This window comes from Pandoraea pneumonica (genome assembly GCF_902459645.1).
Classification (GTDB): domain Bacteria; phylum Pseudomonadota; class Gammaproteobacteria; order Burkholderiales; family Burkholderiaceae; genus Pandoraea; species Pandoraea pneumonica.
The window spans coordinates 1,668,290-1,725,960 of the sequence record NZ_CABPSK010000001.1 but is presented as its reverse complement, the minus strand read 5'-3'; the positions used below and the strand labels follow the sequence as shown (position 1 = coordinate 1,725,960).

Sequence of the window (57,671 nt, the reverse complement as noted above, 5' to 3'; positions counted from 1 at the left end):
GATCAACTCGCCGCCTTCCTCGGCCAGCAGCGCGTGTGCGGTGGCGAACAGGGCGGCCGAATCCTCGGCGCTTAGTTCAAGCTCGGCCGGGTCGGTCAGCACCAGATGGTCGGTCGCAATGTGGATGTGCGCGGGTTGGGCGCAGTACCACATACGGGTGTCGAGCGAGCCGCTGTCTTCGAGCAGCATGAAGGGCGCGAGCGGCGCGCGGGCGGGTACGCCGGGCAGGCCGAAAGCGTCCGCCAGCCAGCGCTCGTGCGGGAGCGTCGGGACGAAGGGGTCTTCGGGGACGTCCTGTGCCGACGGGACGCCGCGCGCGAGCAACTTTTCGAGCGCAGGCAACTCCAATCCAGCCAGCAATGCAGGCAAGTGGGCCGACGCGGGCAGCGCGAACGGCAGAAGAAAGTGCAGGGCAGGTGTATCCATGTCGAGGCGAATTGTATGGCAAACTTCGCGCTGGCAGTTGGGTGACCCTGACGTCAGGTACGGAACGTGCCGCCCCGCTGTGCCGCCGGTTAAGCGCCGGGCACACCTTGTGCGGCAAGGGACGGCGCACGCGGGAACCAGCGCCGCGCGGCGTAGCACGCTCTAATCGATCCTAATCAAGAATCAGGAATCCGTTTGAAATTCCCATACGAATGGCAGATCGGCTGGCGCTACACGCGCACCGGCAAGCGATCCTCAGGCAACGGTTTCATCTCCTTTATTTCGTTCATTTCCATGGCCGGCATTGCGCTGGGCGTGGCGGCGCTCATTGTGGTGCTCTCGGTGATGAACGGTTTCCAGAAGGAAGTGCGCGACCGCATGCTCTCCGTGCTGGCGCACATCGAAGTCTTTGCGGTCGACGGCAACCTGCCTGACTGGCATCGCACCGCCGCCGAGGCATTACAGAACAAGAACGTGATCGCCGCCGCCCCGTACGTGGGCGAACAGGCCATGCTCACGCGCGACGACAACGTGCGCGGCGTGGTGCTGCGCGGCATCGTGCCGAGCGAAGAGGCCAAGGTGTCCGATCTCGGCAAGCAGATCACCGGCGGCACGCTCGCCAACCTGACGCCGGGCAGCTTCGGCATCGTGCTGGGTAGCGAACTGGCGCGCGGGCTGGGTGTGATCGTCGGCGACAAGATCACGCTGGTGGCGCCGCAGGGCACGATTACACCGGCGGGGGTGTTGCCACGGGTGAAGCAGTTCACCGTGGTGGCGATCTTCACGGCCGGGCATTACGAATACGACAGTTCGCTGGCACTGATCGACCTGCAAGATGCCGAGACGCTGTTCCGCCTGGACGGGCCGACGGGCGTGCGTTTGAAGATTCAAGACATGGAGCAGGCGCCGATCGTCGCGCGTGAACTGGCCAAGTCGCTCACCGGCAATATGTGGGTGCGCGACTGGACGCAACAGAACAAGAACTGGTTCATCGCGGTGCAGACCGAGAAGCGCATGATGTTCATCATCTTGACGCTGATCATCGCGGTGGCGGCGTTCAATCTGGTGTCGTCGCTCGTGATGACCGTGACCGATAAGTACGCGGATATCGCGATTCTGCGCACACTCGGGGCGCAGCCGCGCTCGATCATGAAGATCTTCATCGTGCAGGGCGTGACCATCGGGTTCATCGGCGCGTTGCTGGGTATTGGGCTGGGCTGCCTGATTTCGCTCAATATCGGCGTCATCGTGCCGTTCATCGAGCGCATGCTGGGCATTCACTTCCTGCCGCAATCGATCTATTTCATCAATGAACTGCCTTCGGATCTGCAATCGTCTGACGTGATCCGCATCGGCGTGATTTCTTTCATTCTCTCGGCACTGGCGACGATCTACCCGAGCTGGCGTGCTTCGCGCGTCAAACCGGCGGAGGCCCTGCGCTATGAGTAAAGCTATTGAGGCAACGACGGTGAATGCACCGAATTTCGCCTACGACGGCCCGGTGTTGCGTGCACGCGATCTGCACAAGACGTTTAAGCAGGGCGAGCTCAATGTGACGGTGCTTAACGGCGCCAGCCTCGATATTGCTGCCGGTGAAAAGGTGGCGATCGTGGGGGCGTCGGGTTCGGGTAAGAGCACGCTGCTGCATGTGCTGGGTGGGCTGGACGATCCGTCGCGCGGCGAGGTGTCGCTGCTCGGCAAGCCGTTTTCTTCGCTCAACGAACGCGATAAGACGAACCAGCGCAATCAGTCGCTCGGGTTCGTGTATCAGTTCCACCATCTGCTCGCGGAGTTCTCGGCGCTCGATAACGTGGCGATGCCGCTGCGCATTCGCCGCATGCCGACCGAGCAGGCGCGTGCGGTGGCCCAGGCGACGCTCGAGCGCGTGGGGCTGGGCGCGCGGGTGAAGCATCGGCCGGGCGAGTTGTCGGGCGGCGAACGTCAGCGCGTGGCGATGGCGCGCGCGCTGGTCACGCAACCGGCGTGCGTGCTGGCCGATGAGCCGACCGGCAACCTCGATGGCCACACGGCCGAGACGGTGTTCTCGCTGATGCTGGAGCTCTCGGAAACGCTGAAGACCAGCTTCGTGATCGTGACCCACGATATCGATCTGGCGCGCCGCTGCGACCGCGCACTGCGGCTTCGGGACGGGGTGCTCGAACCGGCTTAAAGCGGATCGAGGCGGATCGAGCCGAGGTGGGCCGCGAGCGTACGGGAGCGGGCTGAGGCGGATTACGTCGGCCACCACCTATCGCCAGAAGTCAGCACGACGCCGGGGGAGACCCCGGCGTTTCTTTTTGGTGAGGGCGGATTCGGCGAATTCCATGGATTCAGCGGATTCAGCAGATTCCGAGGGGTGGACGCGGCGGCGTCCGATGGTCATGCAACGCCGGGCGTGCGAGCCTTGTCATCGCCCCGTAGAATTAGCGCTCAAGGACACCTGACCATGTGGATCGATACCCATTGCCATCTCGACGCCGGTGAGTTCGACGCCGACCGCAACACCATCATTGCCGACGCACAAGCCGCTGGCGTGCACGGGCTTGTCGTGCCCGCAGTGGAATGCGCGACGTTCGATGCGGCGCGCGCCGCGGCGTGTGCGATGCCCGGTGGCGCGTACGCGCTCGGCATCCATCCGCTTTACACGCCGCGGGCGACGGACGAGGACATCGCGATATTGCGCCGTGCCGTGGAGCGGGCGATGGGCGATCCGCGCTTTGTCGGGATCGGCGAGATTGGACTCGATTTCTTCGTCAAAACGCTCGACCCCGAGCGGCAGCAGTTCTTCTACGTCGAGCAACTGAAGATCGCGCGCGATTTCGATTTGCCGGTGATCTTGCATGTGCGCCGTTCGCAGGACGCGCTACTCAAGCAGTTGCGTATCTTTACGCCGCGCGGCGGCATCGCCCATGCGTTCAACGGCAGCCGTCAACAGGCGGATATGTTCACCGAGCGCGGGTTCTGCCTTGGCTTTGGCGGGCAGATGACGTTCGACCGGGCGTTGCAGATTCGGCGGCTGGCCGTCGATTTGCCGCTCGACGCACTGGTGCTTGAGACCGACGCGCCCGACATCGCGCCCGAATGGCGTTACAAGCAACGCAACAGCCCGGTGGAGTTGCCGCGAATCGCACACGTGCTGGCCGAGTTGCGAGGTATGACGCTTGACGCGTTGTCGCAGGCCACGTGCGCGAATGCTTGGCGGGTACTGCCGCGTCTGGCCGGAGCCATGGCGATGGTGCCGGGCACCGGTATCGAATCGGAATCTCTTCTCTCTGCGCGTAGCCTCTCAGACGCCCCGGGCGCTCCTACTTCCCCAATCTCCCCAAGCCAGTCCGGATCGCACTGACGGACTGTCGTCGTGTGGATCTTCTGCCATGACGCGGTGGCGTCATGAGGACCGTGCTGCTCGCGTGGGTTGCAGGCATCTGGTGGCTGCAACAGTTTGCCGAGTTGCCCGCCGCGCGGTGGCGGCTCGTGATCGGCGTCGTTGCCTGCGGTGGGCTCGTCGCGGTTGGTGCGTGGGCATGGCTGCTGCGGCGGCGCTTGGGGTGCGAGGTGTCGGGCCAGGGGGAGGTGGTCGGCGCGGCCGGTGTGTCCGACGTGGCCGATGTGGCCGATGTGGCCGACGTGGCGCAGGGTGGAACTGCCGCAGTCGCGGTTGCCCTGGGGGCAGGGGCACGGATCTGCGCGCTAATCGTCGTGGCGATCTCGGCGGCAGCACTCGGCTTTGCATGGGCGGCGCATCGCGCCGCCGATCGGCTCGCCGACGCGTTGCCGCCAGCGATGGAGGGGCGTGACGTCATCGTGACGGGTGTGGTTGCCGGGTTGCCCGTGAGCACCGGCGACGGTCTGCGGTTTGTTTTTGACGTGGAGGCGGCGCGGGTTGGGCGTGAAAGCACCGATGCCGACGCGGACACAAACGTGAGCTCGAACGTGCCGCGCCACATCCAGCTTGTCTGGCCGGGGCGATCGGCAGACGGCGCCCAACGGGGGCCTCGGGCGGGGGAGCGCTGGCGCTTGCCGGTCCGGCTGCGCGCGCCACGCGGCTTGGCGAATTGGCACGGTTTTGACGCGGAGTTTGCCGCATTTTCGCAGGGGATCCGTGCGACGGGGTACGTTCGGACGAACGCCGGCCGTGGGGCGAACACGCTAGCTGCTGCCGCTAAGCGGCTCGATGCGGGCCCCATCTCGGGCTATCGGTTGGCGGCATGGCGAGCGCGATTGCGCGACGACTTCCGCGCAGCGTTGGCCCCCGGTGCACGTTATGGCGGCGTACTCATGGCGCTGGCGCTCGGCGAGCGCGGCGATATCGCTCCAGACGACTGGCAGGTGTTTGCGGATACAGGCGTGAGCCATTTGTTGGCGATCTCGGGGCTCCACGTGTCGTTGGTGGCTGGCGTGTTGGCGTCGCTTGCCGGGATGCTATGGCGACGCTCGTTCGGCTTGCCTATCGCGCTGCCGCTTTGGTGGCCAGCGCCCAAAGCCGCGGCGGTCGCCGGACTGCTGGCGGCGGTGGCCTATGGCGCAATTGCGGGGTGGGGCGTGCCCGCCCGGCGTGCCGTCGGCATGGTGGCGATTCTGGTCCTCGCATTGCTGAGCGGACGATGGGCGGCGCCGTCGTATGCACTGGCGTGGGCACTCGCGGTCATCGTGGCGTTGGACCCGTGGTCTGTCGTCACACCGGGCTTGTGGCTTTCGTTCGGAGCGGTATCGGTGCTGGTGCTTGCCGGGCGGGCTCGCAAGCCCGAGGCCTGCGGCCGCACGCCGGAAGCGGGGGCGGAGCGTGAGCGTGAGCATGAGCATGAGGCATCTGCCACCAACCCTGTCGTCGATCGCTTCGATCAGTCTCTGCTCGTTCGATGGTGGCGGGGGCTGCCGACGCGGCTGGGGCAGGCGGCCCGCGCGCAATATGCGATCACGCTGGGGATGGTGCCGCTGACGCTGGCATGGTTTGGCACCTTGCCGCTGTTGGGCCCGCTCGCCAATGCCGTCGCAATTCCGGTGATGACGCTGATCGTGACGCCGCTGGCCTTGGTGAGCTTGCTGTTGCCGACGTCGCTGGCGCAGCCCGCACTCGCCGTGGCGCACGCCACCGTGGTCTGGCTCGCAGATGGCTTGCGAATGCTGTCTGAATGGTCGTGGGCGGTGTGGCGTCCGGGGATCGTACCGACTTGGACGATTGTGCTGGCGACGGTCGGCGTCGCGATGAGCTTGTGGCCCGCGTCCGGTGCGATGTGTCGTTCCGTCGCCAGGGCTGTCACGTTGCGACTCACGGGTTTTGCGCTGCTGTGGCCCGCATTGCTCTCGTCGCCAGAACGCCCAAGCGAAGGTGATTTTCGCGTGACGATGCTCGATATCGGACAGGGCAACGCCGTACTCGTCGAAACCGCGGCGCACACGCTGCTCTTCGATACGGGGCCGCCGTTTGGCACCCGCGCCGATTCCGGGCAGCGCGTCGTTGTGCCGTATTTGCGCGGACAGGGCAGTACCCGGCTCGATGCGATCGTCGTTAGTCACGCCCATGACGATCACTTTGGTGGTGCGCGCAGTGTGCTGGCGGCGTATCCGGGGACGTTGCTGCTTTCGTCGCTGCCCCGATCCCATCCAGTACGGCTAGCGGCGCGCTCGCATCGCACCTGTCAGGCCGGGCAGCGCTGGACGTGGGGTGGCGTGACGTTTCAATTTTTGCATCCCGATCCGGCCACACTGCGCGCCGGGTGGACGGGACGGACCGGGTCCAATGGACCTAATGGAGCTAATGGACCCAATGGGCTCAGTTGTGTGCTGCGCGTGACTAATGGCCGTCACAGTGCGCTGTTGGCCGCCGACGCTGAAGCGCCGCAGGAGCGACACATGCTGGCGCGTTTTCGTCGCGACTTGCTGCGGGCCGACGTGCTGCTTGCGCCGCATCACGGCAGTTTGACGTCGTCCACACCAGCGTTCGTGCAGGCGGTTGCCGCCCGGCATGTCGTGTTTCAAGCGGGATATCGCAACCGGTTCGGACATCCGCGCCCCGCAGTTGTGGCGCGTTATCGGGCGGCGGGTGCACGTATCTGGCAAAGCGCCGGGCATGGCGCGGTGCGGTTCTCGTTTTCGCGTCAGGGCATCGAAGCTTATGCCTACCGCGACGCCCGTCGGCGGTATTGGTTTGCCCCTGTGCCTAGCGCCGAATTTGTGCCCGGTCCCTCTGTGAAAATGGACGCCGCCCCGGTCAATTCGACGGAAACCTCTACGGGTGCTGGGCGGACGGTTCGCTAGAATGGTCCGGCGAGCGCGGCCAATGGGCGCGAAAGACTCGAAATACTAGAAATCGCGCTGAATTGCGCTGGCGTGCGCCACGACAACGAATTCCATGACAAGAGACATCATTCATTTTTCGCACGGCAACGGCTTTCCGGCCGGCGTCTATCGCAAGATGCTCGGCGCACTGGCCGACGAATACGACGTGCGCGCCATCGACCGCATCGGTCATGACCCGCGCTATCCCGTCACGCCGGGCTGGCGCTATTTGCGCAATGAACTCGTCGATACCCTGACGCGCCAATATCATGGCGAGCCTGTGTGGCTCGTCGGTCATTCGCTCGGCGGTTTCCTGAGCCTGATGGCGGCGCTGAAGGCGCCCCAGTGCGTGCGCGGGGTGGTCATGATCGACTCGCCGATCGTGACGCCGGGCTGGCGCACGCAGATGCTGCGGCTCGGCATGCTGACCGGCCTTTATGAACGCATGTCCCCGGCGGGCGTTACCAAGAAGCGGCGCGACCGCTGGCCCGATTGGGAGTCGGCGTGGCAGCACTTTGCCAACAAGCCGGTGTTCGCCAGTTGGGATCAAGACGTGCTGCGCGACTATATCGACTGCGGCACGCTGCCGACCGGCGAGGGCGACGCCCGTCGGCTCGCGTTCGCGCGGGAAGTTGAATATCGAATCTATCTGACCCTGCCGCCGCTGCTGGCCGTGCGCGCGATGCGCGGGGTGCCGGTACCGGTGGGTTTTCTCGCGGGCACCGAGTCGCGCGAGTTGCGACAGGCCGGGATGCGCGCGACGCGGCAGATCGTGGGCACCCATTTGCGCTACGTCCACGGCACGCACCTCTTCCCCATGGAGCGCCCGCTCGATACAGCGGCGGCTGTGCGGGACATGCTCACGGAGTTGCGCGGCGGCTATCGCAGGCCACTCGCCGCCTGATTCGCTCGGAAACCGCGTCAGCCTTGCTGGGAACCGCGCACGCGACACCTGTCAAGGCCAATATTTGCCGTCCAGCACGTCGAGGGCAGGGCTGCTTTCGGGTATAATCCGGCTTTCCCGCGAGCAATTACTGCGATGACCAAATTCGTTTTTGTCACGGGCGGCGTGGTTTCCTCTCTTGGTAAGGGAATTGCTGCCGCATCTCTGGCCGCGATTCTCGAATCGCGTGGCCTAAAAGTCACCCTCCTCAAGCTTGACCCCTACATCAACGTCGATCCGGGCACGATGAGCCCGTTTCAACATGGTGAGGTGTTCGTTACCGAGGATGGCGCAGAAACCGACCTCGACCTTGGCCATTACGAGCGCTTCATCAGCGCCAAGATGCGCAAGGCGAACAACTTTACGACCGGCCAGATCTACGAGTCGGTGATCCGTAAAGAACGCCGCGGTGAATACCTCGGCAAGACCGTTCAGGTCATTCCGCACATCACCAACGAGATTCAGGCGTTCGTCGAACGCGGTGCGCGCTCGGCATGGGACGGCCATCCGGACGTCGCCATCGTCGAAATCGGCGGCACGGTCGGTGACATCGAGTCGCTGCCGTTCCTCGAAGCCGCTCGTCAGATGAACCTGCGCCTGGGCCGCAACAGCGTGGCCTTCGTGCACCTGACGCTCGTGCCGTACATCGCGACGGCTGGCGAACTCAAGACGAAACCGACGCAACACAGCGTGCAGAAGCTGCGCGAGATCGGCATTATGCCGAACGTGCTGCTGTGCCGCGCCGACCGTCAGATTCCGGAAGACGAGTGCGCCAAGATTTCGCTGTTCGCGAACATCCCGCAAGACGCCGTGATTTCGGTGTGGGACGTCGACACGATTTACAAGATTCCGCAGATGCTCCATGACCAGGGCATGGACAAGATCATCTGTGACGAACTGAAGATCGAAGCCAAGCCCGCCGACCTGTCCATGTGGACCCATCTGGTGCAGGCCGTCGAGAACCCGAAGCACGAAGTCACCATCGGTATGGTCGGCAAGTACGTCGATCTGACCGAATCGTACAAGTCGCTCATCGAAGCGCTGCGTCACGCCGCGATCCACACGGAAACGCGCGTGAACATCGAGTACATCGACTCCGAGCAGGTCGAGAAGGACGGCACCGATGCCCTCAAGCATCTGGACGCCATTCTCGTGCCGGGCGGTTTCGGCCGTCGCGGTACCGAAGGCAAGATCAAGGCGATTCGCTTCGCTCGCGAAAACCGCGTGCCGTACCTGGGCATCTGCCTGGGCATGCAACTCGCCGTGATCGAATTTGCGCGTGACGTCGCCAAGCTGGGGGGCGCCAACAGCACGGAATTCGATCCGTCGTCGCCGCATCCGGTCGTGGCCCTCATCACCGAGTGGCAAGACCGCGACGGCAAGATCGAGCAGCGCTCGGAAGATTCGGATCTGGGCGGCACGATGCGCCTGGGCTCGCAGCGCGTGCCGGTCAAGCACGAAACGCTGGCGTCGCGCATCTACGGCGAGACGGTCAACGAGCGTCACCGCCACCGCTACGAAGTCAACAATCACTACGTGCCGCAACTCGAAGCTGCCGGTATGGTGATCTCGGCCCGTACGCCGACGGAAAATCTGCCGGAAATGATGGAATTGCCGCAGCAGGTGCACCCGTGGTTCGTGGGCGTGCAGTTCCACCCGGAGTTCACCTCGACGCCGCGTGACGGCCATCCGCTGTTCAAGGCGTATGTCGAGGCGGCACTGGCGGGTCAGCAGTCGCGCAAGAAGGCGGCCTAAGGCTGAACGCTGCGGGCGAGAAACAAGGAGTTCCCATGAAGCTGTGCGGTTTCGAGGTTGGCCTGAACCAGCCCTTTTTCCTGATTGCAGGCACCTGCGTCGTCGAGTCGGAGCAAATGACGATCGACGTCGCCGGTCAGCTCAAGGAAATTACGGGCGCGCTGGGCATCCCGTTCATTTACAAGTCGTCGTTCGACAAGGCGAATCGTAGCTCGGGTAAGTCGTATCGCGGCCCGGGCCGCGAGGCTGGCCTGAAGATCCTCGAAGAAGTGCGCCGCCAGCTTGGCGTGCCGGTGCTCACCGACGTGCACACCGAAGAGGATGTGGCGGTTGCCGCCCCGATCGTCGACGTGTTGCAAACGCCGGCGTTCCTGTGCCGCCAGACCGATTTCATCCGCGCTTGCGCCCAGTCGGGCAAGCCGGTGAACATCAAGAAGGGGCAGTTTCTCGCGCCGCACGACATGATCAACGTCATCGACAAGGCCCGCGACGCCGCTCGCGAAGCCGGTCTGCCCGACGACGTGTTCATGGCTTGCGAACGAGGCGCTTCGTTCGGTTACAACAATCTGGTTTCGGACATGCGCTCGTTGGCGATCATGCGCGAGACCGGCGCGCCGGTCGTGTTCGATGCCACGCACTCGGTGCAATTGCCGGGCGGGCAGGGTACGAGCTCGGGCGGCCAGCGCGAATTCGTGCCGGTGCTCTCGCGCGCGGCCGTGGCCGTAGGGGTCTCGGGTCTGTTCATGGAGACGCACCCGAACCCGGCGACCGCGCTCTCGGACGGCCCCAATGCCGTGCCGCTCGCGCGCATGCGCGAACTGCTCACGACGCTCAAGACGATCGACGCGGCCGTGAAGCAGGGCGAGTTTCTGGAAAACAATTTCAACTGAAATGAGACACACCGTTCTGGGGGCACTATCAGTACGCCCACAGGACGGGTATAGCGGTGCGACGCCTTGGCAGCCTGGCGTCGAGTCGTTAAGCTTGTCGCGCAGCGGGACAATGTGCCCGCCGCGGGGCGAGCCCCAAGGAGATGCCCGCGTGCCGTACGCCGAGCGCACCGTCGACATCGATGTCACCCAACAGGCCGCCGTGCCTCATTTCGAGGCGCCGTTGTTCCCCCGTTTATGGTTTGCCCATCCGGTGCGCGCGTAAGCGCGGCACTGGTGCCCACGTCAGGATTCGGCGCGCTGATTCGCGCCCGGCGTGGGGCTGGCATGACGGGCTGCGGCGCAATGCAGGTTCCTTTTAGCGTTTTTGTCTTTCAGATATTGAGGAATTCATGAGTGCAATCGTAGATATCATCGGGCGCGAAGTGCTGGACTCGCGTGGCAACCCGACGGTCGAGTGCGACGTGCTGCTGGAGTCGGGTGTGATGGGCCGCGCTGCGGTGCCGTCGGGCGCGTCGACCGGCTCGCGCGAAGCCATCGAACTGCGTGACGGCGATAGCAGCCGTTATCTTGGCAAGGGTGTGCAAAAGGCTGTCGAGCACATCAACACCGAGATTTCGGAAGCGATCATGGGCCTGGACGCCGCCGAACAGGCCTTCCTGGACAAGACCCTGATCGAGCTGGACGGCACGGATAACAAGTCGCGCCTCGGCGCGAACGCCATGCTGGCTGTGTCGATGGCCGTGGCGAAGGCCGCTGCCGAAGAAGCCGGTCTGCCGCTGTATCGCTACTTCGGCGGTTCGGGCGCGATGCAAATGCCGGTGCCGATGATGAACATCGTCAACGGTGGCGCGCACGCCAACAACAGCCTGGATATTCAAGAATTCATGGTGATGCCGGTCAGCCAGACCAGCTTCCGTGAAGCGCTGCGTTGCGGCGCCGAAATCTTCCACGCACTCAAGAAGATCATCGCCGAGAAGGGCATGAGCACGGCCGTGGGCGATGAAGGCGGCTTTGCGCCGAACTTCGCGTCGAACGAAGAGTGCCTGAACACGATTCAGCAAGCCGTCGAGAAGGCCGGTTACCGCCTGGGCGACGACGTGGTGCTGGCGCTGGACTGCGCTTCGACCGAGTTCTACAAGAACGGTAAGTACGAACTGGCTGGCGAAGGCCTGTCGCTGACCTCGGAAGAGTTCGCCGACTACCTGGCTGCGCTGTGCGACAAGTTCCCGATCGTGTCGATCGAAGACGGCATGTCGGAAGACGACTGGGCCGGCTGGAAGGTGTTGACCGACAAGCTGGGCAAGAAGGTGCAACTGGTCGGTGACGATCTGTTCGTGACCAACACCAAGATCCTGAAGCAAGGTATCGAGCAAGGCGTGGCCAACTCGATCCTGATCAAGATCAACCAGATCGGTACGCTGACCGAGACGTTTGCCGCCATCGAAATGGCCAAGCGCGCCGGTTACACGGCCGTGGTGTCGCACCGCTCGGGCGAAACGGAAGATTCGACGATTGCCGACATCGCCGTGGGCACGAACGCCGGTCAGATCAAGACCGGTTCGCTCTCGCGTAGCGACCGTATCGCCAAGTACAACCAGCTGCTTCGCATCGAGGAAGATCTCGGCGATATCGCAACGTACCCGGGCAAGGAAACGTTCTACAATCTGCGCTAATCCCGATTCCCGGGAAGTGAGCTTCGAGTTCGCTCGGGGCTCGGTTCCCGGATTTCCTGCCAGGCGAAAGCATGCGAATGGTGACCTTGGTGCTGGTGCTGCTGTTAGCAGTCATTCAGTACCCGCTCTGGTTCGGCCACGGTGGTTGGTTATATGTGCACGAACTGCGCGACCAACTGAGCGCCGAACAGCAGAAGAACGAGCAGTTGAAAGAACGTAACGATCGGCTCGCCGGCGAAGTGCAAGATTTGCAGGAAGGCACGTCGGCGATCGAGGAACGCGCTCGTTTCGAGCTGGGTATGGTCAAGGACGGCGAGGTGTTCGTGCAGTTTGTTGCCCCCGACGGCAGCGGCGGCCCACAAGCCGCTTCGGGTGCTGACGCGCCCCTAGTGTCGTCGAACGAACCCGCGCACAAGACCGTGGGCGATAAGCCGCCAGCGGCTACGCCCCCCTCGCAGGCCAAGGGGAAGAAGGCGCAGCATCACTGAAGCGCCGCAGATCAGCATGAAAAAAGACGCTCCTCGGAGCGTCTTTTTTCTTTGGCGGCGTTCAAAAACCGAACCCTACACCTACCGTCGTACGCGGCCCATACCAGCCCGGGCCATAGCCGCCCGGCCCGTACCAGCCGGGTCCGTACCATCCCGGACCGCCCCAGCCGCTATAGAAATACGCGTTGCTCGCATAGCTGCGCATCGCATTGTCGATCGCGCGTTGAAGCCGTTCGCGCTCGATCTCGCGTTCCTGCTCGTCGTAAATGCGCTTGTTCAGGCGAGTGAGGTCCTGTTGCTGCGCCTCGGACAGTTCAGGCGGACGCGTCTGCGATTCCGGCAAACGGGCAGGCGGCGCGTCGGGCGGTGGCAATTGCCATTGGGCGCAGCCCGCCGTGAGCATCAGCACGCACGCACCTGCCGCGACCGTGATCCGCCGCATCTGCACGAAACCCACCGCGGGAGAGCGTATCGGCATCTCGATCAATGATGCTGCGACGGGGTCGAGTGGGCCGAGTGGTGCTGTTCCGAGAACAGCTGCGCGGCGTCCACCTTGTCGAAGAGATACGTCTGGCGGCAAAACTCGCACGCCACCTCCACATTGGGACGCTCATCGAACACGCTCATCACTTCGGCTTCGCCAAGCGTGCGCAGCATATTGCCGACGCGCTCGCGCGAGCAGGTGCAGCGGAACGCCGTCGCGATCGGATCGAACACGCGCACGTTCTCTTCCCAGAAGAGGCGGTGCAGCATCGTTTCGCGGTCCGTCGACAGCATTTCGTCGCGCTTGAGCGTATTGCCCAGTTGGCAGACGCGGTTCCACGTGTCCTCATCCACTTCGGGCGCTTGTTCTGCACCGACGCCCGCCGTGCCGCCGTGTCCCGGCAGCTTTTGCAGCAGAATGCCGACGGCGTGGTTATCGTCGCTGGCGAGCCACAAGCGCGTATCGAGCTGTTCGGAATGGTGCATGTAATGCTCGAGCACCGAGGCGATGTCGGCCAGCGGGCCATGCTCGTCCGAGAGCGGCACGACGCCCTGATACGGCTGCTGTCCCGGTTGCTTCACACGCGGATCGAGCGTAATGGCAAAGCGGGCCTGCCCATTCACGTTGGCGAGCGCCTTGAGCGAGGCGTCGTCGGGAATGTCGCCACTGTACTTGGCGGTCGCACGCATCGTCAGGTCGGCATTGCATTCGACCACGAGCATGGTGAGCGGACCGTCGCCGTGCAATTGCAGAACGAGCGCGCCATCGAACTTGACGTTCGCGGTCAGCAGGGCGGCCGCAGCCATCATTTCGCCGAGCAAATGGCGAATCGGGGCCGGATAGTTGTGGCGTTCGAGCACCGCACGCCAGGTGGCGTCGAGGCTCACGTATTCGCCGCGCACGGGGGCGGCGTCGAACATGAATTTCTGAAGCTGATCGGACACTGTCGAATTCCTGAAAGATGCGGCAACGCCGGCAAATCGCGCCCGGAGGCGCGTGCTAGGCCGGCGTTTGACGTGGATGCTGCGTTATTTGGGGGCACGCGCCGCATTTTCAACACTTGAGCGCATGGCCAACGCGCCGGGGCCTGCCGGCGCGGGTCACGCTCCCGGTTACCGGCTTAGCCGATGCGTACCAGTTGTTCCTTGAACACTTGCCGGCGCGACGCGTACGTCTGCGCGTTGCGCTTGAGATTGGCCACTTCTTCGTCGGTCAGCTCGCGCACCACCTTGGCGGGGACGCCGAGGATGAGCGAGCGGTCCGGAAATGTCTTGCGCTCGGTTACCAGCGCCCCGGCGCCGACCAGGCTGTCGCGGCCGATGACGGCGCCATTGAGCAGCACGGCCTGAATGCCGATGAGCGAATTTTCGCCGACCGTGCAGCCGTGAAGCATTGCCTGATGGCCGACGCTCACGCCTTCGGCCAGTGTGAGCGGAAAGCCCGGATCGGCATGCAAGACGGCGCCTTCCTGGACATTGGTGCCCACACCCACGCGAATCGGTTCGTTGTCGCCACGAATGGCAACCCCCGGCCAGACGCTGCTGTTCTCGGCAAGCACGACCTCGCCGATGATCGTTGCGGTGTCTGCCACGAAAGCACTCTCGTGGATCTGCGGGGTCTTGTCTCCAAGTTTATAGATCGGCATGGCGGCTTTGGTTCGCGGTTAAAATCGACGAAATTGCTATTGTAACGTCATGCCCGATTTCACTCCTGCGCCCGGCGGTAACGCTGCCGAACGCGCTAATCCCCACCGTTGCGTCGATTCCGCCGCTCTCCCCGAGCCCGATAAGGCTGCGGGCAAAAGCGGCGTTCCCGGCGTCCCCTGTGTGCCCGGCAATGCGGCGTGTGCCCGCGAGCGCGCGCTGGCGCTCTTGCGGCAGTGCGATCCGTTCGTGAAAGCGGCCGGTGTCATCGCGTTGCGCGACGCCGTGCTAAATGGGCGCGCCGCTTGGTATCCAGAGCGGCAATTGACGGCGGCTGGCGCGGCAGGGGAGGCCAGCGCGCCCGGGACGACGGGCGAGGCGCGCGGAACGGACGAGCAGGGTGAGCATGACGAACAGGACGGGCAGGACGAGCCGGGTATTCCGGGCCGTCCGGCCGACCCTCGGCTGGTGTCACCGCGCGAGCTGGAGCATCGCGCGGTGACAACCACGGCGGGCCGCGCAGCGCTGCTTCACGCACTCGCGCATATCGAATTCAATGCCATCAATCTGGCGCTCGACGCCCTTTGGCGGTTCGACGCGCTGCCGCTGGCCTACTACGACGACTGGTTACTGGTGGCGGCCGAGGAGGCTTATCACTTCTCGCTGCTTGCCGAACACCTCACGACGCTGGGCGACGAATACCATTACGGGTGTTTTCCGGCGCATGACGGCCTGTGGGTGATGGCACGCAAGACCTCGGGCGACTGGCTGGCACGCCTTGCACTGGTGCCGCGCACGCTGGAAGCCCGTGGGCTGGATGCGAGCCCGCCCATTCGCGCCAAGCTGGCCAGCGCAGGCGACAAAGCCGGGGCGGCCATCCTCGATATCATCCTGCGCGACGAAATCGGCCACGTGGCCATCGGCAATCGCTGGTACCGCTGGGGCTGCGAGCGTGCCGGGTGTGAACCCGTCGAGACGTACGCCCGGCTGGCCGCGCAATACGGTGCACCGCGCTTGCGCGGGCCGTTCAACATCGAGGCGCGCCGCGCGGCGGGTTTCGACGACGACGAACTGGCGGCGTTGCAAGCCGGTGGGTGACCTGCGGGCGAGGGACGCAGCACGTCACTTTTGACACCGATATACTCGGTCATTCCTAATAGTTTCGATCTTCACTAACTGGCGTTGTCATGACCGATTCGCGATCCGAGTTTCTCACCGTGCGTGGCTTGCGCCATCACGTTCGGCAGTGGGGCACGCCCGGTGCACCGAAGTTGTTTCTGTTACACGGCTGGATGGACGTGTCCGCGTCGTTCCAGTTCATTGCGGAGTCGCTCGCCCAGCGCTGGCATCTGTTGGCACCGGATTGGCGCGGTTTCGGGCTGACGGATTGGCCCGTTGCCGATGGCCGCAGCGGCAGCTACTGGTTTCCCGACTATCTTGCCGATCTTGAGGCGCTGATCGACGTTTATACCGAGCCCGGCGAAGCCATCAATCTGATCGGTCACAGCATGGGCGGCAATGTGGCGTGTCTTTATGCCGGGGTACGACCGGCGCGCGTGCGCAGGCTAGTGAATCTGGAGGGCTTCGGGTTGCCGCCGTCGCAACCGCTTGCGGCCATTCGTCAGTTGGGCCGCTGGCTGGACGATCTGCAAACCCCGCCGACGCTGCGCCCGTATGCCACGCAAGCCGACGTGGCCGAGCGTTTGCGCAAAACGAATCCGCGTTTGGCACCGGCGCGTGCCGAATGGCTGGCGCAGCGTTGGGCGCGTCAGGAGCGCGACGGGCAATGGCATTTGCTGGCCGATGCCGCGCACAAGATCACGAATCCGTATCCGTACCGGCTGGACGAAGCGATGGCGGTGTGGGGCAACGTCAGCGCCCCCGTGCTGCACGTGGAGGCCACCGATTCGGAGGTGCTGCGGCATTTTGTGGGGGCGCAGGGCACGGAGGTTTTCCGCGCGCGATTCGAGGTGTTTCCGAATTTGACCGAGGCTTTCGTGGACGATGCCGGTCACATGCTCCACCACGATCAACCCGAAGTGGTCGCGAAGCTGATCGACGATTTTTGCCGAGAAACGGTGGCGTAGCGGCTTCGTAATTGCTATGTAATGGCCCCGTAGTGCCTTCGTAGTGCCTTCGTAGTGCTTTCGTCGTGATCGCGTGGCGCTGCCGCCTCAAAACCACAGGGCAACTCGCATCGCGTCGACTTGAGCGGTAGAATGAAGGCGTCTTACGACGTCATGCGTTGCCAACCGGTGCGCGTGACGCGTCATCGCCCGGCGGCACATCATGTTCAACGCAGATCTTCATTGTCATTCCAAAGTGTCGGACGGCACGCTTACGCCGTCTGAAGTGGCGCAAGTCGCGGCCGACGCCGGTGTCGACCTGTGGGCGCTCACCGATCACGATGAAATCGGCGGTCAGCGCGAAGCCCGTGCCGCAGCGCAAGCACTCGGCATGCGATACGTCAGCGGCGTGGAAATTTCGATCACGTGGGCGAACCGCACCGTGCATATCGTCGGGTTGAATATCGACCCCGAGAATGCCGAGCTGGTCGCGGGGCTCGCGGCGACACGCGGCGGCCGTGCCGCACGCGCGCAATTGATGAGCGAGCAACTGGCGCAAGCCGGCATTCCCGACGCTTACGAAGGTGCGCTACGCTTCGTCGGCAATCCCGATCTGATTTCGCGCACGCATTTCGCGCGTTATCTGGTGGAAATTGGCAAGTGTGCGTCGGTGTCCGATGTCTTTGCGCGCTATCTTTCCGAGGGGCGCCCGGGCTACGTGCCGCATCGCTGGGCGACGCTGCAAGATTCGGTGAAGTGGATTCGCGGGGCAGGGGGCATTGCGGTGATCGCGCACCCGGGGCGCTACAAATTCACGCCGGTGGAATTCGGTGCCCTGTTCGATCAGTTTCGCGAACTCGGTGGTGAGGGCATTGAAGTGGTGACCGGTAGCCATACGCCGGATCAGTATCGAGAGTATGCCGATGTCGCGCGTCAATACGGCTTTCTGGCCTCGCGCGGCTCGGATTTCCATGGGCCGACCGAGAGCCGCGCGCTACTCGGCAAACTGCCACCGTTGCCCGACGATCTTGTGCCCGTCTGGAGCCGCTGGCAGTAAATTTACGACGCTATGTCGCAATTCTTCCAGATCCATCCGGAAAACCCGCAACCCCGCCTGATCAAACAAGCCGTCCAGATCATCGACAAAGGCGGCATCGTCGCCCTGCCGACCGACTCAAGCTATGCGATCGCCTGTCACATCGACGACAAGCACGCAGTCGATCGCTTGCGCCGCATTCGCGGACTCGACGAAAAGCAGATGCTCTCGCTGCTCGTGCGCGATTTGTCGGAGCTGGCCGAGTTTGCGATGGTCGACAACCGTCAGTACCGGCTCATCAAGGCCACGACGCCCGGTCCCTACGTATTCATTCTCGAAGCGACGAAAGAGGTGCCACGCCGGCTTTCGCATCCTTCGCGCAAGACGATCGGCCTGCGCGTGCCCGACCACGCCATCACGCTCGCATTGCTCGAAGAACTGGGCCAGCCGCTGCTCGCCACGACGCTGATTCTGCCGGATGAAACCGAACCGTTGAACGATCCGGAGGAGATCCGCGAGCGGCTCGAAAAGCAGCTCGATCTCGTGATCGACGGCGGGGCTTGTCCGAAAGAGCCGTCGACGGTGGTGGACCTGACCGTCACGCCGCCCGAGGTCGTGCGACGCGGGCGCGGCCCGCTGGCACCGTTTGGCCTGTCGTGATCGGGCTAGGTGCGACCGCACGCCCGAATTTCCGCTGACGCGGCGCTAGCCCTATGCAATATCCGGTAATACTGGCGCACGAGTCGGCTTGCTACAATAGCCGGCTATGAATGCAGACCTGATCCAGACCGTTGCGGTCTACGCGCTCCCCGTCCTCTTTGCGATTACGTTGCACGAGGCGGCCCACGGCTATGTCGCGAAGTATTTCGGCGACCCCACGGCCTTTCTGATGGGGCGCGTCACGCTCAATCCCATCAAACACATCGACCCGATCGGCACCATTCTCGTGCCGCTCGCGTTGTATTTCATGACGAGCGGGGCGTTTCTGTTCGGTTATGCCAAGCCGGTGCCGGTGGCGTTCAGCAGCTTGCGCAACCCGCGCGTCGATACCATTTGGGTGGCGCTCGCGGGACCGCTGTGCAACTTCGCGCAGGCCATTTTGTGGGCGCTCTTCGGTGTGGGCTTGCAGCTCGCCGGTGTGCACGAGCCGTTCTTCATGATGATGGCGCAGGCCGGTTTGCTGGTGAACCTGGTGATGTGCATGTTCAATCTGTTCCCGATTCCGCCGCTCGACGGTGGACGCGTGCTCGTCTCGTTGCTGCCGGCGCGCGCGGCTTACACGCTGTCGCGTTTGGAGCCCTACGGCTTCTTCATCGTGATGGCGCTCGTCGTGAGTGGCGTGCTGGGCCGTGTGTGGCTTTGGCCGCTGATTCAATGGGGCCGCGACGTCATCGTATGGATGCTCACACCGCTGCTGTCGCTGGTGTCGTAACGACGCGTCGACGGTTGTAAAAATTGCGCAGGTAGTGCCCCGATAGTGCATTCGAGCGCAGCACCGTAGCTACACAGAACCACAAAACAAAACCAGACCCTATGTACCCCGAACGCGTTTTCTCCGGCATGCGACCGACCGGTCGTTTGCACCTCGGCCACTATCACGGTGTGCTCAAGAACTGGATTCAACTCCAGTCGGAGTACCCGTGCTACTTCTGCGTGGTCGATTGGCACGCGCTCACGACGCATTACGAAACGCCCGAGGTCATCGAACAGAACGTGTGGGACGTGCTGATCGATTGGCTCGCCGCCGGTATCGATCCGAATCAGGCAACGCTGTTCATTCAGAGCAAAGTGCCCGAGCACGCCGAACTGGCGTTGCTGATCGGCATGAGCACGCCGCTGGGCTGGCTCGAACGTGTGCCGACGTACAAGGAGCAGATCGAGAAACTGCGCGAGAAGGATCTCTCGACGTACGGTTTTCTCGGCTATCCGGTGCTGATGGCGGCCGACATTTTGCTCTATCGCGCGCTGCACGTGCCGGTGGGTGAAGACCAAGTGCCGCACGTTGAAATGACGCGCGAAATCGCACGGCGCTTCAACTATCTGTATGGCCGAGAAACGGGTTTCGAAGAGAAGGCCCTCTCGGCGGCACGCAAGCTCGGCAGCAAGCGCGCGAAGCTCTATCTCGAATTGCGCACGGCGTATCAGGAGCAGGGCGACGATGAAGCGCTGGAGCAGGCGCGCGCCATGCTCTCGGAATCGCAGTCGTTGTCGATGGGCGATCGTGAGCGTCTCTTCGGCTATCTCGAAGGCGCTCGTAAGCTGATTCTGGTCGAGCCGCAAGCGATGCTGACGCCCGCATCGCGCATGCCGGGACTCGATGGTCAGAAGATGTCGAAGTCGTATAACAACACGATCGGCCTGCGCGAAGATGCCGAGTCGATCACGAAGAAGGTGCGCACCATGCCGACCGATCCGGCGCGTGTGCGGCGCACCGATCCGGGTGATCCGGAGAAGTGCCCGGTGTGGCAACTGCATCAGGTGTACAGCGACGACGATACGCGCGACTGGGTGCAGAAGGGCTGCCGCAGTGCGGGTATCGGCTGCATCGAGTGCAAGCAGCCGGTTATCGACGGCATCCTGCGTGAACAGCAGCCGATGCTCGAGCGCGCACAGAAGTACATGGACGATCCGTCGCTGCTGCGTGCCATTGTGGCCGATGGCTGCGAGAAAGCCCGCAAGTCTGCGCAAGAAATCATGCGCGACGTGCGCGAGGCCATGGGACTGCAATATTCATGACCGCATTGCACGGGACGGGCGCACCGTCGGCTTGGGTGACGCGGTGGGTGCATCTCATTCGCCCCGGCGCGCGTGCGCTGGATCTTGCGTGCGGTTACGGCCGTCATACGCGCTGGCTTGCCGAGCAGGGCACGCAAGTCACAGCCGTCGATCGCGATGCCGAGGCACTTGCCACGTTGGCAAACTTGGCCGGTGTCACGACTTGCGAGGCCGACCTCGAAGGCGCTGCGTGGCCGCTGGCGGACGATGTGCAGTTCGACATCGTGGTCGTCACGAATTATCTGTACCGTCCGTTGCTGGCGCGCATTGCGGCGTGTGTGGCACCGGGCGGGGTGCTGCTTTACGAAACCTTTGCGCAGGGAAACGAAAGGTTCGGGAAGCCGTCCAATCCCTTGTTTTTATTGGCGCCGGGCGAATTGCTCGACGTGGCTCGCACGGCGAATCTGCGCGTGGCGGCCTATGAGGATGTCACGCTCGCAGCACCGCGTGAGGCCTGCGTGCAGCGTTTGTGCGCGACAGGTGCGGCCCCCGGGGAAAACCCCGGGAGTGCCGCGCTGTACGAGGCGACGGCGTAATCCGCTACAATCCACCCTTATCGCTGAATTGTTCGATAAATCATGACTACCCAAACACCGATTCAAGGCAGTATCGTCGCGATCGTCACGCCGATGGCCGAAGACGGCAGCCTTGACCGCGAAGCGCTGCGCAACCTGATTAACTGGCACGTCGATGAAGGCACCGACGGTATCGTCATCGTCGGCACGTCGGGCGAATCGCCGACGGTCACCGTCGAAGAGCATTGCGAACTGATCGAAATCGCCGTGCAGCAAACGGCAGAAGCCGGTCAGTCGCGTGGCCGTAAAGTGCCGGTGATCGCCGGAACGGGCGGCAATTCGACGGCCGAAGCCATCGAGCTGACCAAGCACGCCAAGTCGGTCGGTGCGGATGCCTCGCTGCAAGTCGTGCCGTACTACAACAAGCCGACGCAAGAAGGCCAGTACCAGCATTTCAAAGCCATTGCCGAAGCCGTTGAGCTGCCGGTCATCCTCTATAATGTGCCCGGCCGTACCGTGGCAGACGCTAGCAACGACACGCTGCTGCGTCTGGCGCAAGTGCCTGGCATCGTTGGCGTGAAAGACGCCACGGGCAACCTGGATCGTGGTATCGACCTGATCCGGCGCGCCCCGAAGAGCTTCGCCGTGTATAGCGGCGACGACCTGACGGCCGTAGCGCTCATGCTCATGGGCGGTCAGGGTAATATCTCGGTCACCGCCAACGTGGCACCGCGTGCAATGCACGAGCTGTGCGTCGCTGCGCTGGCCGGCAACGTGGCCAAGGCGCGGGAACTGCAATTCGAACTGTTCGAACTGCACCGCGCAATGTTCGTCGAAGCCAATCCGATCCCCGTGAAATGGGCACTGCAAAAGATGGGTATGATCGCGTCGGGCATTCGCCTGCCGCTCACGCCGCTCGCGCAGGCGTATCAGGAAACGGTGCTGGGTGCCCTGAAGGCGGCAAACATCGCTGTCGTTTAAGTTTTTCGTTGTGGCTCCCGGGATCGATTGCCCACCCCTTTTTTTGCGACTCATGAAACGAATCGTCAGTATTTCCGTAGCTCGTCCCGTGCTGGCATGGGCCGCTATCGCCTCGTTGGCCCTCGTTGCCGGTTGCAGTTCGCTCTCCAGCGCCCTGTCTTCGGATAAGGTGGATTACAAGAGCTCCAAGGTTGGCCCCTCGCTCGACGTTCCGCCGGATCTGACGAATGTTCAGGCTAACGACCGCAAGTACGTGTCGCCGACCGGTACCGCCACGCTGTCGAACTACGAAGTGCAACAGAAGGTCGTCGCGGCCAACCCGAACGCGAACGACACCGTGCTGCCTGACGTGCCGGGCATGAAGGTCGTGCGCGACGGCAACCAGCGCTGGCTCGTGATTCAGAAGGCACCGGCCGATCTGTGGCCGACGCTGCGTGAATTCTGGCAAGAAAACGGCTTCGTGCTGACCATCGATTCGCCGGATACCGGCGTGATGGAAACCGACTGGGCCGAGAACCGCGCCAAGCTCAATCAGGACATCATCCGCGACTTGCTCGGCAAGGTGCTCGACGGCCTGTATTCGACGGGCGAGCGCGATCGTTTCCGTACCCGTGTGGAACGTGACCCGAACGGCGGCACGGACGTGTACATCACGCACCGTCGCATGGTGGAAGTGTTCACGAACTCGCAGAAGGACACGACCAAGTGGGAGCCGGCGCCGAATGATCCGGGTCTCGAGGCAATCTTCCTGACGAAGATGATGCAGCGTTTCGGCGCGCAAACCGAACAGGCGAAGGCGCAAGTCGACAACGCTCAATCGGGTGCGCCGGCGAGCCAAGTTGTGAAGACGGCTGACTCGGCTTACCTCGACATCAACGAGCCGTTCGACCGTGCATGGCGCCGTGTGGGCGTTGCGCTCGACCGCGGTAACTTCACCGTGGACGATCGCGATCGCGCCAAGGGTATGTATTTCGTGAGCTACGTCGATCCGGCGTCGCAAGCGAAGGACAACGGTTTCTTCTACAGCCTGTTCCATGCGAAGGAAGTGCAGGACAGCAAGAAGGCCAAGAAGTACAGCGTGAACGTGCAAGGCCGCGGCGACAGCCAGACCCGCGTGCAGGTGCTCGACGACAAGGGTAACGTCGACAACTCGCAGATCGCGCAGACGATCATCAGCGTGATCGGCAACCAGCTCCGTTAAGGCGGGGCGTGCGTTTCGCCAGTCTGGGCAGCGGCAGCGAAGGTAATGCCCTGCTGGTGGAGGCGTCGGAAGGCGCCTCCACCACACGTATCCTCCTCGATTGCGGATTCTCGATGCGAGAGATCGAGCGGCGCCTGCTGGCACGCTCGGTCGACGTGGCTTCACTCGATGCCATCGTTATCACGCATGAACACGCCGATCACATCGGTAGTGCACTCTCCCTCTCTCGCAAGCATCGCATCCCGCTCATCATGAGCTGGGGCACGGGGCAGGCCGTCAAGGCGCATGCCGCGCGCAAAGGCGATGGTGACGACGCGTTGGCGCTCGTGCGCTGGTGTCGGTCCGATGAGCGCGTCGCTGTGGGCGGTATCGAGCTTGCGCCCTACACGGTGCCGCACGACGCGCGCGAGCCGCTGCAATTCGTGTTCTCGGATGGCGCACGCCGTCTCGGTGTGCTGACGGATGCCGGATGTGCGACGGCGCATTTGATCGCGACGCTCGGCGGTTGCGACGCGCTAGTGCTCGAATGCAATCACGATCGCGAGATGCTAGCGAACAGCAAGTACCCGGCATCGCTCAAGGCGCGTATCGGCGGTACGTATGGGCACTTGGCGAACGATACTGCGGCAGAGATTCTGGCCGCGATCGACCGGGCAAAATTGCAGCGCGTGATTTGCGCTCACCTTAGCGAACAGAACAATACGCCTGAGTTAGCGATGGCGGCGATGTCAGCGGTGATTGGCGCGGCCGCGACCGAGATTCTGGTGGCGACGCAAGCGGGTGGGTTCGACTGGTTGGCGTGTTAATGGCGGGTGCCAATCGCGCCTGTTAGTCGCGTGTGCCGAACGAGTCGGGAAGGGCGATCCAACAAAACATCAAGGCAATAAAAAAGCCGGTCGTAAGACCGGCTTTTTTTCGCTCAACTGCCTTGCGGCAGCGAGAGATTACTTGCTAGCAGCAGCGTCAACAGCCGAAGCAACGGCGTCAGCAGCAGCACCAGCAGCCGAAGCGGCCGTGTCAGCAGCAGCACCAGCAGCCGAAGCAGCCGAGTCAGCAGCAGCGCCAGCAGCCGAAGCGGCGTCCGAAGCAGCCGTAGCAGCCGAAGCAGCGGCGTCAGCAGCCGGAGCAGCGGCTTCTTCCTTCTTGCCGCAGGCGGTCAGGGCCATAGCAGCCAACAACGAAGCGACGAGGAGAGACTTCTTCATGATCACGTCCTTTTATGGTAGAAGACAAGCGAATGAATAATTAGTTACGGTAATACGCTCTTGCCAGCGCAAAGCCGATTGCGAGACATTGGCAATTAAGGATTACCCTGGGTCATGCAAGCTGCTTGGCGAGAAATTATATTGGGTTTTCCCCAACGCGTCACGTCTATCTCGCGCATTTACCCCGCTTTTTTCCTTACAGTGCGCAACTTTCGCACGTTAGTCGTTTCTGGCCCAAGAAGTAACCAGCCCGAGGCGTACCAATCGTACAGAATTTCGGCAATTTCTTGGTCATTTTGCTCGAAATTCGCCCATTCGTTCGCGTCCAATGCGCGGTGATCGGCGAGCTTGCGCAACGTCGATCGCGTACTGACGGGGGCTTCGAGCGGCTCGCCATTGACGTAGTATCGGTTGCGTCGATACAACAATTGCGTCTTCGAAGCGAGCGCAACCCCTCGTTCAGCGGCCGCGCGAGCGAAGCGCGCAGGCAAAAGCGGTGTATCGGGCGCATCGAAAAACACGTGCGATTTCGGTTCGCTGAGCCAACGGCCGAGAAAATCTTCCACTTCTTTTTTGCCCCAGCGCACCTTCTCGAGTTGCGAGACGAGGGTGTCGATCATTGCATCGGGCAGCGCCGCGGGGTGCTTGACAGCAGGTTGGTGCGGATCGGCGTATCGGCCAGCGAAATGGCGCGAAAACGGCAATTCCGGCGCATTTTCCGCCAGGTGATACAGGAAGTTCTGAAGCATCTCCTGTTCGAGCGGCGCGCGAAACCCAATCGAATACGTCATACATTCGCCCTCTGCCACGCCGTCGTGCGCATAGCCGGGCGGCAGGTACAGCATGTCGCCGGGTTCCAGCACCCATTCCTCTTCGGCCTCGAAGTGCTTCAGGATGCGCAACGGCACATCTTCTTGCCACGTGGTGTCACGCTGCGGGCCGATGCGCCAGCGGCGCTTGCCGTGCGCTTGCAGCAGAAACACGTCGTAAGAGTCGAGGTGCGGACCCACGCCACCGCCATCGGTCGCGTAGCTGATCATTACGTCGTCGAGACGAGCGTCGGGAATGAAGCGAAACTGTTGCATGAGCGAATCGACGGCGCCAGCGTGCAGATTCACGCCTTGCACGAGCAACGTCCATTGCTTGCGTGTGAGCGGCGGCAAATCCTCGGTGTCGAACGGGCCGTGATCGAGTTGCCAGCGCTTGCGAGAAACGCTGACCAGTCGCGATTCGACATCGTCCTGTGCAGCGAGCGCGAACAGGTCGTCACGCGAGAGCGGGGCGGTAAAGCCGGGGATGGCCTGTCGGATGAGCAACGGGCGTTTGTGCCAGTAGCGCTTCATGAAAGCGTCTGGCGTGAGGCCGCCGAGCAGTGTCGATGTGGGCTTGGAAGTCGTCATGCGTATGTCGTTGGTGCGTCCGGTCGAGATGCCGTCGGCGCAATATGCGGTGTTCGTGCAGTGCGGGTCAATCGGCAATGCGGCAACGCCGGCGGGGCGCAAACCCCCTGTCGATCGCTTGTCAAATTACCGTCAGGCCGCGCTCACGCGGGTCCGCGTATAATGCGGGCTGTTTTTCGGAGAGTTTGATGAAGATCGAAAAGAATACTGTCGTATCGGTGACGTACTCGTTGTCGGACGCTCAGGGCAACCTGATTGAAGAAAGCGGCGCCGAGCCGATGGTCTACCTGCACGGCGGCTATGATGGCACGTTCCCCAAGATCGAGGAAGCGCTCGATGGTCAGGACGTCGGCTACGCCACGCAACTGCAACTGGAACCTGCCGATGCATTCGGCGACTACGATCCCGAGCTGATCAAGGTCGAAGAGCGTGGCCGTTTCCCGGATCCGCTCGAAGTCGGCATGCAGTTCGAAGGCACGCCTGAAGACGGCGACGAAGAAGGTGACACGTTCATCTACACGGTGACCGACGTGGCCGACGACAAGGTCGTGCTCGACGGCAATCACCCGCTGGCTGGCATGGCATTGCGCTTCGATCTGAAGGTGACCGACGTGCGTGCTGCGACGGAAGAAGAAATCGAGCACCAGCATGCGCACGGCGCAACGGGTCTCGAGATCGTCGACGAAGACGAAGACGACGCCCCCACGCTGCATTAAGCTTGCTGCGTCGCGAATTCCCCGCTAACGGGGACTAGCGACGAAGACGAGCGCGAGTCGCCAGAACGAATTCGCCGGACCGGTGCACTGCTCACGCAGTGCGCCGCGTCCGGCGTTTTTCGTTGCGATTCGTGAAAAGGGATTCGTGTTGCGACAGCGCGCCTTGCCGAGAGGGCTCTGATGTCGCGGCGACATGCGTTGCACGCCCTGTGATTGGGCCGCGTCATCGCGCAGCCGTTGTGCGACTTCCGAAATTCAATCGTCGCGTGCAGGGGCGCGTGCCCCGGACGAAGGCGGTTTGCCGTCGCTGGGAAATAGCGATGGGCCGATGGGCATGACGCCCTGATTGGGGTCTGAGCTATTGATCGCCGCCCCCGACGCCGGGTAGAGCGTGGAGTAGGGCGCACCATACGGGCCCATCCCTTCGCCTCCCACGCCGTTCTCGGGCGCGGGGTTCAGGCCGCGCGGTACCGCCGGGCTGGTGGCTTTCTGTGCGCTTCCGGCGGTGCTATTGGCGGGCAATAGCACGGCTTCAACATTGAAAACCTGCGTTGTGCCCGGTTCGACGCGCACACGCACCCAGCGATTGACCGTCGGCGCGCCATAGGTGCTCACCTGCGTGAACGACTTGACCACGGCCCCGTGCACGTCGCGCAGCGGCTGCGATTGATGCATCGTCTTGCCGCTGTCGATCAGCAGAATCGGCGCCTTGAACCGGCTGGCGAGTTTCTGCAACTGCACGCGGAAGTCTTTATACCCGTCGACCCCGCGCCGCTCGCCTCGCTCCGAGAACATCCCCCGTAAGCCGCCGCTGCGTGCCGGTTCAAATTCCGGGTCGGCCTGCGCGACGATCACCATGCCGATCGCGTCCTTCTGCTGCGCATAGACAAGCGCGTGTTGCAGCCAGACACGCGTCGCAATCACTCGGTCTTCGAACTCGCCATTGCGCCCGCCCGCCGAGCGGTAATTGTTGTTGTTACCCGGCAGATTCAGCCCCACGAATACGACGCCGCGATAGAACCATCGCACGTTCTCGTGATACTGCCGAAAACGTGCCATATCGCTTTGGCGCGTGAGATCGAATTGCGCATGGCCGATCGGCCCCGGCCCCAGGACATCATCGTTGCCGAAGGCGCGGTCGCGCAGAAAGTCGAGTCGCTCGATCGGGTTGTAGCCGCCGTCGGTGGCTCGTTGGCAGTCGGCCCAGTCGTTTGCCCCGGGCACGTAGATGAGCGGTTTGGGTGAGCTACTAAGCAGGCCGATCCGCTCCGTGATGAGGTCGTCGCGGCAGGATTCGGTCGGCCCCTTGAAGTTGCCTGCATGCACGACGAATGCCGCCGCGCCGTCACCGATGCTGGCCAGCACGCTGCGCAACACCGGCACTTCCGTATTGCCGTACGGGGTGTTGCCCAGCACGGCAAACTCGAACGACGGCAACTTGACCGCCGCCTTCTGTGTAGGCTTTGCCGCCGCACGAGAGCGGTTGCTCTGTGCCGCCGTTTGCGTGACCGCGTTCGCGGACGTTGCCGCGGTGGTTGGCGCAGGCCCCGTCACAAGCGCGAGCGCTGCGAGCGCAACGCAAACTCGCCAGGTGCTGGCGAAGCTTGCGATGCGATGCGTGCGCAGGTGGCGGCGGCTTTGCATGGTGGCGCGTTATCGGTCTCGGTTGGCGTGTCAGGCGGCTTATTGGTCGCGTATCGGTTCGCTTCTCAGTCGGCTTGTCAGTTCGGCGTGCGCCCGGCCAGCAGGCCGCGCAGTTCGTACAACAGATCGAGCGCTTCACGCGGGCGCAGATCGTCTGGGTCGACATCCGCCAGTCGAGCAAGCGCGGCTTCGGCGGCCGGATCGAGTGCGGGCGCGGCAGCGTGCTGTGCCCCGGGGCGTGCGTGCGCGTCGCTCGCATCGGCATCGTCGAGCGCACCGTCCAGATCGTTCTCCACCACCGCGCGCGGTGCGAACAAGTCGAGTTGCGGTGCGGCGGGATCGAGCGCCTGCTGTTCAAGCAATGCCAGATGCTTGCGTGCCGCGCGAATCACCGGCATGGGCACCCCGGCGAGTTGCGCGACCTGAAGCCCGTAGCTCTGGCTGGCGGGGCCGTCTTGCACCGCGTGCAAGAACACGATGCCTTCGCCATGTTCGACCGCCGACAGATGGACGTTCGCGCATTGCGGAAACTCGTCGGGCAACTGCGTCAACTCGAAGTAGTGCGTGGCGAACAGCGTGTACGACCGATTGTGGCCGAGCAGGTGACGCGCGATGGCCCACGCAAGCGCAAGACCGTCGAACGTCGACGTGCCGCGCCCGATTTCGTCCATCAGCACGAGACTCTGATCCGTTGCCGTGTGCAAGATCGCAGCCGATTCGGTCATTTCCACCATGAAGGTCGAGCGCCCGCCCGCCAGATCGTCCGACGCCCCGATACGCGTGAAGATCGCATCGAGCGGCCCAAGTCGCACGGCTTCCGCCGGGACATAGCAGCCCACGTACGCGAGCAGTGCAATCAATGCCGTCTGACGCATGAACGTCGACTTACCGCCCATGTTCGGGCCGGTGATCAGCAGCAGGCGGCGTGCGTCCCCGAGCGAGCAATCGTTCGCGATGAAGCGCTCGACCTGTTGCTCGACGACCGGGTGGCGGCCGCCACGAATGTCGACTACGCGCTCGGCAATCAATTCAGGCTTGACCCAGCCCAGCGTTTCGGCGCGCTCGGCGAGTGACGCGAGCACATCGAGTTGCGCCAGCGCTTGAGCAATCCGCTTGAACTCGGCGATGTGCGGCAAGAGTTGCTGCAACAGCGCTTCGTAAAGGAATTTCTCGCGCGCGAGTGAGCGCTCTTGCGCCGACAGCGCCTTGTCTTCGAAGGTCTTGAGTTCCGGTGTGATATAGCGCTCGGCATTCTTGAGCGTCTGACGGCGACGGTAGTCGTCGGGCACTTTGTCGGTCTGGCCGCGCGTGACTTCGATATAGAAGCCATGCACTTTGTTGAATTCGACACGCAGGTTGTTGATGCCGGTGCGGGCACGCTCACGCGCTTCGAGATCCACCAGAAACTGGCCGCAGTTCTCCGAGATGTCGCGCAGTTCGTCGAGATCGGCATCGTGGCCGCGTGCGATGACGCCGCCGTCGCGCAACATGGCGGCCGGCTCTTCCGCGATGGCGCTCGTGAGCAGCGCTAGCGATGCGTCGGGAATGGCCAGGTCTTCATGCAGCATGGCAAGCAGCGGGGAGCGCTCTTCGACCGCGCGCAGCGTGACATGCAACTCGGGCAGGCGGCGCAGCGCGTCGCGCAGGCTCGACAGGTCGCGCGGGCGTGCCGTAAGCAGGGCGAGTCGCGCCGTAATGCGTTCAACGTCGGCCACGTGACGCAGTTCGCCGGAGAGCGCCCGCCACGCGCCCGGGCCTTCGAGCAGCGTCGCAATGGCTTGCTGTCGCGCTTGCGGCACTTGCTGATCGCGCATCGGATGGTGCAGCCAGTGACGCATGAGGCGGCTGCCCATCGTGGTGCCGCAGGTGTCGAGTAGCGAAAGCAGCGTGGGCGATTCAGTGCCGCGCAGCGTCTCGGTCAGTTCGAGATTGCGGCGCGTGGCGGCGTCGAGGCCAATATAGGCGGCTTCTCGCTCTACGTTCAGATTTTGCACATGGCGCAGCGACTGACCCTGCGTCGCTGCGGCGTATTGCAGCAACGCACCGGCCGCACCGAGGGCCGGATTCAGCCCATCGCAGCCAAAGGCCGTCAGGCTGGCCACGCCCAGTTGATCGCGCAGCCGTTGCGTACCGGCCGCCGTGTCGAAGTGCCAGTCGGGCACGCGGGTGGTGGTGCCGAGCGAGAGGCCCGCAAAGGTCTCGGCGGCGCTGTCGGGGACGAGCGTCTCCGCCGGGCGGATGCGTTCGAGCTCGCGGGCGAGTTTGTCGGCAGCCACTTCCATCAGACGCAACTCGCCGCTGGCGAGCGAAAGCCATGCCAACCCGGCCACGCGCTCGCTCGCACGCCGCGCATTGGCGGGGGCGGGCATTTGCACGGCTAGCAGGTATTGATCGAGTTTGTCGCTCAGCAGGGCGGCATCGGTGAGGGTGCCGGGGGTGACGATGCGCACGACCTTGCGCTCGACCGGGCCCTTGGACGTTGCCGGGTCACCGATCTGTTCGCAAATAGCAACCGATTCGCCGAGCTTGACCAGTTTGCCGAGGTACTGCTCCACGGCGTGATGCGGCACGCCGGCCATGCGGATCGGCTGTCCGCCCGACTGGCCGCGTGCGGTCAGCGTCAGGTCGAGCAAGCGCGCCGCCTTGACCGCATCGTCGTGAAATAGCTCGTAGAAATCGCCCATGCGATAGAAGACGAGCATGTTCGGATGATCGGCCTTGATGCGGCTGTACTGCTGCATCATCGGCGTCATCGCTGGCGTGGGGGCAGCAGCAGGGGCAGGGGTAGCGTGAACTTGGGTGCTCGTCATGAAAGAAAAATCGGGTCGAAGCGACTGAATTCGGGGTGAGGCTAGGGCGACGTGCCAACGCGAAGCACATCGCACGGCGCACCAATCTGGCGCGTTGGATGCGCAATTTTACGACGGGTTCGCGCTCGCCCGTGACGATCGGTCTCGCAATGTCTTCTTTGGGCGTCGATGAGACTGTTACACGAAGGCAACGAATTTCTCTCAAGTTTCCCAAAACCGTGCCGTTTCGGGTGGTAAGCTCTCGCAAAAAATAACCAGAAGCAAGACAAGCTACTCTCGCACGGGTCGGTATGGTGAAGACGTTGAAGGGACGGGTTGCGGCCACGACGGCGCTCGTCTCGATGATATTGATCGTCGGCGTTGCCGTCGGCATTGAATTTTTCGTCTACGGAGAGTTGCGAAGCTCGTTGCAGGCCCAGCTCGACAATCAGGTCAAGCTCGTGGCCGATCAGCTCGACGACAAGGTGCGCGCGAAGTATCTCGCGTTGCACCGCATTTCACGGCACCTCGGCAATCCGTACGCCATGACGGCGGCGGAGCTCGACGCGTTCGCCAATGCCTCGGTGTCGATGCCCGAGACGTTCAATACCTTGTTCGTTGCGGCACCTGACGGCCGGGTGATCTACGACTCGACGTTTCCCGCCACCCCGATCAATATCGCGGACCGCGACTATTTCAAGGCGCTGCTTGGCGGGGCGCCGCAGGCGATCTCCGGTTTGATCGCCGGGAAGATCACGCGCTCGCCGGGCGTGGTGCTCGCCGTGCCCGTGCGCGACGCCGAAGGGCGGCTCACCGCGGTGGTCGGCGGCGCCATCAATCTGTTGCGACAGAATTTCATTGTCGATCTGGCGAGTAACGCGGTGGGCGACACGGGCCGCTACTGCCTGATTACGAACGAAACGCCAGCCCGGTACGTCATTCAGGCCGACGTCACCAAGATTCTCAGCGCGGTTGGCCCGACGCAGACGCTTTGCGGCGTGCGCGATGCGGGGGCCAACGAGCTCGTGCATATGCATCCGCTCGTGGCGCGCACGGCGATGGCCACGACCGGGTGGTCGCTCGTCGCCGTGTTGCCTGGCGCCGAAGCCTTCGACCCGCTCGCGCGCGTGCGCCGACGCGTGGTGATGCTGGCCATTGCCGCCATTGCCATCGCGGCGCTGGTCATGTGGTGGGTGGCGCGCTGGATGCTGCGCCCGGTTGATACCTTGCGCGAATTGGTGGAGCGCAGCGCGAGCGATTTGCGGGCCATTCAATCGTTGCCAGTGCAGCGTGCCGACGAAATCGGGGCGCTGGCGAACGCGTTTCGCGAAATGATGGAGCGGCTGGGCGATCGCACCGACGCGTTGGAGTCGTCGCGTGAGGCGGCCCGTGCCAACGTGCGCCGCATGCAGGAAATCGCGGATCGGGTGCCGTTTTTGGTGGCGTTTCTCGATGGCGAGGAACGGTTCGCATTTGTGAACCGCGCTTGCGAAGTTCGGTTGCGCCGCTCGCGCGAACACATTCTCGGCTCGACGGCGCAAGAGTTGCTCGGCGCATTGCTCTATCGCGAGTTCGCGCCGTATCTGGCGCGCGCCTATGCCGGGGAAGCGGCCACGTTCGTCTGGGATTTCGGTGAGAACAGCGAGTACCGCTGCTTCGAGGTGAGCTATCAGCCTGAGTGGACCGCGAACGATGTGCTCGTGGGCGTGCACGTTTTCGTGCGTGACATCACCATCGAGCGCTCGAACGAGCGGCGCTGGCGGCGCGAGTCGCATACCGATCACTTGACCGGGCTGCTCAATCGCAAGGGCTTCGATCAGGCGTTGGCAGCGGCTGTGCGCCGGGCGCGCGAGGGGGCAGGGGCGCAAGCGTTACTGTTCGTCGATCTCGACCGGTTCAAACTCGTCAACGATACGTGGGGGCACGCGCTGGGTGACGAGCTGTTGAAACGGTTGGCCAAGCGGTTGGTCGCCTGCGTGCGCGAGAGCGACGACATCGCCCGTTTCGGTGGCGACGAATTTGCCGTCATCATGCGCGACATCCACGATGTTCAAGATGTCGAGCGCGCCGCGAAGGCCGTGCTCGAAGTGGCTTCACGTCCGATGGCGCTCTCCGTGGGCGATGTGGGAGTGGGCGCTTGCATTGGCGTGGCGATGGTGGCTTGCGGCGAGGACAAGACACCGGACATGCTCTTTCAAGAAGCCGACCGGGCGCTCTATGAAGCCAAGCACGGCGGCCGCGGACGCTTCATGTTCAGTGATGGTGCATCGGTCCGTTCGCTCTGAGATCTTGGTAAGTCAGCGCTCACCGGGGAGGTGAGTCGCCGCGCGAGTCGTCTCTGTCATCCCTTTGTCTTGTGGCGCGACACGTTAGTCGCGGCCAATCGATATCGCCGTTGCGATCAGCTTCGCTGTAGTTACGAACATAAATTGTCTGACGCACAATGAGCGACGCCATCCGTTTGTAGCGGACTGCGACAGACGGGTCCGGGCGTGGGGAAGTGATCGACCAGGAGGCAAGCATGAAACTCGAGGGCGGACGAAGCCGGGTAGTCACGCGGGCGGCTTCTGACGCAGGGTGGCGCGAAACGGGGTCGCGCCGTGAACCGCCGCGGACATCGCATCGCAGACCGCGCACGCGGCCAGACACCGATGCCGCCGGGAACGAGACAAGACACGAGAGCTTGTCCGTTCGCGAAAACGAAGTGTTCCATATGTTGGTCGACGGCTTGGCCGTCAATGAAGTGGCTCACGCGCTGCATCTGAGTGAGCGCACAGTAACGTCGCATGTCATGCAAATTCTGCACAAGCTCGCGCTCGGAGATTGTGCGGACCTGATCGGCTACGCCGTGCGGCATGGGCTGGTCGATGAAGGGACGGAGGGCGCTGTCTGAGTTTTTGACGGCACCCGTCGACAATATGGAGCGCGCCGCCGTATCTCGGTCGTAACGGTACGCGAGCGCGCCATTCGGAGCTAACCCGGCGCGTTGCAGACGATCTTCGCGATCGCGTGCGACGCGCCAGTCACACCAGAACGCATGCGCGCCCGCCACGCGTTGTCCCGCGATCCCTGTTGCTCGTCTCCCATCTGCCCCTAGCTGACCTCGCGCTCAATCGCGCGTCGCTCTCTCCGCCTCGTCTCGATTACTGCCGAGCGCATGGCGTCGGCCGACGCGAATTTGCCGTCGGTGATAAGGTACGGCTCGAACCTATTTGACCGATGGTGCGTGGCCGCTTGCAGCGGTGCGCGCCGGCACCTAACGAGGACAGACACATGAAGGCGATCGAGATCACGCAATACGGCGCACCGGAAGTGCTCAAGCTGACCGAGCGCGCCAAACCCGAACTCAAGCCGGGTGAGGTGCTCATCAAGGTGAAAGCGTCGGGCGTGAACCGGCCTGATGTGCTGCAACGTATTGGTCAGTATCCGGTGCCGCCGGGCGCGTCGGATCTGCCGGGTCTTGAAGTGGCTGGTGAAATCGTCGAGGGCTCGCTCGATGGCGCCGACAATCGCTGGGGGCTGAAGATTGGCTCGCGTGTCTGCGCGCTGGTGCAGGGCGGCGGCTATGCCGAGTACTGCGCAGCACCGCTCGCGCAGTGTTTGCCGGTGCCGGAAGGGCTGTCCGATGTCGAGGCGGCGTCGCTGCCGGAAACGTTCTTCACGGTGTGGAGCAACGTGTTCGATCGCGCGCACCTGGGCAACACCGAAGCGGGCGAGAAAGAAACGCTGCTCGTGCAAGGCGGCACCAGCGGTATCGGCGTGACGGCGATTCAACTGGGGGTGGCGCTGGGGCACCGTGTGTTCGCGACGGCAGGCTCCGACGATAAGGCGCGTGCTTGCGAGGCACTCGGTGCCGAGCGCGGCATCAATTACAAGACGGAAGACTTTGTCGCCGTCACGAAAGAGCTCACCAAGGATCGCGGCGTCGACGTCGTGCTCGATATGGTGGGCGGCGATTATTTGCCGCGCGAAGTGCAGGCGCTGGCGTTCGACGGCCGCATCGCCATCATCGCGCTGCTCGGCGGCAGCAAGGCCACGCTCGATATGGGGGCGCTGCTGCGTCGTCGTCTGACCGTGACCGGCTCGACGCTGCGTCCGCGTTCGGTCGCGTTCAAGGCCGCGATTGCGCAGCAACTGCATGAGAAGGTCTGGCCGTTGTTCGCTGCGGGCAAGATTCGCCCGGTGATTTACCAGACGTTCCCGGCAGAGCAGGCAGATAAGGCGCATGCCCTGATGGAAACCAGCACCCACGTCGGCAAGATCGTGCTGACTTGGTAAGTCTGGCGGGCGGGGCGGGTGAAATTCGCGTGAAAGCCCCATTTCATGCGGTTTTTCGCGCCCGTCGTCCGGCGAAATTGACCCCCATAGCCCAGACGCACTAGAATGAGAGGTTTTTCGTCTATAAGCATGGGGGAGAAGGCGTGACATCTGCTATCGCAGCTTCGGCTCGCACTATCAGCCGTAAGGCTGGCAAGCTCGTCGTGGGCAATTGGAAACTGCACGGCAGTCTGGCCGGCAATGAGGCCCTGTTGGGTGGTTTGCTGGCATCGCCGGTGCTGAGTGCGCCGGGCGTCACCGCCGCGGTGTGCGTGCCGTTCCCCTATCTCGCACAGTGCCAGGCGCGCCTCTCGGGGCAGGCGCTGGGTTACGGCGCACAAGATGTGTCGGCGCAAGTGAGCGGTGCGTTCTCGGGGGAAGTGGCCGCGCCGATGATTGCCGAATTCGGTGCGCAGTTCGTGATCGTGGGCCACTCGGAGCGTCGCCAGTACCATGGCGAAACCGACGCCGGCGTAGCAGCCAAGGCGCTGCGCGTACTCGATGCAGGCATGACGCCGATCGTGTGTGTGGGCGAAACGCTTGCCGAGCGCGAAGCCGGCGACACGAAGGCCGTGGTGACGCGTCAGCTCGACACGGTGCTCGCTGCACTGACGGCTGAGCAGGCTGTGAAGATCGTCGTTGCCTACGAGCCGGTTTGGGCGATTGGCACGGGCAAGACGGCAACGTCGGCCGAAGCGCAGGAAGTGCATGCGCATCTGCGCGCGATGCTCCGTGCGAAAGGCGAGGCGGTTGAGGATGTGGCGGTGTTGTACGGCGGCAGTGTGAAGCCGGACAATGCGGTCGAATTGTTTGCGATGCCCGACGTCGATGGCGGTCTGATCGGCGGTGCGGCATTGAAAGCAGCGGATTTTCTGGCGATTTGCGAGGCGGGTCTGCCGCGCTAATGCCGGTGCCATTTTGTAATGGCACGAAATAGTCATGATGCGTCGCAGCAAATGCGGCGCAAATCAGATTCTTCTATACGGGTGATGAGATGGGGTTGTTTAAGACGTTTTTGGTCGTGGTGCAGGTGCTTTCCGCGCTGGGCATCATCGGTCTGGTGTTATTGCAGCATGGTAAGGGTGCCGATATGGGCGCCGCGTTCGGTAGCGGTTCGTCGGGTAGCTTGTTCGGTGCTTCGGGTTCCGCCAACTTCCTGTCGCGCACCACGGGGGCATTGGCTGCCTTGTTCTTCGTGACCACGCTGGGCCTCACGTACCTGGGTTCGTATAAGCCGAAGGCAAATATCGGTGTCCTTGGTAATTTGCCCGCAGCGACCGCACCGGTGGCGGCTTCGGCGGCAGGTGCATCGAGCGTTCCGGCACCGGCTTCGGTGGCGAATCCGCAAGACGTGCCCAAGTAATTAGCAAGTCGTTTGTGACAAGTAATAAGCTGTAAAGAAAATCGAAAAAAATTCGATTTGTGCATTGAACAAAATGCCGAAGGGCGCTACTATAGCGGTCTTGAAGCGATTCGTAAGTGACAGCGGATTGCAGACTATGAATGCCGACGTGGTGAAATTGGTAGACACGCTATCTTGAGGGGGTAGTGGCGAAAGCTGTGCGAGTTCGAGTCTCGCCGTCGGCACCACAGTTCTACGATGCCAGCCTTGCGTTTATGCTTTGGCTGGCATTTTATTTTGTGCTCACCGTTCATCCGCTTTCCGGTCCCCACACCATCGACGAGAGCGGTTCTTTGAACTAACCGAAAGAGGGTAGAGTTGAACCTCGGAACCTATTATCCCGTCCTGCTGTTTCTTCTGGTAGGTGGCGGTCTTGGGGCGGTACTGATTGGCGTCGGTAAATTCCTCGGCCCCAACAAACCCGACAGCGAAAAACTCTCTCCGTACGAGTGTGGCTTCGAAGCATTCGAAGACGCGCGCATGAAGTTCGATGTGCGCTACTATCTCGTCGCCATCCTTTTCATCCTGTTCGATCTCGAAACGGCATTCCTGTTTCCGTGGGGCGTAGCTCTGCGCGATATCGGCTGGGTGGGCTTTATCTCCATGATGGGTTTCCTGCTTGAACTGCTGATCGGTTTCGTGTTCCTGTGGAAGCGCGGTGCGCTCGACTGGGAATAAGGCCGACGATTGACAGCAGCATTGCAGAAGGATTCAGGGTAAGCATATGAGCATCGAAGGGGTTTTGCGCGAAGGGTTCGTCACCACCACGGCTGACAAACTCATCAATTGGACGCGCACGGGTTCGCTGTGGCCGATGACGTTCGGTCTCGCTTGTTGTGCCGTCGAAATGATGCACGCGGGCGCAGCGCGTTACGATCTTGACCGGTTTGGCGTGGTGTTTCGTCCGAGCCCGCGTCAGTCGGACGTGATGATCGTCGCCGGCACACTGTGCAACAAGATGGCGCCTGCGCTGCGTAAGGTCTACGACCAAATGGCCGAACCGCGCTGGGTGATCTCGATGGGGTCGTGCGCCAACGGCGGCGGCTACTATCACTATTCGTATTCGGTGGTGCGCGGTTGCGATCGCATCGTGCCGGTCGACGTCTACGTGCCGGGCTGTCCGCCGACGGCCGAGGCGCTGGTCTACGGCATCATCCAGTTGCAGTCAAAGATCAAGCGGACTGCGACGATCGCTCGCAAATAACGCCACCGCCCATGTCTACACTAGAAAAACTCAAGACCACCCTGCAAAACGTGCTTGGCACCCGTGCCGAGCAGTTGGTGGAAGCCCTTGACGAACTCACGTTGACGGTCAAGGCGAGCGACTATCTCGAAGTGGCGCGCACGCTGCGCGATCACCCCGAGCTCAAGTTCGAACAGCTGATGGACGTTGCCGGCCTGGACTACTCGGCCTACGGCGACGGCGCCTACGACGGCCCGCGTTACGCTGCTGTCTCGCATCTCCTCTCGATCTCGTTCAACTGGCGTCTGCGCGTGCGCGTGTTCGCGACGGATGACGACCTGCCGGTCGTGGCCTCGCTGATCGACGTGTGGAGCTCGGCGAACTGGTTCGAGCGCGAAGCTTTCGATCTGGTCGGCATCGTGTTCGAAGGCCATCCGGATCTGCGCCGCATTCTGACGGACTACGGTTTCATCGGTCACCCGTTCCGCAAGGACTTCCCGACGTCGGGTTATGTCGAGATGCGTTACGACCCCGAGCAGAAGCGCGTGATCTATCAACCGGTGACGATCGAGCCGCGCGAAATTACGCCGCGCATCATCCGCGAAGAGCATTACGCCGGTCTGAAACATTAAGGTGGCCTTGTGGCAGACATCAAGAACTACACACTGAACTTCGGTCCGCAGCACCCGGCAGCGCACGGCGTGCTGCGCCTGGTGCTCGAGCTGGACGGCGAAGTGATCCAGCGCGCCGATCCGCACATCGGCCTGCTGCACCGTGCGACCGAAAAGCTCGCTGAGTCGAAGACGTTCCTGCAATCCGTGCCGTACATGGATCGTCTGGACTACGTCTCGATGATGTGCAACGAGCACGCGTACGTGATGGCGATCGAAAAGCTGATCGGCGTCGATGTGCCGATTCGCGCACAATACATCCGCGTGATGTTCGACGAAATCACGCGGATTCTGAATCACTTGATGTGGATTGGTTCCCACGCACTCGACGTGGGCGCGATGGCGGTGTTCCTGTACGCCTTCCGTGAGCGCGAAGACCTGTTCGACGTGTACGAAGCCGTCTCGGGTGCTCGCATGCACGCGGCTTACTACCGTCCGGGCGGCGTGTACCGCGATCTGCCGGACACGATGCCGCAGTACCGCGCATCGAAGTTCCACAACGAACGTGCCATCAAGAAGATGAACGAAGCGCGCGAAGGTTCGCTGCTCGACTTCATCGAAGATTTCGCGATTCGCTTCCCGAAGTGCGTCGACGAGTACGAAACGCTGCTCACCGACAACCGGATCTGGAAACAGCGTCTGGTCGGTATCGGTGTGGTGTCGCCGGAGCGCGCACTGCAACTCGGCTTCTCGGGCGCGATGCTGCGTGGTTCGGGCATTGCCTGGGACTTGCGCAAGAAGCAGCCGTACGAAGTGTACGACCGCCTCGAGTTCGACATCCCGGTGGGCAAGGAGGGCGATTGCTACGACCGCTATCTGGTGCGCGTGGAAGAAATGCGCCAGTCGGCGAGTCTGGTGCGTCAATGCGTGAAGTGGCTGCGTGAGAATCCGGGTCCGGTGATCACGGATAACCACAAGGTGGCACCGCCGTCGCGCGTTGAAATGAAGTCGAACATGGAAGAGCTGATTCACCACTTCAAGCTCTTCACCGAAGGCTTCCACGTGCCGGCCGGCGAGACGTATGCCGCGATCGAGCACCCGAAGGGCGAGTTCGGCATCTATCTGGTGTCGGACGGCGCTAACAAGCCGTACCGCTTGAAGATTCGTGCACCGGGCTTTGCCCACCTTTCTGCGCTCGACGAGATGGCCAAGGGCCACATGATTGCCGATGCTGTGGCGATCATCGGTACCCAGGACATCGTGTTCGGCGAGATCGATCGCTAAACGCGCAGCGGGCGCCCTAGGCGCCCGCCGGTTTTAATTCGGCAGGGTTTCGCAGGTCGATACCGTTGCCGTTCCTAGTTGCCGTGCCTGTGAGTCGCGGGCGGCCGAGATGATCGGCTCGCCCGCGCTGGCACGAGCGGGGATAACGTTTTAGAGAACAGTCGGATCGGAAATGCTTTCTCCCGAAGCCCTGAAGAAAATCGACCGTGCCGTTGCCAAATACCCTGCCGACCAGAAACAGTCGGCGGTGATGCACGCACTTGCCGTAGCGCAGGTCGAGAAAGGCTGGTTGTCGCCCGAAGTGATGCAATTCGTGGCGGACTACCTCGAGATGCCCGCAGTCGCGGTGCAAGAGGTCGCAACCTTCTACACCATGTTCAACACGAGCCCGGTGGGCAAGTTCAAGTTGACCGTGTGCACGAACCTGCCTTGCCAGCTCACGCGTGGCGAAGAGATGGCGAAGTACCTGAAGGAAAAGCTGGGTGTCGAATACAACGACATCACGCCTGACGGTCTCTTCACGGTCAAGGAAGGTGAGTGCATGGGCGCTTGCGGCGATGCCCCCGTGATGCTGGTGAACAATCACCGCATGTGCGGCTTCATGAGCGAAGAGAAGGTCGACGCGCTCATCGATGAGCTCAAGGCCAAGGCCGCAGACGGAGAGAAAGCATGACGTCGCTGCACAACCGTCACATCAAACCGCTGATTCTCGCGGGCCTCAACGGCGATAACTGGCATTTGGAAGATTACGTCAAGCGCGGTGGTTACCAGCAGCTCACGCGTATTCTGAAAGAAGGCCTCACGCCCGAGCAGGTGATCGCCGACGTGAAGGCTTCGGGCCTGCGTGGCCGCGGAGGCGCAGGCTTCCCGACCGGTCTGAAGTGGAGCTTCATGCCGCGCGCGTTCCCGGGTCAAAAGTATCTCGTCTGCAATTCGGACGAAGGCGAACCGGGTACGTTCAAGGATCGCGACATCCTGCGCTACAACCCGCACGCCCTGATCGAAGGCATGGCCATCGGCGGTTTCGCCATGGGCATCACGGTCGGCTACAACTACATCCACGGCGAAATCTACGAAGTGTATGAACGCTTCGAAGAGGCGCTGGAAGAAGCGCGCGCCGCCGGGTTCCTGGGCGACAACATTCTCGGCACGGACTTCTCGTTCCAGCTGCACGGTCACCATGGCTATGGTGCGTACATCTGCGGCGAAGAAACTGCGCTGCTCGAATCGCTCGAAGGCAAGAAGGGCCAGCCGCGCTTCAAGCCGCCGTTCCCGGCGAGCTTCGGTCTGTACGGCAAGCCGACCACGATCAACAACACCGAAACGTTCGCAGCCGTGCCGTTCCTGCTCGCGACCGGTCCCCAGCAATACCTGGAAATGGGCAAGCCGAACAACGGCGGCACCAAGATTTTCTCGGTATCGGGCGACGTCGAGCTGCCGGGTAACTACGAAGTGCCGCTGGGTACGCCGTTCGGCGAATTGCTCGAACTGGCCGGTGGCATGCGTGGCGGTAAGAAGCTGAAGGCAGTCATTCCGGGTGGTTCGTCCGCCCCGGTGGTGCCCGCCGGTCTGATGATGGAAACGACCATGGACTACGACAGCATCGCCAAGGCTGGCTCGATGCTGGGTTCGGGTGCCGTGATCGTGATGGACGAGACGCGCTGCATGGTGCGCTCGCTGTTGCGTCTGTCGTACTTCTACTACGAAGAATCGTGCGGTCAGTGCACGCCGTGCCGTGAAGGGACTGGCTGGCTGTGGCGCGTGGTCAATCGTATCGAGCATGGCGAGGGCCGCAAGGAAGACCTCGACCTGCTCAACTCGGTGGCCGAGAACATCATGGGCCGTACCATTTGCGCGCTGGGCGATGCCGCAGCGATGCCGGTGCGCGGCATGCTCAAACACTTCTGGGACGAGTTCGCCTACCACGTCGAGCACAAGCATTGCTTGGTCGGCGCTCACTAATCCCTTTTGACGCTTGGCATTGAACCGCTATGGTTGAAATCGAAATTGACGGCCAAAAGGTCGAGGTGCCCGAAGGCAGCATGGTGATCCAGGCTGCCAAGAAGAACGGCACCTATATTCCCCACTTCTGCTATCACAAGAAATTGTCGATCGCAGCGAACTGCCGTATGTGCCTGGTCGAGGTCGAAAAGGCCCCGAAGGCCGTGCCGGCCTGCGCCACGCCCGTTGCCAACGGCATGATCGTGCGCACCAACTCCGAGAAGGCTGTGAAAGCGCAGCAATCGGTGATGGAGTTCCTGCTGATTAACCACCCGCTCGACTGCCCGATCTGCGATCAGGGCGGTGAGTGCCAACTTCAAGATTTGGCAGTGGGTTACGGCAAATCGGCATCGCGCTACCAGGAAGAGAAGCGTGTGGTGTTCCACAAGAATGTGGGCCCGCTGATCTCGATGGAAGAAATGTCGCGTTGCATCCACTGCACGCGCTGCGTGCGCTTCGGTCAGGAAGTGGCCGGGGTGATGGAATTCGGCATGCTGGGCCGTGGCGAGCACTCGGAAATCACGTCGTTCGTCGGTAAGACGGTCGACTCCGAACTGTCCGGCAACATGATCGACCTGTGCCCGGTGGGTGCGCTGACGTCGAAGCCGTTCCGTTACAGCGCCCGTACGTGGGAACTGTCGCGCCGCAAGTCGGTGAGCCCTCACGATGGCGTGGGCGCGAACCTCGTGGTGCAAGTGAAGAACAACAAGGTCATGCGCGTGGTGCCGCTCGAAAACGAAGCGGTCAACGAATGCTGGATCTCGGACAAGGATCGTTTCTCGTACGAAGGTCTGAACAGCGACGAGCGCCTCACCAAGCCGATGCTCAAGCAAGGCGGCGAGTGGCACGAAGTCGACTGGCAGACGGCGCTTGAGTACGTCGGCCACGGCCTGACGGACATCATTCGCGACTTCGGCGCCGACGCCGTTGCCGGTCTGGCCTCGCCGCACGCGACCGTCGAAGAACTGCACCTGCTGCAAAAGTTCGTGCGCGCACTGGGCAGCGACAACGTCGACTTCCGCCTGCGTCAAACGGACGTGTCGGGCGGTACGAAGGGTGCCCCGTGGCTCGGCCTGCCGATCACGGAACTCGACACGCTGCAAAGCGCGCTGGTCGTCGGTTCGTTCCTGCGCAAGGATCATCCGCTGTTCGCCTCGCGTCTGCGTTCGGCGGTGAAGGCTGGCGGTCAACTGAACCTGCTGCACGGCTCGGACGACGATCTGCTCGTGAAGCTCGCGAACAAGATCATCGCTGCACCGGGCGCATGGGTAAGCGAACTGGCCGGTATCGCTGTAGCGGCTGCGGCTGCCAAGGGCGTTGCCGCACCGGCAGAACTGGCCGGTATTACGGCGAGCGACGCTGCCGAGGCGATCGCCGCTTCGCTGATCAACGGCGAGCGCCGTGCGATTCTGCTGGGCAACGCTGCCGTTCAGCATCCGGAATTCGCGCAACTGCATGCCATCGCGCAAGTGATCGCTGACATCACGGGCGCCACGCTGGGCTTCCTGACCGAAGGCGCCAACACGGTCGGCGGCTACGCAGTGAAGGCCACCAACGCGAAGGGCGCTGCGGCATTGTTCGCGCAACCGCGTCAGGCTTACGTGCTGCTCAACGCCGAACCCGAGTTCGACTCGGCCGACGCGAAGCAAGCACTCACAGCACTGAGCGGCGCGAAGATGGTCGTTTCGCTCTCGCCGTTCAAGCACGGTCTCGAATACGCCGACGTCCTGCTGCCGATCGCCCCGTTCACGGAAACGGCCGGTACGTTCGTCAACGCCGAAGGTCTGCCGCAACACTTCAACGGTGTGGTGCGCGCGCTGGGCGAAACGCGTCCGGGCTGGAAGGTGCTGCGCGTGCTGGGCAACCTGCTCAAGCTGCAAGGTTTCGAACAAGACACCGTGGAACAAGTGCGTGCAGAAGCGCTCGCCGGTTTCTCGGCCGCTTCGCTCGACAACCGCGCCACGGCAACGCTGGCTGCGCCGAAGGCCGCTGCACAGGGTCTGCAACGTCTGGCCGATGTGCCGATTTACTCGGCCGACGCGCTGGTGCGCCGCGCCCCGTCGCTGCAATTGACCAACGACGCCAAGGCTTCGCTGCGCGCGACGCTGCCGGCGGCACTGTTCGACAGCCTCGGCCTCGCTGCCGGCGACGCCGTGCGCGTTCGCCAAGGCGATGCGGTGGTCACGCTGCCGGCAGCTCGCTCGGAAACGTTGCCTGCCAACGTGGTGCGCGTCCCGGCAGCCACGCCGGCGTCCGCTGCGCTTGGCGCGATGTTCGGTGAAATTTCGGTGGAGAAGGCGTAAATGAGCCTGAACGAAGTCATCAATCAATACGGCACGCAACTGCTGGGCGTGGCCTGGCCGACGGTGTGGGCGCTGGTGCGCATCCTCGTCGTGGCCGTCATCCTGCTGCTGTGCGTGGCGTACCTGATTCTGTGGGAGCGCAAGCTCATCGGCTGGATGCACGTGCGTCTCGGTCCGAACCGCGTGGGTCCGGCCGGTCTGTTGCAGCCGATCGCCGACGTGTTGAAGCTCCTGCTCAAGGAAGTCATTACGCCGACGCAGGTCAGCAAAGGCATCTACGCCATCGCTCCGGTGATGGCGGTGCTGCCGGCCTTCGCCATCTGGGCGGTGATCCCGTTCCAGCCGGGCGCAGTGCTCGCCGACGTGAACGCCGGTCTGCTGTACGCGATGGCGATTTCGTCGATCGGTGTGTACGGCGTGATTCTGGCCGGTTGGGCATCGAACTCGAAATACGCGTTCCTCGGCGCCATGCGCGCGTCGGCTCAGATGATTTCGTATGAAATCGCGATGGGCTTCGCGCTGGTGTGCGTGCTGATGACGGCTGGCTCGCTGAATCTGTCGGACATCGTGCGCTCGCAAGAGCACGGCATGTTCGCCAGCATGGGCGTGAACCTGTTGTCGTGGAACTGGCTGCCGCTGTTGCCGATGTTCGTCGTGTACTTCGTCTCGGGTATCGCGGAAACGAACCGCCACCCGTTCGACGTGGTGGAAGGCGAATCGGAAATCGTGGCTGGTCACATGATCGAATACTCGGGCATGGGCTTCGCGCTCTTCTTCCTGGCCGAGTACATCAACATGATCATCATCTCGGCGTTGGCCTCGGTGCTGTTCCTGGGTGGCTGGAGTGCGCCGTTTGGCTTCCTGTCGTTCATCCCGGGCGTGTTCTGGCTGGCGTTCAAGGTGTTCCTGCTGCTGTCGGTGTTCATTTGGGTGCGTGCGACGTTCCCGCGCTACCGCTACGACCAGATCATGCGTCTGGGCTGGAAGGTTTTCCTGCCGCTGACGATTGTCTGGGTGATCGTGGTGGGTGTCTGGATCATGTCCCCCTGGAACATCTGGGGCTGAGGCGAACGGAGTAGAGGAATCCCATGGTAAGGGCAATCAAAGACTTTTTCGGCAGTTTCCTGTTGTTGGAACTGCTCAAGGGCATGGCGCTCACAGGGCGCTACACGTTCGCACGTAAGGTGACGGTGCAGTTTCCGGAAGAGAAGACGCCGCTGTCGCCGCGTTTTCGCGGTCTGCATGCGCTGCGCCGCTACCCGAACGGCGAAGAACGCTGCATCGCATGCAAGTTGTGCGAAGCGGTGTGCCCGGCAATGGCCATCACGATCGAATCGGACGTGCGTGAAGACAATACGCGTCGTACCACGCGCTATGACATCGATCTGACCAAGTGCATCTTCTGCGGCTTCTGCGAAGAAAGCTGCCCGGTGGACTCGATCGTCGAGACGCACATTCTCGAGTATCACGGCGAGAAGCGTGGCGATCTGTACTTCACCAAAGAGATGTTGCTCGCGGTGGGCGATCGTTACGAAAACGAAATCGCGGCGGCCAAGGCGGCCGATGCGCCGTACCGTTAAAGCGGGGCAGGGCGCGACGCTTGGCGGCGCGCCCGGTGCGGCATTGACGTTGGCTAATTTGGCGACACTCCGGTGATTATGGAATTCACAACCTTACTTTTCTACGTGTTTGCGCTGATCCTCGTGGTCTCGGGTCTGAAGGTCGTGACCTCGCGCAACCCCGTGCAGTCGGCACTGTTCCTGGTGCTGGCATTCTTCAACGCTGCTGCGATCTGGATGCTTCTCGAGGCTGAGTTCCTCGCGATCATGCTGGTGCTCGTGTACGTCGGCGCGGTGATGGTGCTGTTCTTGTTCGTGGTGATGATGATCGACATCAATCTCGACGAACTGCGACGCGGTTTCGGCAAGTTCATTCCGCTGGCGAGCACCGTCGGCGCGATCATGATCGTCGAAGCGGCGCTCGTGCTCATGCGCGGCTACGGTGCCACGCGTGCGCCGGTCAAGGCAGTCTCGGCACCGGACGTGCCGAACACCAAGGCCTTGGGCATTGCGCTGTACACCGACTATATCTTTGCCTTCGAAGTGGCAGGTCTGATCCTGCTGGTGGCCGTGGTCGCAGCGATTGCGCTCACGATGCGTACCCGTAAGGACCACAAACAGACCGACCCGAGCAAGCAGGTGCGCGTGAAGAAACGCGACCGCGTGCGTCTGGTGTCGATGCCCGCCGAAGCCCGGCAGCAGTCCACCGGCGCCGACACGCCGGCGGCGGAATAAGGAGCCAGCATGATGTCGTTGTCGCTAGCGCATTACCTGGTGTTGGGCGCGATTCTCTTCGCGATCAGCATTACCGGTATCTTCCTCAACCGCAGAAATGTGATCGTGCTGCTGATGGCCATCGAGCTGATGTTGCTCGCGGTCAATCTGAACTTCGTCGCGTTCTCGCATTACCTGGGCGACATTGCCGGTCAGGTATTCGTGTTCTTCATCCTTACGGTGGCCGCCGCAGAAGCTGCGATTGGCCTGGCCATTCTGGTCACGTTGTTCCGTAAGCTCGAAACGGTCAACGTCGAAGATCTCGACCGCCTCAAGGGTTAATAAAAGCGAACGCTGTTATGGCATCCACACTGAATCCCACACTGTTGCTCGCGATCCCGCTGGCGCCGCTGGCCGGGTCCGTGATCGCCGGTCTGTTCGGCAAGCAAGTCGGACGCGCGGGCGCGCACACGGTCACGATCCTCGGCGTGCTGGTCGCGTTTATCCTTTCGGTCATGACGTTCCTCGACGTCATGAACGGCGCGAGCTTCAACGCTACCGTCTACGAATGGGCACGCATCGGCGACCTCAAGCTCGAGATCGGCTTCCTGATCGATACGCTCACCGTCACGATGATGTGCGTGGTCACCTCCGTCTCGCTCATGGTGCACATCTACACCATCGGCTACATGGCGGAAGACCCCGGCTATCAACGCTTCTTCTCGTACATCTCGCTGTTCACGTTCTCGATGTTGATGCTTGTGATGAGCAACAACTTCCTGCAACTGTTCTTCGGCTGGGAAGCGGTGGGCTTGGTCTCGTACCTGCTGATCGGTTTCTGGTACACGCGTCCGACGGCCATCTACGCCAACATGAAGGCGTTCCTGGTCAACCGCGTGGGTGACTTCGGTTTCCTGCTCGGTATCGGTCTGCTGCTGGCCTTCACGGGCACGCTGAACTACAGCGAAGTCTTCGCCAAGGCGAACGATGTCGCGGCCCTGTCGTTCCCGGGCACCGACTGGCGTCTGATTACCGTGGCTTGTATCTGCCTGTTCATCGGCGCCATGGGTAAGTCGGCACAGTTCCCGCTGCACGTCTGGCTGCCCGACTCGATGGAAGGCCCGACCCCGATTTCGGCACTGATCCACGCGGCCACGATGGTGACCGCCGGTATCTTCATGGTGAGCCGCATGTCGCCGCTGTTCGAGCTCTCGGACACCGCGCTGTCGTTCATCACGATCATCGGCGCGATCACGGCGTTGTTCATGGGCTTCCTGGGCATGATCCAGAACGACATCAAGCGTGTCGTGGCCTACTCGACGCTCTCGCAGCTCGGTTACATGACGGTCGCGCTCGGCGTGTCGGCCTACCCGGTCGCTATCTTCCACCTGATGACGCACGCGTTCTTCAAGGCGCTGCTGTTCCTCGGTGCGGGCTCGGTCATCATGGGCATGCATCACGATCAGGACATGCGCAACATGGGCGGCCTGTGGAAGTACATGCCGATCACCTGGATCACGTCGCTGCTCGGTTCGCTTGCACTCATCGGTACGCCGTTCTTCGCCGGTTTCTACTCGAAGGACTCGATCATCGAAGCGGTGGCCGCCTCGCATCTGCCGGGTTCGGGCTTCGCCTACTTCGCAGTGGTCGCCAGCGTCTTCGTGACCGCGTTCTACTCGTTCCGTATGTACTTCCTCGTCTTCCACGGCAAGGAGCGTTTCGGTCAGGCACATCATGACCACCACGACGCCCATCACGCGGACGAAGAAGACGATCACGGCGAGCACCACGGTCTGGCCCCGGGCCAGAAGCCGCACGAATCGCCGGCCGTTGTGACGATTCCGCTGATCTTGCTGGCGATTCCGTCGGTGATCATCGGTGCCATCGCGATCGCCCCGATGCTCTTCGGCTCGTTCTTCAAGCAAGGCGTGGCATTCAAGGACGTCATCTTCATCGGCGAGAATCACCCGGCGATGGAAGAACTGGGTCAAGAATTCCACGGCTGGGTTGCCATGGCGCTGCACTCGTTCGGCACGCTGCCGATCGCACTGTCGGCACTGGGTATCTTGCTGGCCGCGTTCTTCTACCTCAAGCGCCCGGACATTCCGGCCGCGTTGAAGAGCCGCTTCTCGGGCATCTACAACCTGCTCGACAACAAGTACTACATGGACAAGATCAATGAAGTGGTCTTCGCCAAGGGCGCGCTGAAGATTGGCCGCGGCCTGTGGAAGGCGGGCGACCAAGGCCTGATCGACGGCGCCGTCGTCAACGGCAGCGCGCGTCTGGTGGGCTGGTTCGCCGGCGTCATCCGCTTCATGCAATCGGGTTACATCTATCACTACGCGTTCGCCATGATCATCGGCATGCTCGGGCTCCTGACGCTGTTTGTGACGTTGAACGGCAAGTAAAAGGGGGAGCCAATAACAATGCAATCGCTACCGCTTCTGAGTCTGGCCATTTGGCTGCCCATTTTGTCGGGGATCGTTGTCCTCGCGGTGGGAAATGACCGTAACCCGACGGGCGCACGCGTGCTGGCGCTCATCGGTTCGCTGGTGAGCTTCCTGGTCACGCTGCCGCTGATCTCGAATTTCGACGCCAATACGTCGGCCTTCCAATACGTCGAAAAGACGAGCTGGATCGCACGCTTTCACATCAACTACTTCCTCGGCATCGACGGCATTTCGCTGTGGCTGGTGGTGCTGACGGCGCTGATCACGGTGATCGTGGTCATCGCGGGCTGGGAAGTGATCACAGAGCGCGTGTCGCAGTACATGGCCGCGTTCTTGATCCTCTCGGGTCTGATGATCGGCGTGTTCTCGGCACAAGACGGCCTGCTGTTCTACGTGTTCTTCGAAGCCACGCTGATCCCGATGTATTTGATCATCGGTGTGTGGGGCGGCCCGAACCGTGTGTACGCAGCGTTCAAGTTCTTCCTGTACACGCTGCTCGGATCGCTGTTGATGCTGGTCGCGCTGATTTACCTGTACAACGCAACGGGCTCGTTCACGCTGACCGACTGGTACGCGGCGAAGATTCCGATGAACGTGCAGATACTGCTGTTCGTGGCGTTCTTCATGGCATTCGCGGTGAAGGTGCCGATGTGGCCGGTGCATACCTGGCTGCCGGATGCCCACGTGGAAGCCCCGACCGGCGGTTCGGTCGTGCTGGCCGCGATCATGCTGAAGCTGGGTGCGTACGGTTTCCTGCGCTTCTCGCTGCCGATCGCGCCGGACGCTAGCCACTATCTGTCGGGTTTCATGATCACGCTGGCGCTGATCGCCGTCGTCTACATCGGCCTCGTGGCCCTGGTGCAGACCGACATGAAGAAACTGGTGGCTTACTCGTCGATCGCTCACATGGGCTTCGCGATTCTGGGCTTCTTCATGTTCAGCGAAATCGGCATGCAAGGTGCACTGGTGCAGATGATCTCGCACGGCTTCGTGTCGGGCGCGATGTTCCTGTGTATCGGTGTGCTGTACGACCGCATGCACTCGCGCAACATCGCCGATTACGGCGGTGTGGTGAACACGATGCCGAAGTTTGCCGCGTTCTTCATGTTGTTCGCGATGGCCAACAGCGGTCTGCCGGCGACGTCGGGCTTCGTGGGTGAATTCCTGGTGATTCTGGGCGCCGTGAAGCTGAACTTCTGGGTGGGTCTGCTGGCAGCGACTTCGCTGATTACCGGTGCGGCCTATTCGCTGTGGATGTACAAGCGCGTGATCTTCGGTGCGATTGCCAACGACCACGTGCGCGAGCTGATCGATATCAACAAGCGCGAGTTCTTCATGCTGGCCGTGTTGGCTGCACTCACGCTGTTCATGGGTATCTATCCGAAGCCTTTCACGGACCTGATGCACACCTCCGTGGTTAACCTCCTCGCCCACGTGGCGCAGACCAAGCTGCCGTAATCGGGGAGGAAATCTAGATCATGCAAAACATTAATCTGCTGCCTGCGTTGCCGGAGGCCATCCTGCTGCTCATGATCCTCGTGATCATGATGTGCGACGCGTTCCTCGGCCAGACGCGCAAGCTGAACTACGTGCTGGCACTCATCACGACTGCGGTCGTGTCCGTGCTGTGGGCGTGCAACGCCAGCGATCCGGCGTCGCACTATCTGTTCGGCAATGTGTTCGTTGCCGACCCGATGTCGAACCTGCTCAAGGCCTTCGGCGGTCTGGCAACGTTCATGACGTTCGTCTACGGCCAGAAGTATCTGGAAGCGCGCGGTCTCGCCCGTGGCGATTTCTACATCCTCAGCCTGTTCTCGCTGCTGGGCCTGTCGGTGATGATTTCCGGCAACAACTTCCTGACGCTGTATCTGGGTCTGGAATTGATGTCGCTGTCGCTGTACGCCCTCGCTGCCGTGTGGCGCGATTCGACGAATGCGACCGAGTCGGCCATGAAGTACTACGTGCTGGGCGCGCTCGCTTCGGGCTTCCTGCTGTACGGCATGTCGATGATGTACGGCGCGACCGGCTCGCTCGAACTGGCCAAGGTCTTCGAAGTCATCGCCTCGGGTGCGGTCAACAAGATCGTGCTGGTGTTCGGTGTGGTGTTTATCGTCGCCGGTCTGGCCTTCAAGCTGGGTGCTGCGCCGTTCCACATGTGGGTGCCTGACGTGTATCAGGGCGCACCGACGCCGGTCACGCTGCTGATCGGCGGCGCACCGAAGCTGGGTGCCTTTGCACTGCTGCTGCGTTTGCTCGTCGAAGGCATGCTGCCGCTGGCGATCGACTGGCAACAGATGCTGATCATTCTGGCGGTGCTCTCGCTGGTGATCGGTAACCTGACGGCCATCGTGCAGACCAACGTCAAGCGTCTGCTGGCGTACTCGACGATCTCGCACATGGGCTTCGTGCTGCTGGGCATGCTCTCGGGCGTGGTGGGCGGCAAGATCGACGGTATCGCCGATGCGTACGGTTCGTCGCTGTTCTACAGCGTGATCTACCTGCTGACGACGCTGGGCACGTTCGGTATCGTGCTGCTGCTCTCGCGCAAGGGTTTCGAAGCTGAGAACCTGTCGGATCTGAAGGGCCTGAACCAGCGTAGCCCGTGGTTTGCCTTCGTCATGCTGATGCTGATGTTCTCGCTGGCTGGCATTCCGCCGCTGGCAGGCTTCTACGCGAAGCTGGCCGTGCTGCAAGCTGTCGTGAACGCCGGTATGGTTTGGCTGGCCGTGGTCGCCGTGATCGCGTCGCTGATCGGTGCGTTCTACTACCTGCGTGTCGTGAAGCTGATGTACTTCGACAAGCCGGAAGACAGCAACGCGTTGGAAGGCAGCGGCACGATGCGCCTGGTGCTCTCGCTCAACGGTCTGGTGCTGGTGTATCTGGGCTTGATGCCCGGCCCGCTGATGGACTGGTGCCTGCGCACGATCAAGCTGACGTTGGCAAGCTAACGCTAGCCAGCAAGTCGGAAAGCAAGACGTAAGACGAATGGGGCAGGGCATGCATGGCATGACCGGCCCCTTCTGACGAATAAAGCCAGAATTACGGAGACGAGAACAATGGGCATGACAGCAGGCGGTACACTTGTCATTCTGCTGGCTGTGCTGGGCGCGAACTTGCCGTTCGTGAACCAGCGCCTGTTCGGCATTCTGGCCCGCAAGGCACCGGTGAAGTCGCTATGGCTGCGGTTGCTGGAGATGGTGGTCGCGTACTTCGTGGTGGGTGCACTCGGTTATCTGATCGAGAAGAGCATCGGCAACGTGTTCGCGCAGGGCTGGGAGTTTTATGCGGTGACGGCGAGTCTGTTCGTCGTGTTCGCGTTTCCGGGGTTCGTCTACCGGTATTTGTGGCGACATCGACCGGCGGCTGCCGCCTGAGATGTTGGCTTCCCGAGACGCCGCCCGCTGGGCGGCGTTTTGTTTTGGACGGTTTTGGATGGTTTTGTACGATTTTTGTGTGGCCATGGGGGTTTCATGACTCAACGTCAAATTGACGATCAGCACCTTGTAGAGACGCAGATTACGAGCGACACCGTCTACGAGGGCGCATTCCTGACCATCAAGCGCGACAACGTGCGTTTGCCCGACGGCAAGACCGCTGTGCGCGAATACACCACGCATCCGGGCGCGGTGATGGTGATTCCGTTGTTCGAAGACGGGCAAGTGCTCATGGAGCGCCAATACCGCTATCCGCTGCGTCGCGTGATGACGGAACTGCCTGCGGGCAAGCTCGACGAAGCCGAGGGTGGTTTGGCCTGCGGCAAGCGCGAGTTGCTCGAAGAGACCGGTTACCACGCGGAGCGTTGGGACTATCTGACGCGCATCCACCCCGTGATTTCCTACTCAACCGAGTTCATCGACATCTGGCTTGCGCGCGACCTGACGCTGGGCGAGCAAAAGCTCGACGACGGCGAGTTTCTCGACGTGTTCAAGATGCCCGCGACCGAGTTGCTGCAATGGGTGCGCGATGGCCGCATCACGGACGTGAAATCGGTTATCGGCGCGTTTTGGCTGGAAAAGGTAATATCCGGCGTCTGGCAGCCGAACGAGCGTTCGCCGCTGCGTTGAAGTCTTGGGGTGTCGCGTCATGAAGGTTTTTGATTTGCGTTGTGCGCACGAGCACACCTTCGAGGGCTGGTTTGGCTCGGAGGACGATTACCTGTCGCAGCAAGCCCGGGGGCTGGTGTCCTGCCCGGTTTGCGGCGACACGGGCATCGTGCGCGTGCCGTCGGCCCCTCGACTGAACCTGTCGGGCGCCACAGGACGCGATACCCCATCGAACACACCTGCTGCCGCACCGGTGGCACAGAGCAAGGCGCAGCTGCCCCCCGAAGTCGCCGAAGCCCAACGGCAGATTCAGTCGCTGTGGATGAAGGCGGTGCGCCACGTCATCGCCAACACCGAAGACGTCGGCAAGAATTTCGCCGAAGAGGCCCGCAAGATCCACTATCAGGAAGCCCCCGAACGCAATATTCGGGGCGTCGCCACGCGCGAAGAGACTGAGGCACTGGCCGACGAAGGGATCGACGTCATGGCGCTGCCGATCCCTGAGGGTGCGAAGGAAACGCTGCAATAGCGCCTCCTCCGGCACGCGTCCGCTCAGGAACCAGACGGCGGGACAGCGCGGTCGAACAGCGGTTCGAGCAGGTCGTTGACGAACACGCCAGGTGTCAATTCGATGCGACGCATTAAGTGCGTTTGCAGCTTATCGACCAGAAACAGCATGTTGTTTCGGCTGCCATAGGCCTGATAAAGATGGCCAAGTCCCCCGTCTAACAAGTGTTTGATGAATGCCTCGGCGAGTGCCTGCCGCGACTCGAATTTCGCCAGCCCAAAATTGGCATCGTAGAACCACGATGCGTCGCCACTCAGGGTGACGGACATCGCATGCGCGCGTGTTTTTATCAGGTACGAATTCACGCCCGCGGACTCTGAAGTCAATAGACGGAAGAGCTCTTCGATTGTTAGAGCGTTGTCGGTGAGGCGCACGCCGCGCAGCGGTATTTCAAGCTGTCGTGCGTTGACGTTGGAATGCAAGGCGATGAGGCCATTGCGAAGCTTGATCGCGGCGTCCGACTTCGGCGCTTCGATGGCGTTCCGGATATTGCCGATGAACGCGTCTTCTTTGCCCATATGCAGGGCGGCGGTCATCGCGCGCGTCAACGGCAGGCAGAAGCCGGTATGGCCGTCGGCATTGCTGTTGATATAGGCCGTTTGCGTGAACGCCTCGAGTGTGCCCCCGGCTTCGCGCACTTGCGCGGCAACGATCCTGGCGTTGACAAGGGCTCGCTGCGTGGCTTCGAACCGTAGCGCATCTTCGACTCTGCGCGCCAGAATGCCAGCTAGCTTCGCGTCTTTCGGATCCAAGCTGATGAGGTCCAGCTTGAGCAGATCGGCGGGGCGATACGTTTCATCCCACTTCAGAAAGCTGGCACCGGCCTCCTGCTTGCCCGCCGCGAACGCCGCGCGCTCCGCCGGGTCGGCGGAATTGGCCAGCGTGGCACACTTCGCGCGATATTGAACATCGACAAATTCGCGGCTGATGTCTTCGTGAAAAACCGCTGTGATGCCCGCTTCTGAATCCGACATCATCAAATCGGATTCGAGCACCCATTCGTAGCCATAGGTTTGCGATATCGACGGCCCGGGCCCCGCGATGCCCTTGGGATCGGTCAACCGCCAGGTGCCTTCGGCGGGGTAGTACTCGATGGCGAATCGCTTATCGCCCGACGCGACGATCAGCCCTGTCTCTCCCCGATACAGATTCGGCATTAGCATCGTGAGCCGTGAGAGCGGCGTGCGGTCGACGAACGGCAGCAACTCTCGTTGGACGGCCGTACTGGCCCGGTAGTAGCAGCCGATCGGAATGCCGCCGGTGATGCCGGTGAGCAAAGAGGCCCACCCCGCCGAGCTGACGGCCTCGTCGCCAAGCGCGGCAGACATTCCCCCCAACAGCATGTCGGTGGCCGACAACACCGCATTGGCTTCCATCAGGCCCGGAATGGGCAAGCGAAAGGCGGTGCCCAGCCCGGTGATCCAATTGATGGCCGTCAGCGCATGTAACAGCAGAACGACCGGTTCCGCCGGATCTCTGGGGACTGAGTGGAGGCTCAGTTCGCTAGTGCGTTCACGGAAGACCTGGACATATGCCGTGAACGGATCTCCTGTCATGGGGGCGCTGCGGGAGATGAGGTGCGCCAATGGCGCGTCGGAGCCGACGAGCGCCAGCAAGCTCTTGAGCGCTTCGCCGTGCTCGCCGTGACGATCTTCACGCGAGAAGCAGCTGAGCAGGCGAGTCCGTCCTTCGAGCGTTTGTGCTTGCTGCTCTAGCCAATCGTTGTATTGCTTCCGATTCGCGAAGGCTTTCATGTTGTTGTCTAACAAGCGCGGTGCCCAGATTAGGATCCAGCCCGTCGTCTGGTCGGTAAATTCTTGAATCTCCGACACGGCCACCCCGATGCGCAGCCACGAGGCAATAACCGTCGAATCCGCAGGGTCGAAAGTGTCTTGCACATGATCGAGGTCGAGCGTATCGAAGCTCGGACATCGCGTAATCTGGCGCGCAATGTCGGCCCCTTCACGCAGTAACAATCCATCGTGATACTGCATATACGCGTCGATGGTGAACGAGGACTTCAGCGTCGTTCGAACGTTTCCCTGGTGTTCCGACCAGAATGTGGTCAGCGCTCGGGTTTGCTCGGCGACGAATGCCCCGGTATCGATCAGTGAGAGCAACGCCTCTGGCGTCAGGCTGCCCACCGCGAACGAGCGCGCCCCGACTGGATTTGCATCGAGCGAAAAGATGACTTTCGCGCTAGGGGGCACGGTGCTCGGGCGCGTCCCCTCGGCAATGTCGATGACGAGCTGGCTCAAGGTGACCGTCCCGGAGGACTGCACCGGTTTCCACGACTGGTGGGCGAGCGGACTCGCCCGCTCATTGATCTTGTAAATGTGAACGAACACCTTCGCCGGATTGAGCGTCACGCCGGTGGCGGTCTTGATCAACTGCGCGACATAGCGCGACGCACCTTCATGAAGGTCGGGAAGCGCTCCTGAAATGGTGGCGCGCAGCTCAACCGCATCGCGTACCTGCTGCATCGTTCGCAGGCGAAGATTTAACTGGCGATCGGCGGGGAGCGTGTCTGGGTAGCCTCTGGGCCGGGACGCCGCGAGTTCGCTTTCAACGACTTCCGATGGCGCACCGGCGAGCCACTGCGTCCATGTTTGGCCGCGCGCATCGCTCACGACCTCCTGTCCCGTGTCCATCGTTTCTCGATGTATGACGGTGAAGGCGACATCGAGCGACATCTGGATCAAGTCGTCACCGGTCTCCGCGAGGGTAATGTTGCACATTGCGCCATTCACGCAACGCTGCGAGACGCTCAACGGCAGGCGCTGCACCAGTTCGTTGTAGAGGATCGATTCATTGCCGCGCAACAGGTCATTCCTCAGACCTTCCATCGACGCGAATTCCTGGATCGGTGCCGAACTGCCCGCCACGTACACGATGAGTCGACCGCTTTCGCCTGTCGTGCGAAGGGAGGTTTGAGAGACCGCAAACATGCCGCCCGGTTGCAGTGTGCCGTTCTGGCCGGGCACACCGACATCGAACCGGTAGCCTTGAATATCGGTCATGTCGGAGTCGGACGACGCGCGTGCCGCCGCACTCGGCGCATAGACGACCAATTGGGCAAGAATTAACCCGGTATGGGATATCTGACCGGCGGCATATCGCAGCTTCGAGTCCTCTTCCAGCATCTCTTTCCAGTGGCTGTACACGATCACTTCGGAAGCCAGGCGACGGTCTGAGGCGGCGAGCCCGCCAAGCGTTTCAACCAGACGCGTGCGGCTCGTCTGAATGGCGTCGACGAACGATGTCACGTTGAGTGAGGGCAATTCGTCGACGGGCAGGTAGGGCGAGTGTTTGGGCGAGTTGTGCGAATAGATGCCGTATTCCGCCTCGGTACCGGGCAGTGCCTCGCCGGACGCCAAGAGTTGCACGGCGGCGTCGGTCAGCGATGTCGATGACACAAACCCCGTGCGGCGCCATTGCCCCGGTGCCAGGTCGCTCGGATGAGTGAAGTATTTGAACCGGTTCAAGAACCATCGATCTGGATCGAAGTTTGCGCCGGTGCCAGTGCCGCTCTTGGCGAGTTTGTCTTTGACGCGTTGCTTCCAATCCGTGAGCGGGGCGACATATTGCGCGATGTCTTGTTGCGCGAGGTGTCTATCCGTCTGCGTGATGGCGAGGTCCGTTAGGCGTTGGCTCGTGGTCGAGGGCGATAGCGGTGAGCGGGGGGCGGCGTTTGGCGGGGTGACGTCTCGGCGGGTGAGGCGGTGGGGCTGCAACTGATGCGCCGGGTGAAAGGGTTCCGCATGCAGGTGCTCCAAGGCCTGCGCCAGCGTCGTCGTGCGTTGGGTCGGCAGGCCTTGCGCCGCGGGGAAGGCGAGCGGATCCGCCCATAAGGGCACGTTCATCGCGTCGGCGACGCCAGTGACGACGGTGTCGAGACAGTTGCCGATGGCTCGGCCGATGTCGTTGAATTGCGAAGCCTGCGGCGAAACGGTGGATGTGTCGGATGCGTTGGGTAGGTCGGATACGTTGGATATGTCGGGGCGGGGTGTGCCGTTAAGCGCGTAAAGCAAGCCAGTCAACGTGCCCGCGAGGCCGTGCTTGTGCCATGCCGGATGCGTCGGGCCGGACGTCACGTCTTTGGCAAGCGCTCGGGCGATCGCCTCGTAATCGCGATCCTCGCGCCACGGATCGTGACCGGACCCCGATAGCCACAGCCACATAAAGGCTTGCTTTACCCGCTGCTTCCAATCGCTGCCGGTTTCGCAAGGCCCCGCTTCGGGAGGGCAAGGCACGTCGGCTTGTGTTCTCTCTTGCGAGCGTCGGATATCGCGCAAGTTGCCCGGGGAGGCGACACGCGCAAACG

General features: G+C 62.3%; 51 protein-coding genes and 1 tRNA gene (2 of these 52 running past the window's edge). 43 read left to right on the top strand and 9 right to left on the bottom strand.

Annotation, left to right across the window (positions count from 1 at the left end; genetic code table 11):
- Positions 1–426 carry the 5' end (the start) of a regulator gene (locus tag PPN31114_RS07525; RefSeq protein ID WP_150678779.1) on the bottom strand. 654 nt of this gene lie to the left of the window's left edge, so only the first 426 of its 1,080 coding nucleotides appear in the window; the start codon lies at positions 424–426; the stop codon falls past the left edge of the window.
- Positions 427–621: 195 nt separating this feature from the next.
- Here PPN31114_RS07525 and PPN31114_RS07520 point away from each other — a divergent pair, with 195 nt between their 5' ends.
- The 9 genes from PPN31114_RS07520 (at position 622) to ftsB (ending at position 12,457) form a co-directional block, all read left to right on the top strand.
- Positions 622–1,875 carry a lipoprotein-releasing ABC transporter permease subunit gene (locus PPN31114_RS07520; RefSeq protein WP_150678778.1) on the top strand — a complete coding sequence of 418 codons (1,254 nt, stop codon included), beginning with the start codon at positions 622–624 and terminating at the stop codon, positions 1,873–1,875.
- Positions 1,868–2,596, top strand: coding sequence for a lipoprotein-releasing ABC transporter ATP-binding protein LolD (lolD, locus tag PPN31114_RS07515; RefSeq protein WP_150678777.1), 729 nt, complete (start codon positions 1,868–1,870; stop codon positions 2,594–2,596). The genes PPN31114_RS07520 and lolD overlap by 8 nt, the downstream gene beginning before the upstream one ends.
- Positions 2,597–2,872: 276 nt before the next feature.
- On the top strand, positions 2,873–3,772 hold the full coding sequence (locus PPN31114_RS07510; protein WP_150678776.1) for a TatD family hydrolase: 900 nt from the start codon (positions 2,873–2,875) through the stop codon (positions 3,770–3,772).
- Positions 3,773–3,816: 44 nt separating this feature from the next.
- Positions 3,817–6,684: a ComEC/Rec2 family competence protein gene (locus PPN31114_RS07505; RefSeq protein ID WP_150678775.1), complete on the top strand. Its 2,868-nt coding sequence runs from the start codon at positions 3,817–3,819 to the stop codon at positions 6,682–6,684.
- A 94-nt stretch (positions 6,685–6,778) separates the two neighbouring features.
- Complete coding sequence (locus PPN31114_RS07500) at positions 6,779–7,609, top strand: alpha/beta fold hydrolase (RefSeq protein ID WP_150678774.1); 831 nt, start codon at positions 6,779–6,781, stop codon at positions 7,607–7,609.
- A gap of 135 nt (positions 7,610–7,744) precedes the next feature.
- Positions 7,745–9,403 (top strand): CTP synthase, encoded by a 1,659-nt coding sequence (locus PPN31114_RS07495; RefSeq protein WP_150678773.1) that lies wholly within the window; start codon positions 7,745–7,747, stop codon positions 9,401–9,403.
- A gap of 35 nt (positions 9,404–9,438) precedes the next feature.
- The gene (kdsA, locus tag PPN31114_RS07490) at positions 9,439–10,293 is read left to right on the top strand and encodes a 3-deoxy-8-phosphooctulonate synthase (RefSeq protein ID WP_150678772.1); all 855 of its coding nucleotides are present in this window, start codon (positions 9,439–9,441) and stop codon (positions 10,291–10,293) included.
- A gap of 392 nt (positions 10,294–10,685) precedes the next feature.
- Positions 10,686–11,969 carry a phosphopyruvate hydratase gene (eno, locus tag PPN31114_RS07485; RefSeq protein ID WP_150678771.1) on the top strand — a complete coding sequence of 428 codons (1,284 nt, stop codon included), beginning with the start codon at positions 10,686–10,688 and terminating at the stop codon, positions 11,967–11,969.
- Between the two features lie 71 nt (positions 11,970–12,040).
- Positions 12,041–12,457: a cell division protein FtsB gene (ftsB, locus tag PPN31114_RS07480; RefSeq protein WP_370865841.1), complete on the top strand. Its 417-nt coding sequence runs from the start codon at positions 12,041–12,043 to the stop codon at positions 12,455–12,457.
- Between the two features lie 61 nt (positions 12,458–12,518).
- Here ftsB and PPN31114_RS07475 read toward each other — a convergent pair whose 3' ends face one another.
- The 3 genes from PPN31114_RS07475 to PPN31114_RS07465 form a co-directional block, all read right to left on the bottom strand.
- Entirely contained in the window at positions 12,519–12,935 is a 417-nt protein-coding gene (locus tag PPN31114_RS07475; RefSeq protein WP_150678770.1) for a hypothetical protein, read from the bottom strand.
- Positions 12,936–12,940: 5 nt separating this feature from the next.
- Entirely contained in the window at positions 12,941–13,885 is a 945-nt protein-coding gene (hslO, locus tag PPN31114_RS07470) for an Hsp33 family molecular chaperone HslO (RefSeq protein ID WP_150678769.1), read from the bottom strand.
- A gap of 176 nt (positions 13,886–14,061) precedes the next feature.
- Entirely contained in the window at positions 14,062–14,586 is a 525-nt protein-coding gene (locus PPN31114_RS07465; protein ID WP_150678768.1) for a gamma carbonic anhydrase family protein, read from the bottom strand.
- 49 nt (positions 14,587–14,635) lie between these two features.
- Here PPN31114_RS07465 and PPN31114_RS07460 point away from each other — a divergent pair, with 49 nt between their 5' ends.
- The 10 genes from PPN31114_RS07460 (at position 14,636) to PPN31114_RS07415 (ending at position 23,964) form a co-directional block, all read left to right on the top strand.
- A complete protein-coding gene (locus tag PPN31114_RS07460; protein ID WP_150678767.1) occupies positions 14,636–15,682 on the top strand; it encodes a ferritin-like domain-containing protein in 1,047 nt (348 codons plus the stop codon).
- An 89-nt stretch (positions 15,683–15,771) separates the two neighbouring features.
- Positions 15,772–16,671, top strand: a complete 900-nt coding sequence (locus PPN31114_RS07455; protein ID WP_150678766.1) for an alpha/beta fold hydrolase — start codon at positions 15,772–15,774, stop codon at positions 16,669–16,671.
- 202 nt (positions 16,672–16,873) lie between these two features.
- Positions 16,874–17,707, top strand: a complete 834-nt coding sequence (locus tag PPN31114_RS07450; protein WP_150678765.1) for a 3',5'-nucleoside bisphosphate phosphatase — start codon at positions 16,874–16,876, stop codon at positions 17,705–17,707.
- A gap of 12 nt (positions 17,708–17,719) precedes the next feature.
- Positions 17,720–18,346 (top strand): L-threonylcarbamoyladenylate synthase, encoded by a 627-nt coding sequence (locus tag PPN31114_RS07445; RefSeq protein WP_150678764.1) that lies wholly within the window; start codon positions 17,720–17,722, stop codon positions 18,344–18,346.
- 106 nt (positions 18,347–18,452) lie between these two features.
- The gene (locus PPN31114_RS07440) at positions 18,453–19,118 is read left to right on the top strand and encodes a site-2 protease family protein (protein WP_150678763.1); all 666 of its coding nucleotides are present in this window, start codon (positions 18,453–18,455) and stop codon (positions 19,116–19,118) included.
- Between the two features lie 101 nt (positions 19,119–19,219).
- The gene (locus PPN31114_RS07435) at positions 19,220–20,422 is read left to right on the top strand and encodes a tryptophan--tRNA ligase (protein ID WP_150678762.1); all 1,203 of its coding nucleotides are present in this window, start codon (positions 19,220–19,222) and stop codon (positions 20,420–20,422) included.
- The gene (locus PPN31114_RS07430) at positions 20,419–20,997 is read left to right on the top strand and encodes a class I SAM-dependent methyltransferase (protein WP_150678761.1); all 579 of its coding nucleotides are present in this window, start codon (positions 20,419–20,421) and stop codon (positions 20,995–20,997) included. Before PPN31114_RS07435 ends, PPN31114_RS07430 begins: the two co-directional genes overlap by 4 nt.
- Before the next feature lie 42 nt (positions 20,998–21,039).
- Positions 21,040–21,957, top strand: coding sequence for a 4-hydroxy-tetrahydrodipicolinate synthase (dapA, locus tag PPN31114_RS07425; RefSeq protein ID WP_150678760.1), 918 nt, complete (start codon positions 21,040–21,042; stop codon positions 21,955–21,957).
- A gap of 52 nt (positions 21,958–22,009) precedes the next feature.
- Positions 22,010–23,158, top strand: coding sequence for an outer membrane protein assembly factor BamC (gene bamC, locus PPN31114_RS07420; RefSeq protein ID WP_150678759.1), 1,149 nt, complete (start codon positions 22,010–22,012; stop codon positions 23,156–23,158).
- Between the two features lie 8 nt (positions 23,159–23,166).
- Positions 23,167–23,964, top strand: coding sequence for an MBL fold metallo-hydrolase (locus PPN31114_RS07415; protein ID WP_150678758.1), 798 nt, complete (start codon positions 23,167–23,169; stop codon positions 23,962–23,964).
- 138 nt (positions 23,965–24,102) lie between these two features.
- Here PPN31114_RS07415 and PPN31114_RS26155 read toward each other — a convergent pair whose 3' ends face one another.
- Positions 24,103–24,363: a hypothetical protein gene (locus tag PPN31114_RS26155; protein ID WP_080759361.1), complete on the bottom strand. Its 261-nt coding sequence runs from the start codon at positions 24,361–24,363 to the stop codon at positions 24,103–24,105.
- Between the two features lie 179 nt (positions 24,364–24,542).
- On the bottom strand, positions 24,543–25,763 hold the full coding sequence (locus PPN31114_RS07405) for a ribosomal protein uL16 3-hydroxylase (protein WP_150678757.1): 1,221 nt from the start codon (positions 25,761–25,763) through the stop codon (positions 24,543–24,545).
- 188 nt (positions 25,764–25,951) lie between these two features.
- On the opposite strand from PPN31114_RS07405, the gene PPN31114_RS07400 reads away from it, so the two are divergent.
- Positions 25,952–26,479 carry an FKBP-type peptidyl-prolyl cis-trans isomerase gene (locus tag PPN31114_RS07400; RefSeq protein WP_150678756.1) on the top strand — a complete coding sequence of 176 codons (528 nt, stop codon included), beginning with the start codon at positions 25,952–25,954 and terminating at the stop codon, positions 26,477–26,479.
- 255 nt (positions 26,480–26,734) lie between these two features.
- On the opposite strand, the gene PPN31114_RS07395 is transcribed toward PPN31114_RS07400, so the two are convergent.
- Together PPN31114_RS07395 and mutS are read right to left on the bottom strand one after the other, a co-directional pair.
- Positions 26,735–28,123 (bottom strand): hypothetical protein, encoded by a 1,389-nt coding sequence (locus PPN31114_RS07395; protein WP_150678755.1) that lies wholly within the window; start codon positions 28,121–28,123, stop codon positions 26,735–26,737.
- Positions 28,124–28,200: 77 nt separating this feature from the next.
- Positions 28,201–30,933 carry a DNA mismatch repair protein MutS gene (gene mutS / locus PPN31114_RS07390; protein WP_246182427.1) on the bottom strand — a complete coding sequence of 911 codons (2,733 nt, stop codon included), beginning with the start codon at positions 30,931–30,933 and terminating at the stop codon, positions 28,201–28,203.
- Positions 30,934–31,223: 290 nt separating this feature from the next.
- Between mutS and PPN31114_RS07385 the strand changes: the two genes are divergently transcribed.
- The 23 genes from PPN31114_RS07385 to PPN31114_RS07275 all read left to right on the top strand — a co-directional run bounded on the left by PPN31114_RS07385 (position 31,224) and on the right by PPN31114_RS07275 (position 53,308).
- Positions 31,224–33,197, top strand: a complete 1,974-nt coding sequence (locus PPN31114_RS07385) for a sensor domain-containing diguanylate cyclase (RefSeq protein WP_150678754.1) — start codon at positions 31,224–31,226, stop codon at positions 33,195–33,197.
- Between the two features lie 398 nt (positions 33,198–33,595).
- Positions 33,596–33,805, top strand: a complete 210-nt coding sequence (locus tag PPN31114_RS26150; RefSeq protein ID WP_174987763.1) for a LuxR C-terminal-related transcriptional regulator — start codon at positions 33,596–33,598, stop codon at positions 33,803–33,805.
- Positions 33,806–34,185: 380 nt separating this feature from the next.
- A complete protein-coding gene (locus PPN31114_RS07375; protein ID WP_150678752.1) occupies positions 34,186–35,190 on the top strand; it encodes an NAD(P)H-quinone oxidoreductase in 1,005 nt (334 codons plus the stop codon).
- Between the two features lie 143 nt (positions 35,191–35,333).
- Positions 35,334–36,134: a triose-phosphate isomerase gene (gene tpiA, locus PPN31114_RS07370; protein WP_370865840.1), complete on the top strand. Its 801-nt coding sequence runs from the start codon at positions 35,334–35,336 to the stop codon at positions 36,132–36,134.
- An 89-nt stretch (positions 36,135–36,223) separates the two neighbouring features.
- Complete coding sequence (gene secG / locus PPN31114_RS07365) at positions 36,224–36,592, top strand: preprotein translocase subunit SecG (protein WP_150678751.1); 369 nt, start codon at positions 36,224–36,226, stop codon at positions 36,590–36,592.
- A gap of 142 nt (positions 36,593–36,734) precedes the next feature.
- A tRNA-Leu gene (locus PPN31114_RS07360) sits at positions 36,735–36,819 on the top strand.
- A gap of 130 nt (positions 36,820–36,949) precedes the next feature.
- A complete protein-coding gene (locus PPN31114_RS07355; protein WP_058379371.1) occupies positions 36,950–37,309 on the top strand; it encodes an NADH-quinone oxidoreductase subunit A in 360 nt (119 codons plus the stop codon).
- Positions 37,310–37,355: 46 nt separating this feature from the next.
- Complete coding sequence (locus PPN31114_RS07350; RefSeq protein WP_010807413.1) at positions 37,356–37,835, top strand: NuoB/complex I 20 kDa subunit family protein; 480 nt, start codon at positions 37,356–37,358, stop codon at positions 37,833–37,835.
- 11 nt (positions 37,836–37,846) lie between these two features.
- On the top strand, positions 37,847–38,446 hold the full coding sequence (locus PPN31114_RS07345) for an NADH-quinone oxidoreductase subunit C (protein ID WP_150678750.1): 600 nt from the start codon (positions 37,847–37,849) through the stop codon (positions 38,444–38,446).
- Positions 38,447–38,455: 9 nt separating this feature from the next.
- On the top strand, positions 38,456–39,709 hold the full coding sequence (locus tag PPN31114_RS07340; protein ID WP_150678749.1) for an NADH-quinone oxidoreductase subunit D: 1,254 nt from the start codon (positions 38,456–38,458) through the stop codon (positions 39,707–39,709).
- A gap of 172 nt (positions 39,710–39,881) precedes the next feature.
- Entirely contained in the window at positions 39,882–40,382 is a 501-nt protein-coding gene (nuoE, locus tag PPN31114_RS07335; RefSeq protein WP_150678748.1) for an NADH-quinone oxidoreductase subunit NuoE, read from the top strand.
- Positions 40,379–41,671 (top strand): NADH-quinone oxidoreductase subunit NuoF, encoded by a 1,293-nt coding sequence (nuoF, locus tag PPN31114_RS07330; RefSeq protein WP_150678747.1) that lies wholly within the window; start codon positions 40,379–40,381, stop codon positions 41,669–41,671. The genes nuoE and nuoF overlap by 4 nt, the downstream gene beginning before the upstream one ends.
- A 29-nt stretch (positions 41,672–41,700) precedes the next feature.
- Entirely contained in the window at positions 41,701–44,013 is a 2,313-nt protein-coding gene (gene nuoG, locus PPN31114_RS07325; protein WP_150678746.1) for an NADH-quinone oxidoreductase subunit NuoG, read from the top strand.
- Positions 44,014–45,078 carry an NADH-quinone oxidoreductase subunit NuoH gene (gene nuoH / locus PPN31114_RS07320; protein ID WP_058379365.1) on the top strand — a complete coding sequence of 355 codons (1,065 nt, stop codon included), beginning with the start codon at positions 44,014–44,016 and terminating at the stop codon, positions 45,076–45,078.
- 23 nt (positions 45,079–45,101) lie between these two features.
- Positions 45,102–45,593 (top strand): NADH-quinone oxidoreductase subunit NuoI, encoded by a 492-nt coding sequence (gene nuoI / locus PPN31114_RS07315; protein WP_039399235.1) that lies wholly within the window; start codon positions 45,102–45,104, stop codon positions 45,591–45,593.
- Positions 45,594–45,671: 78 nt separating this feature from the next.
- Entirely contained in the window at positions 45,672–46,307 is a 636-nt protein-coding gene (locus tag PPN31114_RS07310) for an NADH-quinone oxidoreductase subunit J (RefSeq protein ID WP_150678745.1), read from the top strand.
- A gap of 9 nt (positions 46,308–46,316) precedes the next feature.
- The gene (gene nuoK, locus PPN31114_RS07305) at positions 46,317–46,628 is read left to right on the top strand and encodes an NADH-quinone oxidoreductase subunit NuoK (RefSeq protein ID WP_023596640.1); all 312 of its coding nucleotides are present in this window, start codon (positions 46,317–46,319) and stop codon (positions 46,626–46,628) included.
- Positions 46,629–46,645: 17 nt separating this feature from the next.
- Entirely contained in the window at positions 46,646–48,694 is a 2,049-nt protein-coding gene (nuoL, locus tag PPN31114_RS07300) for an NADH-quinone oxidoreductase subunit L (RefSeq protein WP_150678744.1), read from the top strand.
- Positions 48,695–48,712: 18 nt separating this feature from the next.
- Positions 48,713–50,194: an NADH-quinone oxidoreductase subunit M gene (locus PPN31114_RS07295; protein WP_150678743.1), complete on the top strand. Its 1,482-nt coding sequence runs from the start codon at positions 48,713–48,715 to the stop codon at positions 50,192–50,194.
- 20 nt (positions 50,195–50,214) lie between these two features.
- The gene (nuoN, locus tag PPN31114_RS07290) at positions 50,215–51,684 is read left to right on the top strand and encodes an NADH-quinone oxidoreductase subunit NuoN (RefSeq protein WP_150678742.1); all 1,470 of its coding nucleotides are present in this window, start codon (positions 50,215–50,217) and stop codon (positions 51,682–51,684) included.
- A gap of 114 nt (positions 51,685–51,798) precedes the next feature.
- On the top strand, positions 51,799–52,110 hold the full coding sequence (locus tag PPN31114_RS07285; protein ID WP_150678741.1) for a DUF2818 family protein: 312 nt from the start codon (positions 51,799–51,801) through the stop codon (positions 52,108–52,110).
- Between the two features lie 96 nt (positions 52,111–52,206).
- Complete coding sequence (locus PPN31114_RS07280; protein WP_150678740.1) at positions 52,207–52,800, top strand: NUDIX domain-containing protein; 594 nt, start codon at positions 52,207–52,209, stop codon at positions 52,798–52,800.
- 19 nt (positions 52,801–52,819) lie between these two features.
- Positions 52,820–53,308, top strand: coding sequence for a DUF1178 family protein (locus PPN31114_RS07275; protein ID WP_150678739.1), 489 nt, complete (start codon positions 52,820–52,822; stop codon positions 53,306–53,308).
- A 23-nt stretch (positions 53,309–53,331) separates the two neighbouring features.
- On the opposite strand, the gene PPN31114_RS07270 is transcribed toward PPN31114_RS07275, so the two are convergent.
- A protein-coding gene (locus PPN31114_RS07270) for a dermonecrotic toxin domain-containing protein (RefSeq protein ID WP_150678738.1) crosses the window boundary here: on the bottom strand, positions 53,332–57,671 show its 3' portion. The gene runs 337 nt beyond the window's last position; the window shows 4,340 of its 4,677 coding nt (coding positions 338–4,677); its start codon lies beyond the right edge, outside the window; it ends in the stop codon at positions 53,332–53,334.

Bases quoted from the DNA above. Each gene is read 5' to 3' on its own strand.
- PPN31114_RS07440 (WP_150678763.1), top strand. From the start codon at position 18,453: ATGAATGCAGACCTGATCCAGACCGTTGCGGTCTACGCGCTCCCCGTC.
- PPN31114_RS07395 (WP_150678755.1), bottom strand. From the start codon at position 28,123: ATGCAAAGCCGCCGCCACCTGCGCACGCATCGCATCGCAAGCTTCGCC.
- lolD (WP_150678777.1), top strand. From the start codon at position 1,868: ATGAGTAAAGCTATTGAGGCAACGACGGTGAATGCACCGAATTTCGCC.
- secG (WP_150678751.1), top strand. From the start codon at position 36,224: ATGGGGTTGTTTAAGACGTTTTTGGTCGTGGTGCAGGTGCTTTCCGCG.
- PPN31114_RS07295 (WP_150678743.1), top strand. From the start codon at position 48,713: ATGCAATCGCTACCGCTTCTGAGTCTGGCCATTTGGCTGCCCATTTTG.
- PPN31114_RS26155 (WP_080759361.1), bottom strand. From the start codon at position 24,363: ATGAAGAAGTCTCTCCTCGTCGCTTCGTTGTTGGCTGCTATGGCCCTG.
- PPN31114_RS07505 (WP_150678775.1), top strand. From the start codon at position 3,817: ATGAGGACCGTGCTGCTCGCGTGGGTTGCAGGCATCTGGTGGCTGCAA.
- PPN31114_RS07400 (WP_150678756.1), top strand. From the start codon at position 25,952: ATGAAGATCGAAAAGAATACTGTCGTATCGGTGACGTACTCGTTGTCG.
- PPN31114_RS07405 (WP_150678757.1), bottom strand. From the start codon at position 25,763: ATGACGACTTCCAAGCCCACATCGACACTGCTCGGCGGCCTCACGCCA.
- PPN31114_RS07430 (WP_150678761.1), top strand. From the start codon at position 20,419: ATGACCGCATTGCACGGGACGGGCGCACCGTCGGCTTGGGTGACGCGG.
- PPN31114_RS07310 (WP_150678745.1), top strand. From the start codon at position 45,672: ATGGAATTCACAACCTTACTTTTCTACGTGTTTGCGCTGATCCTCGTG.
- PPN31114_RS07385 (WP_150678754.1), top strand. From the start codon at position 31,224: ATGGTGAAGACGTTGAAGGGACGGGTTGCGGCCACGACGGCGCTCGTC.
- dapA (WP_150678760.1), top strand. From the start codon at position 21,040: ATGACTACCCAAACACCGATTCAAGGCAGTATCGTCGCGATCGTCACG.
- PPN31114_RS07275 (WP_150678739.1), top strand. From the start codon at position 52,820: ATGAAGGTTTTTGATTTGCGTTGTGCGCACGAGCACACCTTCGAGGGC.
- PPN31114_RS07280 (WP_150678740.1), top strand. From the start codon at position 52,207: ATGACTCAACGTCAAATTGACGATCAGCACCTTGTAGAGACGCAGATT.
- mutS (WP_246182427.1), bottom strand. From the start codon at position 30,933: ATGACGAGCACCCAAGTTCACGCTACCCCTGCCCCTGCTGCTGCCCCC.
- PPN31114_RS07495 (WP_150678773.1), top strand. From the start codon at position 7,745: ATGACCAAATTCGTTTTTGTCACGGGCGGCGTGGTTTCCTCTCTTGGT.
- nuoG (WP_150678746.1), top strand. From the start codon at position 41,701: ATGGTTGAAATCGAAATTGACGGCCAAAAGGTCGAGGTGCCCGAAGGC.
- nuoK (WP_023596640.1), top strand. From the start codon at position 46,317: ATGATGTCGTTGTCGCTAGCGCATTACCTGGTGTTGGGCGCGATTCTC.
- PPN31114_RS07285 (WP_150678741.1), top strand. From the start codon at position 51,799: ATGACAGCAGGCGGTACACTTGTCATTCTGCTGGCTGTGCTGGGCGCG.
- eno (WP_150678771.1), top strand. From the start codon at position 10,686: ATGAGTGCAATCGTAGATATCATCGGGCGCGAAGTGCTGGACTCGCGT.
- PPN31114_RS07500 (WP_150678774.1), top strand. From the start codon at position 6,779: ATGACAAGAGACATCATTCATTTTTCGCACGGCAACGGCTTTCCGGCC.
- nuoN (WP_150678742.1), top strand. From the start codon at position 50,215: ATGCAAAACATTAATCTGCTGCCTGCGTTGCCGGAGGCCATCCTGCTG.
- ftsB (WP_370865841.1), top strand. From the start codon at position 12,041: ATGCGAATGGTGACCTTGGTGCTGGTGCTGCTGTTAGCAGTCATTCAG.
- nuoF (WP_150678747.1), top strand. From the start codon at position 40,379: ATGACGTCGCTGCACAACCGTCACATCAAACCGCTGATTCTCGCGGGC.
- PPN31114_RS07350 (WP_010807413.1), top strand. From the start codon at position 37,356: ATGAGCATCGAAGGGGTTTTGCGCGAAGGGTTCGTCACCACCACGGCT.
- PPN31114_RS07465 (WP_150678768.1), bottom strand. From the start codon at position 14,586: ATGCCGATCTATAAACTTGGAGACAAGACCCCGCAGATCCACGAGAGT.
- nuoH (WP_058379365.1), top strand. From the start codon at position 44,014: ATGAGCCTGAACGAAGTCATCAATCAATACGGCACGCAACTGCTGGGC.
- PPN31114_RS07450 (WP_150678765.1), top strand. From the start codon at position 16,874: ATGTTCAACGCAGATCTTCATTGTCATTCCAAAGTGTCGGACGGCACG.
- PPN31114_RS07445 (WP_150678764.1), top strand. From the start codon at position 17,720: ATGTCGCAATTCTTCCAGATCCATCCGGAAAACCCGCAACCCCGCCTG.
- PPN31114_RS07455 (WP_150678766.1), top strand. From the start codon at position 15,772: ATGACCGATTCGCGATCCGAGTTTCTCACCGTGCGTGGCTTGCGCCAT.
- PPN31114_RS07435 (WP_150678762.1), top strand. From the start codon at position 19,220: ATGTACCCCGAACGCGTTTTCTCCGGCATGCGACCGACCGGTCGTTTG.
- bamC (WP_150678759.1), top strand. From the start codon at position 22,010: ATGAAACGAATCGTCAGTATTTCCGTAGCTCGTCCCGTGCTGGCATGG.
- PPN31114_RS07375 (WP_150678752.1), top strand. From the start codon at position 34,186: ATGAAGGCGATCGAGATCACGCAATACGGCGCACCGGAAGTGCTCAAG.
- nuoE (WP_150678748.1), top strand. From the start codon at position 39,882: ATGCTTTCTCCCGAAGCCCTGAAGAAAATCGACCGTGCCGTTGCCAAA.
- PPN31114_RS07475 (WP_150678770.1), bottom strand. From the start codon at position 12,935: ATGCCGATACGCTCTCCCGCGGTGGGTTTCGTGCAGATGCGGCGGATC.
- kdsA (WP_150678772.1), top strand. From the start codon at position 9,439: ATGAAGCTGTGCGGTTTCGAGGTTGGCCTGAACCAGCCCTTTTTCCTG.
- PPN31114_RS07510 (WP_150678776.1), top strand. From the start codon at position 2,873: ATGTGGATCGATACCCATTGCCATCTCGACGCCGGTGAGTTCGACGCC.
- nuoL (WP_150678744.1), top strand. From the start codon at position 46,646: ATGGCATCCACACTGAATCCCACACTGTTGCTCGCGATCCCGCTGGCG.
- nuoI (WP_039399235.1), top strand. From the start codon at position 45,102: ATGGTAAGGGCAATCAAAGACTTTTTCGGCAGTTTCCTGTTGTTGGAA.
- PPN31114_RS07460 (WP_150678767.1), top strand. From the start codon at position 14,636: ATGCCCGATTTCACTCCTGCGCCCGGCGGTAACGCTGCCGAACGCGCT.
- PPN31114_RS07345 (WP_150678750.1), top strand. From the start codon at position 37,847: ATGTCTACACTAGAAAAACTCAAGACCACCCTGCAAAACGTGCTTGGC.